The sequence below is a fragment of the Janthinobacterium sp. 75 genome (assembly GCF_004365495.1).
Lineage (GTDB): Bacteria > Pseudomonadota > Gammaproteobacteria > Burkholderiales > Burkholderiaceae_D > Janthinobacterium.
Genome location: NZ_SORD01000001.1, coordinates 1,534,107 through 1,591,777, shown reverse-complemented (window position 1 = coordinate 1,591,777; position 57,671 = coordinate 1,534,107). Strand labels below are relative to the sequence as shown.

The 57,671-nt window shown below is 62.8% G+C and carries 51 protein-coding genes, 1 tRNA gene and 1 pseudogene (2 of these 53 cut by a window edge); 26 read left to right on the top strand and 27 right to left on the bottom strand.

Annotated features, from left to right (window positions below; genetic code table 11):
• The 3 genes from C8C89_RS07300 to ada form a co-directional block, all read right to left on the bottom strand.
• Positions 1-669, bottom strand: partial view of a mechanosensitive ion channel domain-containing protein gene (locus tag C8C89_RS07300; RefSeq protein WP_133989231.1) — the start only. 990 nt of this gene lie to the left of the window's left edge; only the first 669 of its 1,659 coding nucleotides appear in the window; it begins with the start codon at positions 667-669; the stop codon falls past the left edge of the window.
• Positions 670-743: 74 nt separating this feature from the next.
• On the bottom strand, positions 744-1,433 hold the full coding sequence (locus C8C89_RS07295; RefSeq protein ID WP_133989230.1) for a 2OG-Fe(II) oxygenase: 690 nt from the start codon (positions 1,431-1,433) through the stop codon (positions 744-746).
• Positions 1,430-2,485 carry a bifunctional DNA-binding transcriptional regulator/O6-methylguanine-DNA methyltransferase Ada gene (gene ada / locus C8C89_RS07290; protein ID WP_101482888.1) on the bottom strand — a complete coding sequence of 352 codons (1,056 nt, stop codon included), beginning with the start codon at positions 2,483-2,485 and terminating at the stop codon, positions 1,430-1,432. Before ada ends, C8C89_RS07295 begins: the two co-directional genes overlap by 4 nt.
• Positions 2,486-2,665: 180 nt before the next feature.
• Here ada and hutC point away from each other — a divergent pair, with 180 nt between their 5' ends.
• The 8 genes from hutC (at position 2,666) to C8C89_RS07250 (ending at position 13,303) form a co-directional block, all read left to right on the top strand.
• On the top strand, positions 2,666-3,385 hold the full coding sequence (gene hutC / locus C8C89_RS07285) for a histidine utilization repressor (RefSeq protein WP_070224202.1): 720 nt from the start codon (positions 2,666-2,668) through the stop codon (positions 3,383-3,385).
• Positions 3,386-3,795: 410 nt separating this feature from the next.
• Positions 3,796-7,119, top strand: coding sequence for a PAS domain-containing hybrid sensor histidine kinase/response regulator (locus C8C89_RS07280; RefSeq protein ID WP_133989229.1), 3,324 nt, complete (start codon positions 3,796-3,798; stop codon positions 7,117-7,119).
• 71 nt (positions 7,120-7,190) lie between these two features.
• Positions 7,191-7,649: a response regulator gene (locus tag C8C89_RS07275; protein WP_101482890.1), complete on the top strand. Its 459-nt coding sequence runs from the start codon at positions 7,191-7,193 to the stop codon at positions 7,647-7,649.
• 303 nt (positions 7,650-7,952) lie between these two features.
• The gene (trxA, locus tag C8C89_RS07270) at positions 7,953-8,279 is read left to right on the top strand and encodes a thioredoxin TrxA (protein ID WP_071075390.1); all 327 of its coding nucleotides are present in this window, start codon (positions 7,953-7,955) and stop codon (positions 8,277-8,279) included.
• A 155-nt stretch (positions 8,280-8,434) separates the two neighbouring features.
• Entirely contained in the window at positions 8,435-9,697 is a 1,263-nt protein-coding gene (gene rho, locus C8C89_RS07265; RefSeq protein ID WP_034746249.1) for a transcription termination factor Rho, read from the top strand.
• 280 nt (positions 9,698-9,977) lie between these two features.
• The gene (locus C8C89_RS07260; RefSeq protein WP_010401544.1) at positions 9,978-10,247 is read left to right on the top strand and encodes a type B 50S ribosomal protein L31; all 270 of its coding nucleotides are present in this window, start codon (positions 9,978-9,980) and stop codon (positions 10,245-10,247) included.
• Between the two features lie 154 nt (positions 10,248-10,401).
• Complete coding sequence (locus tag C8C89_RS07255) at positions 10,402-12,126, top strand: glycosyltransferase (protein ID WP_133989228.1); 1,725 nt, start codon at positions 10,402-10,404, stop codon at positions 12,124-12,126.
• A 196-nt stretch (positions 12,127-12,322) separates the two neighbouring features.
• The gene (locus C8C89_RS07250) at positions 12,323-13,303 is read left to right on the top strand and encodes a choice-of-anchor A family protein (protein ID WP_101482892.1); all 981 of its coding nucleotides are present in this window, start codon (positions 12,323-12,325) and stop codon (positions 13,301-13,303) included.
• Between the two features lie 75 nt (positions 13,304-13,378).
• Here C8C89_RS07250 and C8C89_RS07245 read toward each other — a convergent pair whose 3' ends face one another.
• Positions 13,379-15,058 (bottom strand): AMP-binding protein, encoded by a 1,680-nt coding sequence (locus tag C8C89_RS07245; RefSeq protein ID WP_101482893.1) that lies wholly within the window; start codon positions 15,056-15,058, stop codon positions 13,379-13,381.
• A gap of 146 nt (positions 15,059-15,204) precedes the next feature.
• Between C8C89_RS07245 and C8C89_RS07240 the strand changes: the two genes are divergently transcribed.
• Both C8C89_RS07240 and C8C89_RS07235 read left to right on the top strand, forming a co-directional pair.
• A complete protein-coding gene (locus tag C8C89_RS07240) occupies positions 15,205-17,565 on the top strand; it encodes a DNA polymerase II (protein ID WP_133989227.1) in 2,361 nt (786 codons plus the stop codon).
• Between the two features lie 264 nt (positions 17,566-17,829).
• Entirely contained in the window at positions 17,830-19,146 is a 1,317-nt protein-coding gene (locus C8C89_RS07235) for a hypothetical protein (protein WP_101482895.1), read from the top strand.
• A 40-nt stretch (positions 19,147-19,186) separates the two neighbouring features.
• Here the strand turns inward: C8C89_RS07235 and C8C89_RS07230 are convergent.
• Positions 19,187-19,448 (bottom strand): annotated as a pseudogene (locus C8C89_RS07230) (SDR family oxidoreductase); the annotation flags it as partial.
• A 190-nt stretch (positions 19,449-19,638) separates the two neighbouring features.
• On the opposite strand from C8C89_RS07230, the gene C8C89_RS07225 reads away from it, so the two are divergent.
• Positions 19,639-19,725, top strand: a tRNA-Leu gene (locus tag C8C89_RS07225).
• A 527-nt stretch (positions 19,726-20,252) separates the two neighbouring features.
• Here the strand turns inward: C8C89_RS07225 and C8C89_RS07220 are convergent.
• Complete coding sequence (locus C8C89_RS07220) at positions 20,253-20,498, bottom strand: hypothetical protein (protein ID WP_133989226.1); 246 nt, start codon at positions 20,496-20,498, stop codon at positions 20,253-20,255.
• 273 nt (positions 20,499-20,771) lie between these two features.
• On the opposite strand from C8C89_RS07220, the gene C8C89_RS07215 reads away from it, so the two are divergent.
• A complete protein-coding gene (locus tag C8C89_RS07215) occupies positions 20,772-22,172 on the top strand; it encodes a PLP-dependent aminotransferase family protein (protein ID WP_208327682.1) in 1,401 nt (466 codons plus the stop codon).
• Between the two features lie 201 nt (positions 22,173-22,373).
• Here the strand turns inward: C8C89_RS07215 and C8C89_RS07210 are convergent, their stop codons facing one another.
• Together C8C89_RS07210 and C8C89_RS07205 are read right to left on the bottom strand one after the other, a co-directional pair.
• On the bottom strand, positions 22,374-22,952 hold the full coding sequence (locus C8C89_RS07210; RefSeq protein WP_133989225.1) for an NnrU family protein: 579 nt from the start codon (positions 22,950-22,952) through the stop codon (positions 22,374-22,376).
• Between the two features lie 69 nt (positions 22,953-23,021).
• Complete coding sequence (locus tag C8C89_RS07205) at positions 23,022-23,414, bottom strand: Imm10 family immunity protein (protein WP_077408640.1); 393 nt, start codon at positions 23,412-23,414, stop codon at positions 23,022-23,024.
• A 145-nt stretch (positions 23,415-23,559) separates the two neighbouring features.
• Here C8C89_RS07205 and C8C89_RS07200 point away from each other — a divergent pair, with 145 nt between their 5' ends.
• The 4 genes from C8C89_RS07200 (at position 23,560) to C8C89_RS07185 (ending at position 26,440) form a co-directional block, all read left to right on the top strand.
• Entirely contained in the window at positions 23,560-23,976 is a 417-nt protein-coding gene (locus tag C8C89_RS07200; protein ID WP_101482899.1) for a GNAT family N-acetyltransferase, read from the top strand.
• 31 nt (positions 23,977-24,007) lie between these two features.
• Entirely contained in the window at positions 24,008-24,730 is a 723-nt protein-coding gene (locus tag C8C89_RS07195; protein WP_133989224.1) for a M56 family metallopeptidase, read from the top strand.
• 63 nt (positions 24,731-24,793) lie between these two features.
• A complete protein-coding gene (locus C8C89_RS07190) occupies positions 24,794-25,294 on the top strand; it encodes a hypothetical protein (protein ID WP_133989223.1) in 501 nt (166 codons plus the stop codon).
• Between the two features lie 309 nt (positions 25,295-25,603).
• Positions 25,604-26,440 carry a universal stress protein gene (locus C8C89_RS07185; protein ID WP_101482902.1) on the top strand — a complete coding sequence of 279 codons (837 nt, stop codon included), beginning with the start codon at positions 25,604-25,606 and terminating at the stop codon, positions 26,438-26,440.
• A gap of 56 nt (positions 26,441-26,496) precedes the next feature.
• On the opposite strand, the gene C8C89_RS07180 is transcribed toward C8C89_RS07185, so the two are convergent.
• The 4 genes from C8C89_RS07180 to C8C89_RS07165 form a co-directional block, all read right to left on the bottom strand.
• Complete coding sequence (locus C8C89_RS07180) at positions 26,497-28,815, bottom strand: NADP-dependent malic enzyme (protein ID WP_101482903.1); 2,319 nt, start codon at positions 28,813-28,815, stop codon at positions 26,497-26,499.
• A 192-nt stretch (positions 28,816-29,007) separates the two neighbouring features.
• The gene (locus C8C89_RS07175) at positions 29,008-29,367 is read right to left on the bottom strand and encodes a hypothetical protein (protein WP_208327681.1); all 360 of its coding nucleotides are present in this window, start codon (positions 29,365-29,367) and stop codon (positions 29,008-29,010) included.
• Positions 29,360-29,953 carry an SMI1/KNR4 family protein gene (locus C8C89_RS07170; protein ID WP_133989222.1) on the bottom strand — a complete coding sequence of 198 codons (594 nt, stop codon included), beginning with the start codon at positions 29,951-29,953 and terminating at the stop codon, positions 29,360-29,362. Before C8C89_RS07170 ends, C8C89_RS07175 begins: the two co-directional genes overlap by 8 nt.
• 40 nt (positions 29,954-29,993) lie before the next feature.
• A complete protein-coding gene (locus tag C8C89_RS07165; protein ID WP_133989221.1) occupies positions 29,994-31,181 on the bottom strand; it encodes an MFS transporter in 1,188 nt (395 codons plus the stop codon).
• A 121-nt stretch (positions 31,182-31,302) separates the two neighbouring features.
• Here C8C89_RS07165 and C8C89_RS07160 point away from each other — a divergent pair, with 121 nt between their 5' ends.
• Entirely contained in the window at positions 31,303-31,824 is a 522-nt protein-coding gene (locus tag C8C89_RS07160) for a MarR family transcriptional regulator (protein WP_101482906.1), read from the top strand.
• Here the strand turns inward: C8C89_RS07160 and C8C89_RS07155 are convergent.
• Entirely contained in the window at positions 31,821-32,426 is a 606-nt protein-coding gene (locus tag C8C89_RS07155; RefSeq protein ID WP_101482907.1) for a hypothetical protein, read from the bottom strand. The two genes, C8C89_RS07160 and C8C89_RS07155, sit on opposite strands and share 4 nt — an antisense overlap.
• A gap of 89 nt (positions 32,427-32,515) precedes the next feature.
• On the opposite strand from C8C89_RS07155, the gene thiL reads away from it, so the two are divergent.
• Positions 32,516-33,496 (top strand): thiamine-phosphate kinase, encoded by a 981-nt coding sequence (gene thiL, locus C8C89_RS07150; protein WP_133989220.1) that lies wholly within the window; start codon positions 32,516-32,518, stop codon positions 33,494-33,496.
• Between the two features lies 1 nt (position 33,497).
• Here the strand turns inward: thiL and C8C89_RS07145 are convergent, their stop codons facing one another.
• The 3 genes from C8C89_RS07145 to C8C89_RS07135 are packed head-to-tail and all read right to left on the bottom strand — an operon-like array spanning position 33,498 to position 38,719.
• Positions 33,498-36,074 carry an EAL domain-containing protein gene (locus tag C8C89_RS07145; protein ID WP_133989219.1) on the bottom strand — a complete coding sequence of 859 codons (2,577 nt, stop codon included), beginning with the start codon at positions 36,072-36,074 and terminating at the stop codon, positions 33,498-33,500.
• On the bottom strand, positions 36,071-38,101 hold the full coding sequence (locus C8C89_RS07140) for an ATP-binding protein (RefSeq protein WP_133989218.1): 2,031 nt from the start codon (positions 38,099-38,101) through the stop codon (positions 36,071-36,073). The genes C8C89_RS07145 and C8C89_RS07140 overlap by 4 nt, the downstream gene beginning before the upstream one ends.
• The gene (locus C8C89_RS07135; protein ID WP_166674687.1) at positions 38,102-38,719 is read right to left on the bottom strand and encodes a YfiR family protein; all 618 of its coding nucleotides are present in this window, start codon (positions 38,717-38,719) and stop codon (positions 38,102-38,104) included.
• Positions 38,720-38,942: 223 nt separating this feature from the next.
• On the opposite strand from C8C89_RS07135, the gene C8C89_RS07130 reads away from it, so the two are divergent.
• A complete protein-coding gene (locus tag C8C89_RS07130; RefSeq protein WP_101482912.1) occupies positions 38,943-39,425 on the top strand; it encodes a CinA family protein in 483 nt (160 codons plus the stop codon).
• On the opposite strand, the gene C8C89_RS07125 is transcribed toward C8C89_RS07130, so the two are convergent.
• Positions 39,415-41,223 (bottom strand): GGDEF domain-containing protein, encoded by a 1,809-nt coding sequence (locus C8C89_RS07125; protein WP_243857927.1) that lies wholly within the window; start codon positions 41,221-41,223, stop codon positions 39,415-39,417. The two genes, C8C89_RS07130 and C8C89_RS07125, sit on opposite strands and share 11 nt — an antisense overlap.
• A gap of 176 nt (positions 41,224-41,399) precedes the next feature.
• Between C8C89_RS07125 and C8C89_RS07120 the strand changes: the two genes are divergently transcribed.
• The 3 genes from C8C89_RS07120 (at position 41,400) to C8C89_RS07110 (ending at position 45,393) form a co-directional block, all read left to right on the top strand.
• Positions 41,400-42,128: a hypothetical protein gene (locus tag C8C89_RS07120; protein ID WP_101482913.1), complete on the top strand. Its 729-nt coding sequence runs from the start codon at positions 41,400-41,402 to the stop codon at positions 42,126-42,128.
• A complete protein-coding gene (locus C8C89_RS07115; protein WP_133989216.1) occupies positions 42,129-42,500 on the top strand; it encodes a hypothetical protein in 372 nt (123 codons plus the stop codon). It abuts the gene before it with no gap.
• Between the two features lie 79 nt (positions 42,501-42,579).
• Entirely contained in the window at positions 42,580-45,393 is a 2,814-nt protein-coding gene (locus C8C89_RS07110) for a pitrilysin family protein (protein ID WP_133989215.1), read from the top strand.
• An 85-nt stretch (positions 45,394-45,478) separates the two neighbouring features.
• Here C8C89_RS07110 and C8C89_RS07105 read toward each other — a convergent pair whose 3' ends face one another.
• The 3 genes from C8C89_RS07105 to C8C89_RS07095 form a co-directional block, all read right to left on the bottom strand.
• Complete coding sequence (locus C8C89_RS07105) at positions 45,479-45,880, bottom strand: DUF2809 domain-containing protein (RefSeq protein WP_133989214.1); 402 nt, start codon at positions 45,878-45,880, stop codon at positions 45,479-45,481.
• Positions 45,881-46,023: 143 nt separating this feature from the next.
• Positions 46,024-46,956: a cysteine synthase A gene (cysK, locus tag C8C89_RS07100; RefSeq protein WP_101482917.1), complete on the bottom strand. Its 933-nt coding sequence runs from the start codon at positions 46,954-46,956 to the stop codon at positions 46,024-46,026.
• 96 nt (positions 46,957-47,052) lie between these two features.
• Positions 47,053-47,517: an FKBP-type peptidyl-prolyl cis-trans isomerase gene (locus C8C89_RS07095; RefSeq protein ID WP_133989213.1), complete on the bottom strand. Its 465-nt coding sequence runs from the start codon at positions 47,515-47,517 to the stop codon at positions 47,053-47,055.
• A gap of 94 nt (positions 47,518-47,611) precedes the next feature.
• Here C8C89_RS07095 and thpR point away from each other — a divergent pair, with 94 nt between their 5' ends.
• Positions 47,612-48,130, top strand: coding sequence for an RNA 2',3'-cyclic phosphodiesterase (thpR, locus tag C8C89_RS07090; protein WP_166674686.1), 519 nt, complete (start codon positions 47,612-47,614; stop codon positions 48,128-48,130).
• A gap of 10 nt (positions 48,131-48,140) precedes the next feature.
• Here thpR and C8C89_RS07085 read toward each other — a convergent pair whose 3' ends face one another.
• Positions 48,141-49,004, bottom strand: a complete 864-nt coding sequence (locus C8C89_RS07085; RefSeq protein WP_243857926.1) for a tRNA threonylcarbamoyladenosine dehydratase — start codon at positions 49,002-49,004, stop codon at positions 48,141-48,143.
• Between the two features lie 112 nt (positions 49,005-49,116).
• On the opposite strand from C8C89_RS07085, the gene pdxH reads away from it, so the two are divergent.
• Positions 49,117-50,316, top strand: a complete 1,200-nt coding sequence (gene pdxH / locus C8C89_RS07080; RefSeq protein WP_133989212.1) for a pyridoxamine 5'-phosphate oxidase — start codon at positions 49,117-49,119, stop codon at positions 50,314-50,316.
• 126 nt (positions 50,317-50,442) lie between these two features.
• The gene (locus tag C8C89_RS07075) at positions 50,443-51,678 is read left to right on the top strand and encodes a cyclopropane-fatty-acyl-phospholipid synthase family protein (RefSeq protein WP_101484742.1); all 1,236 of its coding nucleotides are present in this window, start codon (positions 50,443-50,445) and stop codon (positions 51,676-51,678) included.
• Between the two features lie 27 nt (positions 51,679-51,705).
• Here C8C89_RS07075 and msrA read toward each other — a convergent pair whose 3' ends face one another.
• Entirely contained in the window at positions 51,706-52,239 is a 534-nt protein-coding gene (gene msrA / locus C8C89_RS07070; protein ID WP_133989211.1) for a peptide-methionine (S)-S-oxide reductase MsrA, read from the bottom strand.
• Positions 52,240-52,415: 176 nt separating this feature from the next.
• On the opposite strand from msrA, the gene C8C89_RS07065 reads away from it, so the two are divergent.
• On the top strand, positions 52,416-52,922 hold the full coding sequence (locus C8C89_RS07065; protein WP_077408668.1) for a flavin reductase family protein: 507 nt from the start codon (positions 52,416-52,418) through the stop codon (positions 52,920-52,922).
• A gap of 39 nt (positions 52,923-52,961) precedes the next feature.
• Here C8C89_RS07065 and C8C89_RS07060 read toward each other — a convergent pair whose 3' ends face one another.
• From C8C89_RS07060 to purE, 5 genes are all read right to left on the bottom strand, one after another.
• On the bottom strand, positions 52,962-53,648 hold the full coding sequence (locus C8C89_RS07060) for an OmpW family outer membrane protein (RefSeq protein WP_208327680.1): 687 nt from the start codon (positions 53,646-53,648) through the stop codon (positions 52,962-52,964).
• A gap of 92 nt (positions 53,649-53,740) precedes the next feature.
• The gene (locus C8C89_RS07055; protein ID WP_101482924.1) at positions 53,741-55,126 is read right to left on the bottom strand and encodes an SGNH/GDSL hydrolase family protein; all 1,386 of its coding nucleotides are present in this window, start codon (positions 55,124-55,126) and stop codon (positions 53,741-53,743) included.
• Between the two features lie 242 nt (positions 55,127-55,368).
• Positions 55,369-56,388, bottom strand: coding sequence for an L-threonylcarbamoyladenylate synthase (locus C8C89_RS07050; protein ID WP_101482925.1), 1,020 nt, complete (start codon positions 56,386-56,388; stop codon positions 55,369-55,371).
• Positions 56,385-57,581, bottom strand: coding sequence for a 5-(carboxyamino)imidazole ribonucleotide synthase (locus tag C8C89_RS07045; protein ID WP_101482926.1), 1,197 nt, complete (start codon positions 57,579-57,581; stop codon positions 56,385-56,387). Before C8C89_RS07045 ends, C8C89_RS07050 begins: the two co-directional genes overlap by 4 nt.
• Positions 57,582-57,596: 15 nt before the next feature.
• Positions 57,597-57,671, bottom strand: partial view of a 5-(carboxyamino)imidazole ribonucleotide mutase gene (gene purE, locus C8C89_RS07040; protein ID WP_101482927.1) — the 3' portion only. The gene runs 432 nt beyond the window's last position; only the last 75 of its 507 coding nucleotides appear in the window; its start codon lies off the right edge, out of view; it ends in the stop codon at positions 57,597-57,599.

Here is a 57,671-nt window from a genome sequence, read left to right as displayed (position 1 = left end):
CAAGCCCCATAGCACGGCGCTCAGCAGCTGGTAGGCAAAGGCGATGTAGTGCTCGGCGTCGAGCACGCGCACGTTTTTCAGGCGCACGTCGCGCAGGCGCGAGGCCAGCAAAATGCCGCTGCGGCGCTTGGCCCAGCGATAAAAGCGTGTCAAGCCCATCCACACCAGCCAGAACACGAGCGTGGCGGCCGCGCACACGGCGGCGGCGATCGCCAGGTAGCGCCAGCTGCCCTGTTCGCGGTAATCGAGCACGGCCTTGCGCAATTCCCCGGCAGCCGTTTTCGCCACGCTTTCCGTCGTGTCGCCGGCCAGCTGGTTGACGTCGCCGGGCACGACGACGAACAGCTGCACCCCGTCGAGCAGCACTTGCGTGCCTTCGGGAATCGCTCGCGTTCCCGTCTGCAGCGGGCCATTCTTTGCCAGTACGCCTTCCAGGCGGCGCTGCGCGCCGATGGCCCGTTCATCAGGCGGATAGCCGGCCAGCCCGGCGCGGAAGACGAACACCTTGCGGTTGGCAAACATCAGCGGCGCCGTCCTGGCCGCAGCGCCTTGTGACGGCGCGATGGCGGACGCGGCCTCCGCAACGAGCGAGGATGCGCCCTCGTCCGCATGGGCAACGGGCAGCAGGAAGATCGTCAAGAGGCACAACAGGCGGAGCAACGCGGACATGGCAAAAATAGAAAGTGACAGGGAGTAGCCATCATGCCATGTAATCCTGGAAACTCAAGCGCCGCAGCTATTGTTCAGCTCGCATCGTGAAAAATGATGCCCAGGGTATGGCGCAAGCCCGTGCGCAGGCGCGACACGCCATGGCGCATGTTGACACGGTAGCTGCCACGCGTGCCATTCACGGGGCGCTGCGCGACCGGAAAGATGACGGCGTCGCCCTGCGCCAGGGGCACGACCGCCACGCGCGACTGCATGCGCGGGCGCTGCTCCGTCAGCACGAACTCGCCGCCCGTGAAATCGTCTTGCGGGCGCGACAGCAGCACGGCCAGTTGCAGCGGAAACACATGCTCGCCATACAGGTCCTGGTGCAGGCAGTTGTAATCGCCCTCGCGGTAGCGCAGCAGCAAGGGTGTGGGCCGCGCTTGCCCGGCCGCATGACAGCGCGCGAGGAAGTCCCCGTGTGCCAGCGGAAAGCGGCTCTCGAGGCCCATGCTGGCATGCCAGCGGTTGGCAATCGCCGCCAGCGGCGGATACAAGGTAGCGCGCAGCTCGGCGACCGCCTCCGGCAGCGGATACGCCCAATACTGGTACTCGCCCTGGCCAAAACCATGGCGCTGCATCACCACCTTGCTGCGAAAACGCGATGCATCGTCATACTGCGCCGCCAGCGCCACGCACTGCGCAGGATTCAGCAAACCTGGTACGACGGCGCTACCGTATTGATTCAGATCATCCTCGATCTGCCGCCAGTCCAGCGCCCTCACCGTTCGCCCTCGCGCTCAAGCAGCGCCTGCTTGCGTTCCACGCCCCAGCGGTAGCCGGACAGCGCGCCATCGTTGCGCACCACACGGTGGCAGGGGATGGCGACGGCCAGCGCATTGGCGGCGCAGGCGCCCGCCACGGCGCGCGCGCCTTTCGGCGCACCGATGCGCCGCGCCAGCTCGGCATAGCTGACCGTGCTGCCGGCAGGAATCTCGCGCAAGGCTTGCCATACGCGCTGCTGGAACACCGTGCCGCGCACGTCGAGCGGCAAGTCCAGGCCCAGGCCCGGCGCCTCGACCAGGCCGACGACTTGCGCCACCGTCTGTTCATAATCAGGCTCGGCGCCGCGCAGTTCGGCTTGCGGAAAGCGGTCCTGCAAGTCGCGCAGCAGCACTTCCGGGTCGTCATCGATCAGAATCGCGCAGATGCCCTTGTCCGTGCTGGCCACCAGGATGGCGCCCAGCGAACAGGCGCCGATGGCGAAGCGGATCACGGCGCCGCTGCCGCCATCGCGAAACGCGCCCGGCGTCATGCCCAGCAAGCCTGGCGTGGCGGCGTACAGGCGGCCGCTGGAATTGAAACCGGCCGCGTACAGTGTCTCGGTGACATTCGCCGCGCCTTGCAAGCCGGCCTTCAGCCGTTCGCCGCGCCGCGCCGCCGCATAGGCCTTGGGTGTGATGCCCGTGTGCGCCTTGAAGACGCGGTGAAAGTGAAAGCGGCTCATGCCGGCGGCCCGAGCAAGGCTGTCCAGTTCCAGCATCTCGTCGCTGGCGTCGATCAGGCGGCAGATGTCGGCCACGATGGCGGCCTGACGCTGAGCCAGCGGCGGCAGGTTCGGCTTGCAGCGCAGGCAAGGGCGAAAGCCGGCCACCTCCGCCTGCTCGCAACTGTCGTGGAAGGCCACGTTGCGGCGCAAGGCGGGGCGCGCCGCGCAAGAGGGACGGCAATACACGCCCGTCGTGCGCACCGAGTAATAAAAAACGCCGTCGGCATCGGGCGCGCGCCGCTGCACGGCATCCCAGCGTTCATCGTCGGTCGAGTAAGAGTGTTCCATGGCGAACTCCGTGCAGGTCATTAGTAAGTCACCAGCATAGCCAGCACCGGCCAGCGCCACACTCCGGCGCTTGCTTTTGAATTCAAAAAAGGCTGGCGGCAGGCATCATGCTCGGTGCTAAAATCGGCCATCGCGCCTCCAGCCGGCGGCGCGCCCTGCCCGTGCCCCGGAGAAACCGCATTGGACGATCATACTACCCAGGAAAATACGCCGATTTTCCAGCGCATCAAGGATTTTCTGCTGGCCGGCATCGCCGCCGGACGCTGGAAGGAAGGCGACGTAATTCCCTCCGAGCAAGCATTGGTGAAACAATTCGGCGTCTCGCGCATGACGGTCAACCGCGCCGTGCGCGAACTGACCAGCGAACAGGTACTGACGCGGCGCCAGGGTTCCGGCACCTATGTGGCACAGCAAAAATACCAGGCGACCTTGTTGGAAATCAAGAGTATCGCCGATGAAGTGCGCGCACGCGGGCATATCCACCGCAGCAGCTTGCAATTGCTCGAACGCACCAAGGCCTCGGATTTGCTGGCCAAGCAATTCGGCCTGCCGCCGGAACACCCGCTGTTTCATTCGCTGATCGTGCATTTTGAAAACGGCGTACCGATCCAGGTGGAAGACCGCTGGGTCAATCCCGAGTGCGCGCCCGACTACATGACGCAGGATTTTTCCAGCATCACGCCGAACGAATATCTGATGGCCGCCGCCCCCTTGCAGGGTGCCACCTACAGTATCGAAGCGCTGTCGGCACCGCGCGATATCGCCGAAATGCTGGCCATCGACACGAAACAGGCGTGCCTGGTGCTGCGCCGCCAGACGCGCTCGGGCGGCAAGATCGCCTCGATCGCCACCATGTGGCATCCCGGACACCGCTATCAGTTCGCCGGAAGCTTTACTTGAGGACACCTTGAAAAACCTGCTGCGCGTCGCGCTTTGCGGCCTGTGATGCTCACCGGCTCGCTACGGTTTTATCAGGCGTCTTCCGAGCTCGCCGTTTAGTAGCACGATTTTGCGCTGAATTTCTCTCAAATTCTCACAGAACAATGAATAAATCCGCCCTTTCGGGGCAAAAAAAATCCCGTTTTGGCCGTTTCTGAACTTAAATACTCCGACTAAATATTCGATGCTATAGTTGCCGCCAGAAAGCGCCGCAGGCGTTTATTTAAGCGCGCATCATGCACCGCCAGCCCAGCCCAATCACGCCCCAGAAAGGGATGCATTTGTCGTATTGCAGCCACACGAGTTTCAGCGCATCACGCCGTCGGCGCCCTGCGCTGCGCCGGCTCGCTCGTACGATGCTGGCGGCAGGCATGGCACTCTCGCTGCCGGTGCAGGCGGCGGCACAGGGCATGGCCCCGACACTGCTGTGGCCATATGCAGCCGCCAGCGCCACCGCCCTGGCGGGACTGGCTTGCTGGCAAGCCTGGCGGCTGCGGCAGCAGTTGCGCCGCCGGCTACTGCCCGCACATGCCCTGGCAGAACAGGATGCCGGGCAAGCCTTGCGCGGCGCGGCCCTGACTGGCTGGACCTGGCGGCGCCAGTCCGACCGCTTGCAGTTCGCGCCCCAGTACCAGGATGTGCTGGGCGACAAGAGTGCCAAACTCGACCATACACTGGCCGGCTGGCTGGCCGAAGTGCACCGGGACGACCGCGCGCGCCTGAGTCTTATATTTCGACAGCATCTGGATGGCCAGGCGCACGGCACCTTCAATTGCGAATTCCGTTTGCGCCACAGCGACGGCCACTGGCGCTGGCTGCTGGCGCGCGGCGCCGTGCTGGCACGCGCCTCTGATGGCACCGCCACGCAGGCCAGCGGTATCGTCTGCGATATCAGCGAACGCAAGCAGGACGAGCAATCGCGCATGCGTTCGATGCTGGAAGCGGCGCCCGAAGCCATGCTGGTGGCCGATGTCGAGGGCAAGGTGCATTACGCGAATCAGATCGGCGCGCGCTGCTTCGGCTATCCCCTGGCCGAATTGACGGGCATGTCGCTGGAGCAACTGGTGCCGGAAAGCGCGGCCAGCCACTCCGTGGGCGACCCGCAATCGCGGCACAGCCTGCCGGGCCGGGTGATGATGGCGCGCCGCCGCGACGGTACGCACTTCCCCGCCAAGGTCAGCCTGTCGCCGCTGCGCATGGCTGGGCAAGTATTTTCCATCGTCTCGCTGCGCGACATGACGCAGCGCCAGCGCGCCGAGGAAGCCTTGCACGCCAGTTCGGAGCGCTACCGCCTGATCGTGCAGACGGCGGCCGAAGGCATCTGGATGACGGATGCGGATGGCAAAACTACTTTCGTCAACCCGAAGATGGCGCAGATGCTGGGCTACACGGTGCAGGAAATGCTGCACCGTCCCATGCTTGACTTCATGGACCGCGACAGCCAGTTGCTGATGCAGCGCCGCCTGGCCAGCCATGGCAGCCTCGCCAGCCAGCCGGACCAGGTCGACTTCCGTTTCTTCCGCAAGGACTTGTCCAGCCTGTGGGGTTTGCTGTCGAGCACCAGTATTCAATCGGACAATGGCGAGCCGGGCGGCACGCTGGCGATGATTACCGACATCACGGAACGGCGCCAGGCGTCGATCGCCCTGTCGAATTCGAGCCAGCGCATGGCGTCCGTGTTTGGTGCCGTCACCAACGGCCTGGTGGTGCAGGATAGCCACGGCCATATCCTGGAAAGCAATGCCGCCGCCGAGCGCATGCTGGCGGCGAGTCCGGCCGGCAACAGCCTGTGGCAAGCCATCCGCGAAGACGGCTCCGCTTTCGACCAGCGCAGCCATCCCGTGCACATCACTCTGTCGACGGGTGTCGCCATGCGCGACGTGCTGATGGGCGTACAGCAGCCCGACGGCAGCCTGTCTTGGCTCTCCGTAAATACCGAGGCCATCCGCGATGAATACGGCAAGGTGGGCATGGTAGTGGCCAGCCTGACGGACATCACGTATCACAAGCGCAGCGAGAGCGCTTTGCGCGAACTCAATGAACATCTGGAAGAGCGCGTGGCGCAGCGCACCGAGCAACTCGACCAGGCCAAGCAGGTGGCCGAAGAAGCGAGCCTGGCGAAGGGGCAATTCCTGGCCAATATGAGCCATGAAATCCGCACGCCGATGAATGGCGTGATCGGCATGGCCTATCTCGCCCTGAAAACGGACCTGGAGCCGCGCCAGCGCGATTACCTGGAAAAGATCCGCTTTGCCGGCGAGCACCTGCTGGGCATCATCGACGATATCCTCGACATCTCGAAAATCGAGGCGGGCAAGCTGGAAATCGAACGCGTCAACTTCAGTTTTGACCACGTGGTGCAAACCCTGATGACGGTGGTAGCGCCGCGCGCCGCCGGCAAGAACCTGGAACTGCTGTTCGAGATCGACCCGCAATTGCCGGCCGTGCTGGTGGGCGATCCGCTGCGCCTGGGGCAAGTGCTGATCAACTACGCCAATAACGCCATCAAGTTCAGCGAACAGGGCAGCATTACCGTGAAAGTGCGCAAGGTGGTGGCGGACGCCAAGCACTGTCTGGTGCGCTTTGAAGTATGCGACCACGGCATCGGCCTGTCGCAGGATGAAATGAGTAAACTCTTCCAGTCCTTCCAGCAAGCCGACACCTCCACCACGCGCGAATATGGCGGCACGGGCCTGGGCCTGGCCATCTGCAAGCAGCTGGCCCAGCTGATGGGTGGCGACGTGGGAGTCGACAGCCGTCCCGGCGCCGGCAGCACCTTCTGGTTCACGGCCAACCTGGGCATTTCCGACCAGGCGGCGCCGGCCATGCTCGACAGCATGGCGCAGACGGCAGCGGCCATGCGCGCCAGCGCCGACGCCGCCCTGGTCATGAGCACGCTCAAGCATGCGCGCATCCTTCTGGTGGAAGACAATACCTTCAATCAGCAAGTGGCGCTGGAATTGCTGGAAGAAGCGGGTGCCTCCGTCTGCCTGGCCAACAATGGCGAAGAGGCGCTCGACCTGTTGCGCCAGACGCAGTTCGACTGCGTGCTGATGGACGTGCAGATGCCGTTGATGGATGGCTTGCAAGCGACGCGCCACATCCGCACCGACCCGCAACTGGCGCATTTGCGCGTGCTGGCCATGACGGCTACGGCCACCAGCGAAGACCGCGTGCGCTGCCTGGAGGCGGGCATGGACGATTTCATTTCCAAACCGATCCAGCCGGCCATGATGTACCAGACCATCGCCAGCTGGCTGCCGGCGCGTGAAACGCCGCCGCCTCCCGCACGCAGCCGCGCCGCGCCCGCCTTCAAGACTACCCTGGCCGGCGACCCGCAAGTGATCGACCTGTCCATCCTGGCCAAGTTACTGGGCTACAACCCGGAAAAAGTGCGCAAATTCGCCTTCAAGTTCCTGCAGACGACGCAGGATGGCTTCGACGACATCGATGCGGCCCTGGCGCGCGGCGACGTGCGCCAGGTACGCGAACTGGGGCACCGCATCAAGTCGTCGGCGCGTACCGTGGGGGCCCTGGGGCTGGCCGAGCTGTGCCACAACCTGGAAACCCTGGCGCCAGGCGAGCCGGCCGACGAGGCTGAGCGGGCACAACGCATCGTGGCGCGCCTGTGGCCCCTGCTGGAACAGATTACCGAACAAATCATGAATAACACCAGCTTTGCCAATGACGATTAGCTACCGCCAGTGCGTTGAGGCAAGGTATCGGCATCGACAACGATGCAGCATATCAATAGGAAGACAGGACGATGAATACTGTATCAAACCAAGCAAGCCGGGAACAGAACGAAGCAGGCCTGGCGCCGCTGCGCGTGCTGCTGCTGGACGATGATGTCTTCATGCTCGACGTGCTCAGCGACATGCTCGAACATATGGGCTCGTTCGACATCCGCTGCGAGTCGCACAGCGAACAGGCGCTGGCTACCCTGAAGCAGCACCAGCCTGACCTGCTGATCTGCGACCTGTCCATGCCCGACATCGACGGCATCGAATTTTTGCGCATGGCGGCGGACAATGGCTTCCGCGGTGGCGTGGTTCTGCTGTCGGGCCTGCATTCGGCCGTGCGCCTGGCGGCCGAACGCCTGGCCGTGGCCAATGGCCTGCATATATTAGGCACCTTCCGCAAGCCGATGGAAAGCGCGGAATTGCAGCTCATGGTGAACTTGCAACTGCAGCACACGGCCCGCCAGGCCAGCGTACAGGCCTGAGCGCGGAGGATGGCCGGGAGGGAGGGCGCGGCGCTGCGGGCCAGAAGGCATGCGGCTTTGCCGCCCTGCCGGCACGCGCGGTGGCGATATGTTTCAAGTTTTTCCGCAATAATCGCCACGCTTTGAAAAAATGGGTTATTATTTCAGCCATCCCCGCCTGCATACCTCTGGTCGCACCTTCCAAGAATATTGAATTTGTGCCCATTGCCCCCATCTGCTAGCTGCATTCCAGGAAGCATGGATGGCGAACCAGCGTATGGTTAATCCCAGGCATTATTGATCCCACCCTCATTTGAGGAAAATATGAGCGAAAATATCAAACACATTAGCGATGCATCTTTTGAAGCAGACGTCCTGAAATCCGACTTGCCCGTCCTGGTGGACTTCTGGGCTGAGTGGTGCGGTCCCTGCAAGGCTATTGCCCCGATCCTGGAAGAAGTAGCCAAGGAATACGCAGGCCGCATCGTGATCGCCAAGATGGACGTGGACGCGAACCAGGCAGTGCCTGCCAAGTTCGGCATCCGCGGCATCCCGACCCTGATCCTGTTCAAGGATGGTGTCGCAGCTGCTCAAAAAGTGGGCGCCATGGCCAAGGGCCAGTTGACCGCTTTCGTCGACAGCAACATTTAATGTATGATAGGCAGCGCTGCGCCCGCAGCGCCGCCTGACTGGATAGACCGGGAAACGGCTTTGCCATCATTCGTGCACAGCCTACCCAATAATTAATCAACGCCACGCAGTCCCCTCCCCTACCTTTACATCCCGTCTCGGGACACTCAACACATATGCATTTATCCGAACTAAAGGCCCTACACGTATCCGCCCTGCTTGAGATGGCGATCGGTCTTGACATTGACAACGCAGCCCGCTTGCGCAAACAGGAGCTGATGTTCGCTATCCTGAAAAAACGCGCTAAGTCCGGCGAACAGATTTTCGGCGACGGCGCCCTGGAAGTGCTGCCAGACGGCTTCGGCTTCCTGCGCTCGCCTGACGCCAGCTACATGGCGTCCACCGACGACATTTACATCTCCCCTTCGCAAATCCGCCGCTTCAATCTGCACACCGGCGATTCGATCGAGGGCGAGGTACGGACCCCGAAAGATGGCGAACGCTATTTCGCATTGGTCAAAGTCGACAAGGTCAACGGCGAATCGCCGGAGATGTCGAAACACCGCATCCTGTTTGAAAACCTGACGCCGCTGCACCCGAATGAGCCGCTGCGCCTGGAACGTGAAATGAATGGCCAGGAAAACATCACCGGCCGCATCATCGACCTGATCGCCCCGATCGGCAAAGGCCAGCGCGGCTTGCTGGTGGCATCGCCGAAATCCGGCAAATCCGTGATCCTGCAGCATATCGCCCATGCGATCACGGCAAATCACCCGGATATCACGCTGATCGTGCTGCTGATTGACGAACGCCCGGAAGAAGTTACCGAAATGCAACGTTCGGTACGCGGCGAAGTCGTCGCCTCGACCTTCGACGAGCCGGCCACGCGCCACGTGCAAGTGGCCGAAATGGTGCTGGAAAAAGCCAAGCGCCTGGTCGAAATGAAAAAAGACGTAGTGATTCTGCTCGACTCGATCACCCGTTTGGCGCGCGCCTACAACACCGTCATCCCTGCCTCGGGCAAGGTATTGACTGGTGGTGTCGACGCAAATGCGCTGCAACGTCCAAAACGCTTCTTCGGCGCCGCGCGCAATATCGAAGAAGGCGGCTCGCTGACCATCATCGCCACGGCGCTGATCGAAACGGGTTCGCGCATGGATGACGTGATCTTTGAAGAATTCAAGGGTACCGGCAACATGGAAGTGCATCTGGAACGCCGTCTGGCAGAAAAGCGTGTCTATCCGGCAATTAACCTGAACAAATCGGGTACCCGCCGCGAAGAACTGCTGATCAAGCCGAACGAACTGCAAAAAATCTGGATCCTGCGCAAGTTGCTGTACTCGATGGACGAGATCGAGGCGATGGAGTTCATTCTGGACAAGATGAAAGCCACGAAGAACAACGCAGAGTTTTTCGATATGATGAGACGCGGTGGCTAACACCGGCCAGCAGCGTAGGTCGGATTAGGCCGCAGGCCGTAATCCGACACCACCACTGGCCGCCGCGCCAACAATGTTGTCGGATTACGCGCTTGGCGCTAATCCGACCTACGCGATCATGCAAGCCGCTCATTGAGCGGCTTTTTTATTGCCGTCCGCCCGAAAGCGCTATATAATCGACGGTTGCATTATTTTAAACCCTGGCAAGTGATCGGCAATCGGGTCAAGAAGCTGGACGACCGACGAAGTGCTGTTTGGCTACCAAACTAGAGAGAAGACCATGAAAGTCGATACCCATCCAGAATACCGCGAAGTTGTTTTCCACGATCTGTCGTGCGATTTCAAATTCGTTACCCGCTCGACCATCCAAACCCGCGAAAAAATCACCCACGACGGTAAAGAATACCCACTGGTGAAGATCGAGGTTTCGGCTGAATCGCACCCATTCTTCACGGGCAAGCACAAAATCGTCGATACCGCTGGTCGCGTCGAGAAGTTCCGTCAGAAGTTCGGTACCGTTGGTTCGAAAACCGCAGTCGCAGCAGGCTGATTTTTGCCGCTTTGCGGCAAAAAAGGGCAGCTTCGGCTACCAGAGAAAAGGCAGCTACGGCTGCCTTTTTTGTCTTTGGCCGCTTTACTTTATACTCGCGCATACCCGACGCCATTCGTCGCGTCTTGCCATTTTTTTCTGATACCGACTATCGATGAAGCCAGTCCGCCTTCCCGCCGCTGCCACACTCGCGCTGCCACGATGGGCCTTGTTTGCGCTCGGCCTGCTGTACATCCTGCCTGGCCTGATCGGCCGCGAACCGTGGAAGAACGATGATGCCGCCAGTTTCGGCATCATGTGGACCATGGCACATGGCGGCCTGAGCGATTGGCTGTGGCCCAACGTGGCCGGCTTGTCCTCGCCAGAGGAAGGCCCGCTGGCCTTCTGGCTGGGCGCCATTTTCATCAAACTGTTCGGCTGGATCGACGGCGACGTCTTTGGCGCGCGCATGTCGACCATCGGCATCTTCGTCGTCAGCACCCTGTCCGTCTGGTACACCGCCTTCAACCTGGGCCGCCGCAACGATGCCCAGCCCCTGCGTCTGGCCTTCGGCGGCCAGCCCGAGCCGGACGATTTCGGCCGCACCCTGGCCGATGCCGCCGTGCTCATCTACCTTGGCTGCCTCGGCTTGCTGCAGCACAGCCACGACATCACGGCCGAAGCGCTGCATGTGTCGCTGATGGCCTACCTGCTGTACCGCGCCGTGCGCTATGTGGAGGGTCCGTCCGTGCGCAATGCAGCGCTGCTGGGCCTGGCACTGGGCGGCCTGACACTCACGCGCGGCTGGATCACGCCGGCGGCGCTGAGCATCGCCATGCTGTTGTGCACCGTCTTCCTGCGCCTGCCGCTGCTGCGCAGCGTACGCCACCTGGCACTGGCCGTGCTCGTGGCCATCGCACTGGCCCTGGTCTGGCTGCTGCCGGGCGAACTGCTGCAGCCATACGGCCATTCGCCGCTGCAGGCATGGATGGAGTGGAATAGCCGCCAGTTCAGCGCCCCGAGCCTGAAAAGCCTGCAATATTTCTTCCGCGTCGGCATCTGGTTCTTCTGGCCCGCCTGGCCGTTCGCCGCCTGGGCCGTGTATGCCTGGCGCCGCCAGCACCATGTGCTGCACATCGTCGTGCCACTGACCTTTGTCGCCATGCTGGCCATCCTGGGCCTGTTCCACCCCGACCCGGAACCGAGCCAGTTGCTGCCCCTGCTGCCGCCACTGGCCGTGATGGCCGCGTTCGGCCTGCTGACCATGAAACGGGGCGCCATCAACGCCATCGACTGGTTCTCCGTGATGGTGCTGACCATCTGCGGCCTCGTCCTGTGGCTATTCTGGTTCGCCACCCTGACGGGATGGCCGCCGCGCCTGGCCTACAATGCATTGAAACTGGTGCCAGGATTCAAGCCTGAACTGGAACTGGTGGCCTTCTTCGTCGCCGCCAGCGCCAGCGCAGGCTGGGTGGCGCTGGTGCACTGGCGCATCTCGCGCCAGCCTGCCGTGCTGTGGCGCGCCGTGGTGCTGTCGTCCGGCGGCCTGATTTTGATCTGGGTGCTGATCATGACGCTGTTCTTGCCCGAGCTGAACTACAGCAAGAGCTACGCCAGCGTGGCGCACCAGATTTCCGTCCACCTGCCGCCAGGCAGCAAGTGCATCAACAGCAACGTCGGCGGCGCCCAGCGCGCCTCGTTCGCCTACTACGGCCACCTGCCGTTTGCCAGCGTGGGGCAGCAGCAATGCGATGTGTTCTTGTTACAAGACAGCATCAAGGTTCCTGACAGCAAGGAACAGCTGCCCGAGCACCACGGCGCGGACTGGATCAAGCTGTGGGAAGGACGCCGCCCAACCGATGATGTGGAACGTTTCCGCCTGTATCAGCGCGTCAGGTAACACACGAAAAAACCGGGCATGTCCCGGTTTTTTCTTGCCCGCCTGGCCAATGTCGAGAATCGATAAAATGTTGCCTTTAAATATAGTCAATTACCTAAATTGAACTATAATTGCTTTTTATATTATAATGTCGGCCAGCGCGATGGCGGTGTACTTGCTTTCCCGCCCTTCCATCCCTATTACTACGAAAATACTTATGACATTTTTTGCCTCACGCACCTTGCCGCTCATCAGCGCCGCCCTGTTCGCCTTCTCCTTCAGCGCCTCGGCCCAAGCGACCGTGATTGACCTCGGCGTCGCCAACGGCTACTCGGCCTTCATCTTCGGCAACATCGGCAGCAGCGGTGCCAGCGGCTTCACCAGCGTCGGCGGCAGCATTGCCGCTGGCGGCAATATCTACCTGGACAACTACAACGTTGGCACGAATAAAAAGCCAGGCAGCGCGACCAACGCGATCGTTGCTGGCGGCGACCTGAACACGGGCTGGGGCACCATCGGTGGTTCCTCCGTGTATGGCGTCAGCAACCCCAACGCCACGTTGACAGCGCCACAATGGTTCCCACGCGACAATATCAGCAAGGGCAATGCCTCCACCCTGGACTTTGCAGCCGCCCAGCAACAGCTGACGACCCTGTCGGGCGACGTGGCCAAGCTGCAATCGAACGGCACCGTGCTTTCGCAATCGGGCGGCTACAAGCTGGTGGGCGACATCAACGCCGACGTGAATATTTTCAACATCGATGCGTCGAACCTGCATAACCTGACCCTGGACGTATCGTCGCTGAAAAGCACGGCCAGCATCATCATCAACGGCACGGCCACCGACATCACCATGAGTGGCGGCTTCGACAATTTCGGCAGCTTCGCCGACCGCACGCTGTTCAACTTTGCCAATGCCACCACCACCAGCCTGACCAATGCAGGCGTGAACGGCAGCATCCTGGCGCCGAACAGCGCGTTTTCCGGTTCGGGCAGCCTGAACGGCACCCTGATCGCCAATTCGGTCAGCTCGATCAATTATGGCCACGTCTCGATGAACGGCGCCGGCTTCAACACGGTGAACGTATCGGCCGTACCAGAGCCAGGCACCTACGCCATGCTGCTGGCCGGCCTGGGCTTGCTGGCATTCATGCGTCGCCGCACGCCAGCGCGCGCGCCGCAAGCACAACTGGCCTGAGCTTCACGCTGAATCCATGCAAAACACCGGGCCGCGCAAGCGTCCCGGTGTTTTTTTTATGGACTGGCGAAACGATTATTCCGCGCTCAGACCCAGGTCCGTGGCGACTTGCTTGCGCAACAAATATTTCTGGATCTTGCCCGTCACCGTCATGGGAAATTCCTCGACGAAGCGCACATAGCGGGGAATCTTGTAATAGGCGATCTGCCCGTCGCAAAAGGCGCGGATATCCTCGCTGGTGGCCTGCGTGCCCGGACGCAGAATGATGCAGGCGCACAACTCCTCGCCATACTTGGCGTCCGGCACGCCCACGCATTGCACGTCGAGCACGCTCGGGTGGCGGTACAGGAATTCCTCGACCTCGCGCGGATAGATGTTTTCGCCGCCACGGATGACCATGTCTTTCGAGCGGCCGACGATGCTGCAAAAGCCGTTCTCGTCGATGACGGCCAGGTCGCCCGTGTGCATCCAGCGCGCCGTATCGATGGCTTCGTTTGTTTTTTCCGGGTCGCCCCAGTAGCCCTGCATCACGGAATAACCGCGCGTAAGCAATTCGCCTTTCTCGCCACGTGGCACGATGCGCCCTTCCGCATCGATGATTTTCACTTCCAGGTGCGGGTGGACGCGGCCAATCGAGGACACGCGCATTTCGCGCGGGTCTTCGATCGATGTCTGGAAGCTGACGGGCGACGTTTCCGTCATGCCATACGCGATGGTAATTTCCGCCATGTGCATCAGTTCGATGACCCTCGTCATGACTTCCATCGGGCAGGGCGAGCCGGCCATGATGCCGGTGCGCAAGTTCGACAAATCGTATTGCTTGAAGTCAGGATGATCGAGGATGGCGATGAACATGGTCGGCACGCCATGTAAACCCGTGCAACGCTCGGCCTGCACGGTTTCCAGCACGGCCTTCGGGTCGAAGCCTTCACCCGGAAACACCATGGCCGCGCCATGCGTGACGCATGCGAGGTTGCCCAGCACCATGCCGAAACAGTGGTACAGGGGCACGGGGATGCACAGCCGGTCCTGTTGCGTGAGGCGCATGGCTTCACCGATGAAAAAACCGTTATTGAGGATATTGTGGTGCGTCAGGGTGGCGCCTTTCGGCGCGCCCGTGGTGCCGGACGTGAACTGAATGTTGACGGCGTCATCAAACTGCAAGGTAGCGCTGACTTCTTCCAGGTGCGCCAGGTCGGCGTCGGAGATGCCCTCCATCAAGGCATCGAAGTTATGCATGCCCGGTGTGGCGGCCGCGCCCAGGCGGATGACGTGGCGCAACTGGGGCAGGCGCGGCGACTGCAGGGCGCCCGCGCGCGAACGGGCGATCTCAGGCACTACGTCCTGCACGATGGCCAGGTAATCGCTGGACTTGAAGCTGGGCGACAAGATCAGCGCGCTGCACTGCACCTTGTCGAGCACGTATTCGAGTTCCGAACGCCGGTAGGCGGGGTTGATGTTGACCATGATCAAGCCGGCTTTCGCCGTGGCGAACTGGGTCAGCACCCATTCGGCGCAATTCTGCGACCAGATGCCGACCCGGTCGCCCGGCTGCAAGCCCAGCTTCAGCAAGCCGGCGGCCAGGCGATGCACGCGCTGCTGGAATTCCAGATACGTCCAGCGCACGTTCTGGTGCGCCACGATCAGGGCATCGTGCTGGCCATAGCGGGCGGCGATGGCGTCCAGGTAAGCGCCTATCGTTTCGCCGATCAACGGTGTCTCGTGGGCGCCATGTACATAACTCATTGCTTGCATGCTGTCTCCAGGGTAATGGCGCGACGCGCTCTTGTTATCGTCTTCGATGCTGAAAATTATAGCCCCAACCACCCCCGCCCTGCACCGGCTTGCTGTAATGTGCAGGCCGGTGCCACATTATCCGGGCACGACACGGACACGAAGGCATGGACAGCACAGTACTCCCTCCCGCACAGGGCTTTATCCTGACCCGCCACTGGCGCGATACCAGCGCCGGCACGGAGGTCGATTTCTGGCTAGCAACGGATGCAGGCCCCCGCCACGTGCGCCTGCCCGTGCAGACGGCGGTCGCCTTTATTCCCATGGAGCAGCGCGAGCAGGCGGAACTGCTGCTGCGCGGCGAGCGCCATGCAGAGCTGCGGCCCCTGTCGCTGAGCGATTTCCACCACCGCCCCGTACTGGGCTTGTACTGCAAGCAATACCGGCATTTGCTGAAGCTGGAAAAGCAGTTGCGCGCCCACGGCATCGATGTGTACGAAGCCGACATCCGCCCGCCCGAGCGCTATCTGATGGAGCGCTTCATCACGGCGCCGGTATCGTTCAAGGGAGAAACACTGCAGGAAGTGCAGCTCAAGCCGGCGCCCGGCTACCGCCCCACCTTGAAACTGGTGTCGCTCGATATCGAGACGACGGCGCATGGCGAGCTGTATTCGCTGGCGCTGGAAGGCTGCGGCCAGCGCCAGGTCTACATGCTGGGGCCGCAAAACGGCGGCGACGAGACACTCGATTTCGACCTCGAATACTGCGACAGCCGCGCACAGATCCTCGAGCGCCTGAACACCTGGATGGAACGCCACGATCCGGACGCCATCATCGGCTGGAACCTGGTGCAGTTCGACTTGCGCGTGCTCAAGGTACATGCCGAGCGCTATCAAATTCCCTTGCGGCTGGGACGCGGCGGCGCCGTCATGGAATGGCGCGAGCATGGCGGCAAGCAGGAACACTATTTTGCCGCTGCGGCGGGACGGCTGATCATCGACGGCATCGAAGCCTTGAAGTCGGCGACGTGGAATTTCTCTTCGTTCAGCCTGGAAAACGTGGCGCAGACGCTCCTGGGCGAAGGCAAGTCCATCGACAATCCCTATCAGCGCATGGCCGAGATCGACCGGCGTTTCCGCGAGGATAAACCTGCGCTGGCGCGCTACAACCTCAAGGATTGCGAACTGGTCACGCGCATCTTCGCGAAAACCGAGTTGCTGACCTTTCTCCTGGAACGGGCCAGCGTGACGGGCCTGGCAGCCGACCGCAGCGGCGGCTCCGTGGCCGCCTTCGAGCACCTGTACCTGCCACTGATGCACCGGCAGGGCTACGTGGCGCCCAACCTGGGCGATGTGTCCGGCGAAAACAGCCCGGGCGGCTTCGTCATGGATTCCCAGTCGGGGCTGTACGACTCCGTGCTGGTGCTCGACTACAAAAGCCTGTACCCGTCCATCATCCGCACTTTTCTGATCGACCCCGTGGGCCTGGTGGTGGGCACGAGCGGCGACGAAGCCGATACCGTGCCGGGATACCGGGGCGCGCAATTTTCGCGCGTGAAACATTGCCTGCCCGCCATCGTGCAACAGGTGTGGCAAGGGCGTGAGGCCGCCAAGCGCGAACGCAATGCGCCGCTGTCGCAAGCGCTAAAGATCATCATGAACGCGTTTTACGGCGTGCTGGGGTCCAGCGGCTGCCGCTTCTTCGACCCGCGCCTGGCCTCGTCGATCACCCTGCGCGGCCACGACATCATGCACCGCACGCGCGAGCTGATCACCGAACAGGGCTACCAGGTCATCTATGGCGACACGGATTCCACCTTCGTGTGGCTGAAAACAGCGCATAGCGACGAAGAGGCTGGCAAGATCGGCCGCGCGCTGGTGACGCACGTCAACGCCTGGTGGGAGCGCCACCTGCGCGAGGAATTCGGCCTGGACAATGCGCTGGAGCTGGAATTCGAGACGCATTACCGGCGTTTCCTGATGCCCACCATCCGCGGCTCGGAAGAAGGCAGCAAGAAGCGCTACGCGGGCCTGGTGGGCAAGCCCGACGGTAGCGAAGAGATGGTCTACAAGGGCCTGGAAACGGTGCGTAGCGACTGGACGCCGCTGGCGCAGCAATTCCAGCAAGAGTTATACCGGCGCATCTTCCAGCGCGCCGCCTACCAGGACTATGTGCGCGACTACGTGGCGCGCACCGTGCGCGGCGAATGCGACGCTTTATTGGTCTATCGCAAGCGCTTGCGCCGCCCCCTCGACGACTACCAGCGCAACGTGCCGCCCCATGTACGCGCGGCGCGCACGGCCGACGCCTACAACCTGGCGCAGGGCCGGCCGCTGCAATACCAGAATGGCGGCTGGATCAGTTATGTGATCACGGTGGCCGGGCCGGAACCGCTGGAAACGCAGCGCTCGCCCATCGATTACCACCATTACCTGACGCGCCAGCTGCAGCCGGTGGCCGACGCGATACTGCCCTTCCTGGGCGACGACTTTTCGCGCCTCGTGTCGGGCCAGCAGGATTTGTTTTAGGTCAATTTTACTGACCGGCACGGCCAAGCTGAGGTAATATCGGCGCCTGCCAGGCCAGTCCGCGGGCGCTGCGCGTCACGGCAGCGTAAAATACGCCATGGCGAAAGAATAAGAGCTCCACCGCAGAAGAAGATGCCGCTCCAGACGAGAATCGTTCGCAACATGATTTTCCCAGCTGAAATGGCGCATAATTTACAACCATGTTGAACCAGCGGGCAGCAGCACTAGCCATCTGCCCTGCTAATTTTTGAATGAATTGACACCATGACCGAGATTACGTCCTTAAGAGACATCCCGCAAAAAAATATCTTCCGCAAGGGCGACACCTTTGTGCTGTTCGGCGAGCTGTTCGGCCGCGGCTATGTGAATGGCTTGCTGGACGAAGCGCGCAAGGCGGGCATGAATATCGTCGGCATGACGGTCGGCCGCCGCGATGAAAACATGGCGCTGCGCCCATTGAACGCGGAAGAGCTGGCAGAAGCCGAAGCCAACCTGGGCGGCCGCATCATCAATGTGCCGCTGATGGCCGGTTTCGACCTCGACGCGCCAGCCGGCGAACCGACGCCGACGGCCCTGCTGGCCGACATGACCCTGAAAAGCTGGCAAGAAGACAAGCTGGACTGGGCGCAGATCGAACGCTGCCGCGAAGCAGGCATCGCCCGCTTCAGCGCTTCCGTGGCGAAAGCCATGGCCGAGCTGGACAGCCTGATTCCTGACGGCAGCAATGTGTATTTCGCCCACACCATGGCTGGCGGCATTCCCAAAGTCAAAGTCTTCCTGGCGATCGCCAACCGCATCTACAAGGGCCGCGGCGAGCGCTTCATGTCCTCGCGCGCCCTGCTCGACAGCGACCTGGGCAAATTGATCCTGATGAACTTCGACGAAGTCACGGCCAACACCCTGCAGCACCTGATCGACGGCAGCGCCGCCATCCGCGCCCGCATCGAGCAAACGGGCGGCCAGGTGCGCTACAGCGCCTACGGCTACCACGGCACCGAGATCTTGATCGACGGCAAGTACCAATGGCAAACGTATAGCAACTATACGCAAGGCCTGGCCAAGATGCGCCTGGAAAACGTGGCCAAGGCCGCGTGGGAAAAAGGCATCAAGGCCACCGTCTTCAATTGCCCGGAAATCCGCACGAATTCGTCCGACATTTTTGTCGGCGTGGAACTGTCTCTGTTCCCCCTGCTCGACGCGCTGAAAAAAGAAGGCGGCAGCGCCTGGGCCGAAGAGCAATGGAAAATCTGCCAGGGCTTGCTGGAAGACGGTGTCTCGCTGCAAGACTTGCTCGACCGTATCGCCACCTACAACGGCGACGCCACCAGCGTGCAGTTCCGCAACTTCGCCGCCTGGCCAATGGACAACACGCCAGAGCTGGCCGAAGTCATGATCGGCACCTCGGACGACATTACCAAGCTGCACAAGGACCGCAAGGAACTGATCACTGACCACCTGAGCTCGCTGGTGCTGGAAGGCACGGGCCCGCTGATGTTCCACGCCATGTCGGAGCCGCAAGCGCCCGTCGTCTGGCTTAACCACGACATCATCGCGCGTCAGCTGAACTCGGTTCACAACTGAGCTTGATGTAGCGCAAGCTGCAAGACACCGACGGCCCGGCTCATCCCCGGGCCGTCGGCGTTTCCGGCGCCGCATTACGTATCTCTTGCGCGCGCACGACGGATACCCCGCCATCGGCCAGCAGCGCCGTGCGGTGGTGAAGCTGGACGCATCGGAAGCCAGGTACAGCGCCGAGCGGGCGATTGCGTCCGGCGAGGCCAGACGCTTCAATGCATGCAAGCCCGCCCCCCCTAGGGCGTGGCAGCCACCGCGCGCCCCATCGGCGTATCTGTCCCTCCCGGCAACAAGGCATACACGCGGATGCTTTCCAGTTGTTGCATGGGATATCCATCCAGGTAATGAAGGGACACGACAAGACGGCTGGCCAGGCGCGGCACTCCGCTTCTTGTGCTGGAACCGGCACGTTCAAGGATGCTCAATGCTCATGTAAAACACACGCCAAGCATAAAACTTGCCAGATTGTGACAAATCAGTGATAATGCGTCTCGCGTTGCCGGGATGGCGGAATAGGTAGACGCACGGGACTCAAAATCCCGCGCTGGAAACAGCGTGCCGGTTCGATTCCGGCTCCCGGCACCACAGAACAAATCGAAGAAGTACCGATAAAGCCATTAAATCCAATAAAATCAAGGATTTAGTGGCTTTTTTCTTGCCTGTTCGTTCCGAACAATACCGATTATTCCCGATAGAAACAGCTGGTCATTACGCAATGATTAGCCACAGAAGCCGCTGCTTGAGCGGTCGAAGGGGAAGCGCTACTGTGCCGCAGCGACGTATGCGTCTTGAATCGGTATGGGGGCCTACGGTCAGGGGCGACCTCAACTTGATCTCGCATGGTGTGTGGTGAAGATAGACCGCGCCAACCCAATACCACCGAGCAGACCCGCTCAGAAAATACAACGCCAACGCATTCCAGCGGCAATTTGCCAATGCCCGGAGCAAGGGCCATGAAGCACCTCAATGCAAAGCCTCATGGCTTGCCGATGAATAGGCCCGCAGCGATGCTGGTGGGCCGAGGCGAGCGCTGACCCGCCTGCCGATGCTGCCCGAGCCGCATCGGCGAATTGCTGCCGCATCACTGGATATCGGCCGACGATTCTTTACCCTCAGGGGAGAGTCATGTCCAAACCGACCATACTGACAACAACAAAGGTGACGATCCCCAAGGCCAGGAGCGATAGCACGAAGACTCCGATCACCTTGCTGCTTGCGCGCAGCACCGCGCGATTCTGCTTCGCCTTATCCTTATCCTTCTTGCCTTGATCGTAATGCCACTTGATGGCGAAGAACATGCCAATGCTGAGCACGAGAGCCTTGAACGTAACGAAGACTATAGGGGTCCAATCTATCATTTTGAGTATTTCCAGTCTATTACTTGACACTATCCATCGTGAGGAGCACTACCTCAAAACGCTGCTTCCGCAGCTTCTGTTCAAACCATCCCACAGGCATCCTGTTTGAATCTTTCATTATATCTAGCTATGAAATAACAATGGCATCGAGCGTAGTGATTTGCCGAATGCAGATGAGAGAGGAGAAAACGTCAGCAACTGCCATGCAAGGATGGTGTTACTGCACGCTCTGATGCATACTACTTAAAAACAATTTCCATACATTGAGACAAAATGTCCCAGTTGAAAACCATACAAGATGAACATTTACCTATCTGGATGCCGCGCTTGGCCGGGAACAGAGGACCACGCTTTTTGCAGATTGCCGATGCGTTGCAAGCGGCGGTGGCAGACGGATCTTTGACACCCGGTGACCGCCTGCCTACGCAGCGCCAGTTGGCAGCACAGCTGGACGTCGACCTGACGACGATCACGCGCGCATATGACGAAGCCAGGCGCCGCAACTTGCTGGAAGGCCGCGGCGCGCGAGGCACTTATGTCGCGGCGCCGAAGGTCGAATTGACCGCTATCCTCGACCTGAGCATGAATACGCCGCCACCGCCGGATGGCGTGGACTTCGACGACATGTTGAAACAAGGTTTGTCCCAGGTCTTGATGAGGGCAGACAATGAATTGCTGATGACTTACCATTTGGGCGGGGGAAGCGACTCCGACCGCAAGGCTGGAGCCAAATGGCTGGCACCGATGTTTGGACATCTGGATTCTCAACAGGTTGTCGTCTGTCCGGGTGCGCAAGCGGCGATCGCCGCATTGATCCTTGCGCTGACGGAGCCTGGCGACGTTATCCTGGCAGAGCCAAGCAGTTATCCCGGCTTGCGTGCCGCAGCGACCCAATTCGGCCGGCACATCATTGCGGTGGAAGCGGACAGGCATGGGATGGTGCCTGAGAGGCTTGAGGAAGCGTGCCGCCAGCACAAGCCTGGGCTGGTCTACCTCAATCCGACATTACAGAACCCGACCGCCATCACCATGCCGGAATGCCGGCGCAGTGAGCTCGCCAGCATCGCGAAGCGCTGCAATGTACGCATCATCGAGGACGATCCCTACTGGCTCCTTGCCGATGCCCCGCCACCACCTATTGCCACGTTTGCGCCGGAACAGCTGGTCTACATCTCAACCCTGTCGAAATGCCTGACGCCCGGCTTGCGTGTCGCCTTCGTGCTGATACGCGACCCGCACGAACGCGAACGCTTCCTGGTCGCGCTAAGATCATTTGCGCTGATGGTCGCTCCGCTGACTGCCGCACTGGCCACGCAGTGGATACTCGACGGTTCGGCCGACGGATTGATGGAGGGCGTACGCAAGGAGGCGCGCCTGCGCCACCGGATGGCTCGGGATATTCTGGCGGGGCGGTACAGCGGCTTTGGAGACGGCCTGCATGTCTGGCTCGAGTTGCCGGCGTATTGGAACTCCTTGCAGCTTGCGCGTGCAGCCGCTAGCTCCGGCATCGCAGTCACGCCAGCGGAGGCATTCGCAACTGGCAGCGTCTCCGTGAATGCAATTCGGATTTCTTTGGGGTGCATCAAGGACCGTGGACGCTTGCAGGCGGGCCTTCAACGGCTGTCTCACCTGCTGGCGCGACGACCCGAGTCATTCAGCGCCGCGGTGGTTTGACTGTCCTGAAAACACCGTACAGCATCCGGGAGTGATGGCAATGCGGTCGCCCATTGGTTTGCTGTCTCCGTGCTTATTTATCGTGAGATCAGGCGCGACAGTGAACAGACTGGAAGAAAACTACCTTGGCCGTGCAGCACAATGTCCGCTTTGGGGTGCGGATTCAAGCGGACACCGCAGCAGGGAAGCTGCCGCCTCCGGCTAGCCAAACGGCCGCACGCCAAACAGCACGCCATGCAACCAGAATGCCAGCAGCAGCCACAGCGCACAGCCCGCGACTATGGCGATCAGGGTGCCTGTCACGGTGCCGCCCTGGTATGCCACGCCGGTCGCGCGGTCGCGCCGCACGGCGGCATACAGATCAAGCAGCGACCAGGCGAGGAAGCCGCCGAACAGCAACACGTCGGCCAGGCTGCCGTTGGCCAGCAGATGCGCCACGGCCCAGAGTTGCGTGCCCAGCAGCATGGGATGGTGCACCCAGGTCTTGATGCGGTTGCGCGGCACATTGGCCGCCGCCAATAAAATCAGCGAGAACAGCATCAGCAGGCCGCTGGCGTGTCGCAAGCCCATGGGCGGCGCCCACAGGACCAGCTGATGCTGACGCGCCAGGCCGTAGCCCCAGATGATCAGGCCCAGCCCGGCAAACGCGACGAGCGAATATAGCCCCTTCCAGCGCTTTTCGCCGAGGCGCGCCAGCTGGGCACTGCGCCAGCCGTCGGCGACAATGCGCACCGAGTGCAAGCCCAGGAACAGCAACAAACCGAGTATCAGCACCGTCATCGTCTTCTCCCGCAGTCAATACCAGCTATCGAGCATATGCGACACCATGACCGGTGCCGGCCACGCAGATCAACGTTCCTCGCGATAATAGTCGCAGCCCTCGAACGTGGTGCGCAGCGCCTGTTGCAGCTGGGCGTAGCGCTCGGGCGTCAAATTAAAGCGCACGTCGATCTGGCCGTCGTCATCCATCTGCATGGCCGCCTCGGCATCCATTTGCACGGACAGGCGGTTCGGATGCAGGATCACGGCATGCATGTGGCCATACCAGGCAAATTCCTGGCCGCCATACTCAATATAGGGTTCGTCCATGCCCATGGCGACGTCCTGCTCGTCATACTCGTCGGCGCGCTGCAGCATCAGGTAGACGGGCTCGCCTTTGCCTGCTGGCGCGGCCAGGGTGGTGATCAGGGCGTCGTCTTCATTAATAACGGACAATTCGGTGGCGGTAAATCCTGCGGACATGGCGTGCTTTCAACAAATAGGGGGATGACGCCACCATAGCGCAAAAGCGCCCCGGACGACATAGGGGCCGGCGAATAAAGCGTGCCGCCCTGGAAACGCATCGCCGCCTATAATTACCGCTCCAACCAATTCACAGGAGAGCGTCTTGACCGCAGCATCGCCCTACACCACCCGCCTGGCCATTCCCCCGGTCGCCACCTACCAGCAGCTGCGCGTTGCCGCCGGCCTGAGCGCGAAAACCACGGAGGCAGCGGCCAAGGGCTTGCCACACTCCCTGTTTGCCGTGCAAGTGCTGCACGGCGACACCGTGGTGGGCATGGGCAGGGTCATCGGCGATGGCGGCTGCTTCTTCCAGGTGGTCGATATCGCCGTGCTGCCGGCCCACCAGGGCCAGGGCTTGGGCAAGCTGATCATGCGCGAAATCCGCCAGTTCATCGACAGCGACGTGCCGGAAAGCGCGTATGTCAGCCTGATCGCCGATGGCCAGGCGCAAGACCTGTATGCGCAGTTCGGTTTCAAGCACACAGCGCCCGCCTCGGTCGGCATGGCGCTGAAGCGCTAGGCGCCCGAGGCCTGCCTGGCTGCTATGCAGCATGGCGCTGGCGCTGCTGCTGTCGGCCGGCGCCTCGCGCGCCGAGCACCTGCTGCAGCGGCGCGGGCGCACGACGCGCTGGCTGTGGCTGGCGGCCATTGCCGCGTCCGTCATCGTACCCCTGGCATGGCTGCCGGGCGTGCTGGCGGCCATGCCGGCGGAACAGGCGCAGCTGAAACTGGGCTGGTTTGTCTTGTCGGTGGGCATGCTACTGCTGTTGGCGTTGCGCAGCGCCTGGCTGCTGTCGCACCAGCGCCGCTGGGAAAAGACCAGCTTGCTGGGTACACCCGTGTTCCTGAGCGGCGGCATCGGCCCGTGCGTGGCGGGGCTGCTGCGGCCCCGCATCGTGATGCCCGTCTGGCTGCAACTGATTCCACCCCGGCAGCAGGCGCTGCTGCTGGCGCACGCGCAATGCCGGCTGGCCGCGCGCGACCCGCAGCTGCTGGCCTTGGCCTACGCATTGCTCGTGCTCATGCCGTGGAACCTGTCCCTGTGGTGGCAGCTGCACCGGCTGCGCTTTGCCATCGAAGTCGATTGCGACGCACGCATGCTGGCGCACGGCCACGCGCTGCGCGACTATGCCATCGTCCTGCGCCAGCACGGCCAGTATTATTCGGGGCTGACGGGCGCCTCGCCCATCGTACTGAACGCCCCGCGCGCACTGCGCCGGCGCCGCCATCTGATGGCCAGATTTACCCGGAACCAGGCGACGAACTTGCTATAGTAGCGGCAACGCCGCGCAGCCCGCCCGCGCCCCGGTTCCCACCTTAGAAATCAGAGAGATACCATGCTTTACCTGCTTGCCATCGTCATCGTCATCGCCCTGCTGTATTACGTCTTCAGCGGCCGCACACCCGTGAAACCGCTGCACAAGCCGCTCGTCTCGGTGCGCCAGTACGTGCCGGCGATTCCTCCCGGTGCCCCGGCACATCACTGGAACGACGAGGGGCGCTTTGCGTCGGAAGTGGAAAACGAATCGATGTACCAGCCCGCCATCGCCAAACTGGCCGGCGAGCACGGCCCTGGCAACGCGGAAGAAAAATGCCTGGCCCTGCTCGTCTGCGACGATGCCAATCCGTTCCAGGACAAGGCCATCGCCGTCTTCATCGATGGCCTGCTGGTCGGCTACCTGTCGCACAACGATGCCCTGCGCCTGCGTCGCAATCTGGGCCGCCAGGACCTGGCGGGCCAGCTGACCTCGTGCGATGCCGTCATTCGCGGCGGCGGGCTGTGGAATGGCAAGCGCCTGTCGTATGCCGTGTGGCTGGACTTGCAGCCCTACAATTAAGTGAACTCCCGCCACGGCCAGCGTTGTTGCGTCACACAAAGAAGTGCCGACACGATGCTGCCGACGCCGATGCAGACCACTGGAAGGGCAAGGAGTTCACGACCATTATCGCTGGCTGCGCCGCGAGCATATTGATGCATATCAAGTAGGTCGGCATTTTGTCGCGATGGGATTGCAAATGACCATGGTCTGTCTCTTTTTGACCCATATCAAGTCCCGCATAAGAAAAACGCCATCCGGCACGGCAATGCTGGACTTGCCCGTGTTGCCGTTCTAGCCTTGTTGCCATCCTGACTACCGAGTGACAACATGGCTTACAAATCCATCCTGGTCCACGCCGACCTGTCGCGTCATGCGCCGCAGCGCATCGCCATCGCGGCGCGGCTGGCGCACGCGCACCAGGCGCACCTGATCGGCGCGGCCATGACGGGCATGTCGCGCTTTACCCTGGAAAACAACCGCGGCATGCGCGGTGGCGCCGTGGCGGCGCAGATTTCAGCACTGCACGGCCAGGCGGAACGGGCGCTGGACCAGTTTGAGACGCTGGCGCGCCAGGCCGGCGCCGTCTCGCTGGAACGGCGCCTGATCGAAGACGATGAAGATGGCGGCATGGCCGTCAGCGCCCGTTACAGCGACTTGACGGTGCTCAGCCAGCACGACGACAGCGAGGCATTGCCCGGCGCAATGAGCGACCTGGTGCCCTACGTGATGCTCAACGCGGCCCGCCCCGTGCTGATCGTGCCGCGCAGCGGCCAGTTTGCGGAAGTCAACAACACCGTGGTGGTGGCCTGGGATGGCAGCATGGAAGCGACGCGCGCCATCGGCCACGCCCTGCCCCTCTTGCGCGCGGCGCGCCTGGTAGTGCTGGCCCTGCTGCACCCGCCGGCCGGCCATGCGCAGCCGGCCCGCCATCCGGGCGCCGACATCGCCGCCTACCTGAGCCGCCATGGCGTGCCCGTGGAAGTGCGCCCGGCCGTCGCCACGGGCGACATCGGCGCGGCGCTGCTGGCCATGGCCGCCGAAGTGCATGCCAAGCTGCTGGTGATGGGCGGTTACGGCCACGCGCGCTTCCGCGAAATTTTATTGGGCGGCGTGACGGAAACGGTGCTGCGCCAGATGACCTTGCCCGTGCTGATGGCGCACTGACGTAAAAAAGCCGCGCCACCCTGGCGGATGGCGCGGCTTTCAGGAAGTGCTAATGATCAGACCTTGCGTTGTGCTACGGCATCAACAACACAGAGTGCCGTCATATTGACGATGCGGCGCACGGTGGCCGATGGCGTCAGGATGTGCACGGGCTTGGCGCAGCCGAGCAGGATCGGGCCCACGGCGATGCCGTTGCCGGCTGCCGTCTTCACCAGGTTGTAAGCGATGTTGGCCGATTCGATGTTCGGCATGACCAGCAGGTTGGCGTCGTTCTTCAGTGCCGAGTTTGGCATGATTTTTTGACGCAGCTTGCTGTCCAGGGCCGTATCGCCGTGCATTTCGCCGTCGATTTCCAGGTCCGGCGCGCGTTCCTTGATGATGGCCAGCGCGGCGCGCATCTTTTGCGCCGAGGCACTGTCGCTGGAACCGAAGTTCGAATGCGACAGCAGGGCCGCGCGCGGCGACAGGCCAAAACGGGTCATCTCTTCGGCGGCCATGATGGTGATCTCGGCCAGCTGCTCGGCATCCGGGTTTTCGTTGACGTGCGTGTCGACCATCACCAGTTGGCGCTCCGGCATGATCAGTACGTTCATCGCCGCGTAGACATTGCTGCCGGCGCGCTTGCCCAGCACCTGATCGATGTATTTCAGGTGCAGCTGGGTAGTGCCGAAGGTGCCGCAGATCATGCCGTCAGCATCGCCCTTGTGGATCATCATCGAGCCGATCAGGGTGTGGCGGCGACGCATTTCCAGCTTCGCGTATTCCTCGGTGACGCCCTTGCGGCTGGTCATGGCGTAATACGTGTTCCAGTAATCGCGATAGCGCTCGTCGAAGTCCGGGTTGATGACGTCGAAATCGACGCCTTGCTTGAGGCGCAGGCCGAACTTCTGGATGCGCGCTTCAAGCACGGGTGGACGGCCGACCAGGATAGGACGCGCCAGTTTTTCATCGACCACCACTTGCACGGCGCGCAGCACGCGCTCTTCTTCGCCTTCGGCGTAGACGATGCGTTTGAGTTCGGCCGGAGTGGACTTGGCCATCAGGAACAGCGGCTTCATGAAGGTGCCGCTGCGGTAGACGAATTGCTGCAGGCTGTCCGCGTACGCTTGCAAGTCCTTGATCGGACGCGTGGCGACGCCCGATTCCTCGGCTGCCTTGGCGACGGCCGGGGCGATCTTGATCAAGAGGCGAGGGTCGAACGGCATCGGGATCAGGTATTCAGGACCGAACGACAGGTTGCTGATGCCATACGTCGTGGCCACGATGTCCGACTGCTCGGCATGCGCCAGGTCGGCGATCGCGTGCACGACGGCAATTTCCATCTCGCGCGTAATCGTCGTTGCGCCGCAATCGAGGGCGCCGCGGAAGATGTACGGGAAGCACAGCACGTTGTTGACCTGGTTCGGATAGTCCGAACGGCCCGTGGCGATGATGGCGTCGCTGCGCACGGCCTTGACTTCTTCCGGCAGGATTTCCGGATTCGGGTTGGCCAGCGCCAGGATCAGCGGGTTCGGCGCCATCTTGCGCACCATGTCTTGTTTCAGCACGCCACCGGCGGAAACGCCGAGGAAAATGTCGGCGTCCGGGATGATCTCGGCCAGGGTGCGCAGCGGCGTGTCTTGCGCGAAGCGTTCCTTGTCCGGGTCCATCAGTTCCGTGCGGCCCTTGTAGACCACGCCGGCCAGGTCGGTGACGTAGATGTTTTTGAGGGGGAAGCCCAGGTCAACGATCAGGTCCAGGCAGGCCAGCGCCGCAGCGCCCGCGCCCGACACGACCAGCTTGCATTCCTCGATTTTCTTGCCGACGGCTTTCAGGCCGTTCAGGATGGCCGCGCCGACGATGATGGCGGTGCCGTGCTGGTCGTCATGGAAGACGGGGATCTTCATGCGGTCGCGCAACTGGCGCTCGATGTAGAAGCACTCGGGCGCCTTGATGTCTTCCAGGTTCACGCCGCCGAAGGTCGGTTCCAGCGAAGCGATGATGTCGACCAGTTTATCCGGGTCCATCTCGTTGATTTCGATGTCGAAGACGTCGATGCCGGCAAATTTCTTGAACAGTACGCCCTTGCCTTCCATCACCGGCTTGGCGGCCAGCGGGCCGATATTACCCAGTCCCAGCACGGCCGTGCCGTTGGTGATGACGGCCACCAGGTTGCCGCGCGCCGTATATTTATAGACGTTGGCCGGATCGATGACGATTTCTTCGCAGGGTGCCGCCACGCCTGGCGAGTAGGCCAGCGCCAAGTCGCGCTGGTTGGTCAGTTGTTTGGTGGGCGTCACGCTGATTTTGCCGGGGCGCGGGCACTCGTGATATTCGAGTGCGGCCAAGCGCAATTGTTGACGCAATTCTTCTTTTTTATCAGATGACGAATCCATGCTGTGCTGCCTTCCTGTTTGGTCGATCGGGTGTTCCGGATTTTATCAGACCGATTCTTTCAATTAGCTAGGTATTTTCCGCTAGCCACAGTCTGATATCACGAAAACGCATAACCTAGCATTGTAAGGCCGTCCGGCGGCACAAACGTCCTTAGCAGGAAAAACTATCAAATTTTAAATTTCAATTAATTTTTACGATAGAGCACCAGCGGCACGCCACAGCGGCAATGCCTCGACGGCGCGCTCGATATCGTCCATCTCGTCGGCGCCCAGGGTGGTGTCGAAGGGCGCGGACAGGATGCTGCGCATCAGCGCCAGACGGGTCGTGGCTTGCTCCTCGTCAATGAAGCGTGTCGTCTCTGCACAGTACTGCGCGCGGCGCAGCGCATCGGCGCCGTCATCGTCGCCGTCGGGATAATAATGGCGGCCGATGTGATGCAGCGACTGCAGCAGGAATTCGATCTCGCACAGGATGCGCAACGCATCCTCGCCGGACAGCACGATGCGGCGGTTGGGGGGCAGCAGCGATGGCGGGGTGGCTGGGCTATTCAAAATTTTCCTCAATCAGGAAGCCGTAGCCGTCGTCGATCAGCATTTGCAGATAGGCGTCGAAGCTGTCGGCGATGACCTGGTAGTTGTCGGGGTCGTGCAGGAAGCGCACGATCTGCCCGACCTTGCCCGACGCCGCCGGCGTGAAATCGATATACAGCCGCGAGGAGCCGCCATTGTTCATGCAATGCGAAAAACACAGGCGCTGGCCCTGCTGAATAGCGGCGTCAATGCGGGCGTCGACGATGCCGGGATCGTCTTTCAGGTAATGGCCGTAAATATCGGCGATGCTGCGCTGGTTCGCCTGCTCATCCTCCAGGATCTGCTCGACCGAACTCAGATAATACGGATACTCGAACACGTCCGAGCCCAGCATATACACCAGCACCGTGCCGCCAGCATACTTCTGATAATAGGTGCCGTTGTACTTGCCCAGCAAGTGCAGCACACTGTCCGGGCACAGCGGATAGGCCTGGCGCAAGCTGGCCAGTTGCACCGTGCTGGCGCCGCTGGCCAGCGCCAGCTCCGCCAGCGGTTCCGGCGGCAAGGCCTTGCGCAAGCCTGCTAAATAATGGTCGACGATGTTCATGCGCGAAATATATCAGCTGCCAGCACACGCCATGCGCACGCTAGCGCGACTGGGCCAGCCTGCCCCCCGGCGCAAAGCGCACCGCGATCAGCAGTAACACCACCACGCCACCGGCCATCACCATCCACGCCTGGGCCAGGCTGGACGAATGCTGGCGGATCAATCCGGCAATGAAGGGCATGCTGCTGGCGATAATGTAGCCGCCGCCCTGCACAAAGCCCAGCAGTGCGCCGGCGCCGGCCGGGTCACGCACGTGGTCCATGCTGACGATCAGCGACAGGGGAAACAGGGCGCCGATGCCACAGCCCAGCAGGATCACGGCGGGGATGGCCAGTTGCGCGGGCGCCACGATCAGGCAAGCCAGTCCCGCCAGCACGGACAGCAAGACGGACAGCAGCAGGATGCGGCGGTCGGGGAAGCGGTGGATGATGCTTGAAACCACCAGTCCCGCCAGCACCTCCACCAGGGTCAGGGCACCCAGCAGCAAGCCGCTGTCGGCCGCACTCCAGCCCAGTTCCGTGTAAAACGGCGGCAGCCAGGCCAGCACCAGCGTGTAGGCGCCCGTACCGATGCCGAAAAACACCATCAACAGCCAGGCGCGGCCGCTGCCCACGGGCAGGCTGGCGCCTGCGCCGCTGGCCACCTCCACGCGCGAAGCGGCAGCACGGCGCCACAGCAGCGCGGCGGCCACGGCGGGCAGCGCCCACAGGGCCAGCAGCGCCTGCCAGCCCAGCGACTGTGCCAGCGGCGAGGCGGACGCGGCGGCAATGGCCGCGCCGCCCATGATGCCCGTCGTGTAAAACCCCATCAACTGGCCCGCCCGAGCGGGAAAATGACGCTTGATGAAGGCTGGCAGCAAGGCTTGCACCAGCGCAATGCCCAGGCCGCCCAGCGCTGCCGTGGCGATCAGGCCGCCGCTGCCATGCAAGGGCCAGCGCAGCGCGCAGGCGGCAGCGATGATGGCGATGCCCAGCGAGATGCCGCGCGTCACGCCCAGACGGCGCTGCAGCTGCGCACCCGCCAGCGCACACACGCCCATGGCGAACACGGGCACGGTGGTCAGCAAGCCCGCGTCGGCATTGCTGATGCCCGTGCTGGCCTGGATGCTGTCGAGCAAGGGGCCGATAGCGGCCAGGATGGGGCGCAGGTTCAGGCCCAGCAGGATGATGGCGGCCACCAGCAGGGCGGACGAGGGAGGGGGGGCGGTGTCGGGGCGTAAGGATGGCATGGGATAGTAGTCCTTGCCTCGCAGGGAGGCACATGGTTTAATGCGTCATAGAATAACTCGATGAAAAGTATCTTAACATAGAGATAGAAATCTATCTTGATGTCGAGATAAATACCTACCCATGACAACTACCCCGCAAGAACATACGCGCGCGCAATTTGCCGCGGCACAATGGCAGCGCGAGCTGCCGCAGATGGATACGGGCGCCATGCAGCTGGTGGGCCAGCTGGGCACGGTGGCGCAGCTGATGGCGCGCGATTGGCTCAATCCGCTGTTCGCCGAACATGGCTTGCAACCGGGCGAATTCGACGTGCTGGCGACCCTGCGACGCTCAGGCGCGCCGTACAGCCTGACGCCGACGGCACTGTACGAGGCGGCCATGCTGTCCTCGGGAGGCATGACCAACCGCATCGACCGGCTGGAAGCGGCAGGCCTGATCGAACGCCAGAAGCACCCGACGGACCGGCGCGGCGTGCTGGTGGCCCTGACGCCCCGGGGCCTGGCATTGATTGAACAGCTGGTGTTGCTGCACGTGGAGAACGAGCGCGCCATGCTGTCGGCGCTCAGCGCGGACGAGCAGCGCCAGCTCGACCAGTTGCTGGCCAAGCTGCTGCAGGGTATGGCCCAGGCGAAGAAAGGCTAAGCGAGCAGGCCCGCCAGTTCGCGCAGCGCCGCATTGCCGCGCCGTGCCAGGCGCTTCAGTTCAGCAGGGTCGCGGCTGTCGTACAGGGCCTGGACATGGCCCACGCTGGCCGCGCGCAAGTCGATATCGCTGTCGCGATCCGGAACATGGGCGTCGGCCACATGTCCCTCGACCAGGGTCAGGTAGTAATGACGGGGCTTGCCCCACAAGTTGGCGGAAAACTGCAGCACCAGGCCGCTGTCGAACAGCAGGGCGCCGCTGCGGCCCCCATGCTCGAGCAGCACGCGAAACGCCGGCAAAGGCTGCCGCGCCGCGCGCAGAAAACCGGCCAGGTGCACCTGATCACCGAGGCCCAGGCTATTCGCGACCAGCTGGCCGCGCTGCAGAAACGCCTTGAACAATACATGCACCGGCCGCTTGCCCCTGCGGAACAGGCGCTCGTCCTCGTACAGGCACAGCTGGTCGACGTCGCTGACGGCATAGAAGCCGTGCGCCACCAGCTCCTGCGCCTCGAAGGTGGCCAGGCCGACGGCTTGCGGGTCGCGCAGCCAGCCATGGTCCAGCCAGGATTGCAACAGGACGTGAATATCGAGGATGGGCATAGTAAGCTGCTCGGCAGTGGCAAAGGCCTGTATTGTAGGCCAGCCTATAATAGCCGGGCCACACCATCATTCAACGCACAGACTACGCCATGGCCCCACACGACGCGCTTTCCGAATTCGACCTGATCAAACAATACTTCGTGCGCCAGCGCCCCGGCCGCGCCACTCTGGGCATTGGCGACGATTGCGCGCTGCTCACGCCAAGTGCCGGCAAGCAGATCGCCATTTCCTCGGACATGCTGGTCGAGGACCGGCACTTCTTTGCCGGCGCCGACGCCCGCATGCTGGGCCATAAAAGCCTGGCCGTGAACCTGTCCGACCTGGCCGCCATGGGCGCGCGTCCCGTGGCGTTCACGCTGGCCCTGTCGCTGCCGCAAGCCGAGCGCGCCTGGCTGGCCGGCTTCGCCGAAGGCCTGTTTGCGCTGGCCGACGTATTCGGCTGCGAATTGATCGGCGGCGATACCACCAAGGGCCCGCTGAACATCTGCATCACCGTGTTCGGCGAACTGGCGCCGGGCCAGGCCCTGCGCCGCAGCGCAGCCGTGGCGGGCGATGATATCTGGGTCAGCGGCACCGTGGGCGACGCGCGCCTGGCGCTGGCGGGCTACCGCATGGAACAGAAGCTGGCGCCAGCCGACCTGCTGGCAGCCGCCGCGCGCATGCACACGCCCACGCCGCGCGTGGCGCTGGGCTGCGCCTTGGCGGAAGCGGGCCTCGCGCATGCTGCCATCGACATTTCGGACGGCCTGGTGGGAGACCTGGGACATATTCTGAAGGCTTCGCAAGTGGGCGCCACCCTGGACGTCGACGCCCTGCCTGCCGGCCCCGTGCTGGCGCAGCAGGAAACCGGCCTGCGCCGCCGCTACACGGCCGCCGGCGGCGACGATTATGAGCTGTGCTTCACGGCGCCCGCCTCGTCGCGCGATGCCATCGCCGCCCTGGCGGCAAGCTGCGGCACGCCTGTCACGCGCGTGGGTTGCATCGAGGCCCAATCAGGCTTGCGGCTGGTCGATGCAGCCGGGCAGCCGCTGGATCTGGCCTTGAGTTCTTTCGACCACTTCAGCGACTGAGCTAGCGCACCGCCAAGCGCGCCAGTCCCGGCTGGTTCACCATCCAGTAGTGCTGGAAGGCCAGGCGGATGTTGTCGCGCAGCTGTGTGTCATCCCACGGTTTCGTATAAAAACGGTAGATGGCGCCCCGGTTGATCGAGTCGAGCACGGCTTCCAGGCCCGTGTAGCCGGACAGGATGATGCGGATGGTTTCCGGGTACAGTTCCTTCACCTTGCTGAGGAACTCCGTGCCACTCATGCTGGGCATGCGCTGGTCGCAGACGATCACGTGAACGCGGTGCAGGGCCAGCATTTCAAACCCTTCGGCCGGCGTGCTGGCCGTGAGGATCTGGTAGCCTTCGGGACGGAACAGGCGGTGCAGCGACGACAGCACGTTGACGTCGTCGTCGACGATGAGCAGGGTCTGCGCCGGCTGGGCGGCCGGGTCGTGGCCGGGCGGCAGGCCGGCGCCGGCGACGATCATCTGCCCCAGTTCCAGCGCCGGCAGGGCGCGGCTGAAATAAAAGCCCTGGATCTCGTCGCAGCGGTTGCGCCGCAGGTATTCGAGCTGCGGGCGCGACTCCACGCCCTCGGCCACCACGCTCAGTTTCAGGCTGTGCGCCATGCTGACGATGGCCAGCGCGATGGCCGCGTCGTTGGGGTTGCTGGTGATGTTGCGCACGAAGGCAATGTCGATTTTCAGCTTGTCGATGGGGAAGCGCTGCAAATACGCCAGGCTGGAGTAACCGGTGCCGAAATCGTCGATGGCCACTTTCACGCCGATTTTCTTCAACTTGCCCAGCACGACGATGGTGCGCTCGGCGTTCGACATCAGCGCCGTTTCTGTCAGTTCCAGTTCCAGCAGTTCCGGCGCCACATTGTGCTGCTCCAGCGCGCGCGTCACCTCGCCTTCCAGGTCGCCTTCGGCAAACTGGCGGCTCGACACGTTCACTGCCACATGCACGGGCCCCACTTCGCTGTCGCGCCACTCGGCGATCTGGCGGCAGGCAGCCTGGATCACCCAGGCGCCCACCCGCACGATCAGGCCCGTGTCTTCCAGCACGGGCACGAATTCGGCCGGCGCCACCAGGCCGTAGCCGGGGCGGCGCCAGCGCAGCAGCGCTTCCACGCCGCTGATGCGGCCCGTGCGCAAATCCACCTTGGGCTGGTAGTACAGGATGAATTGCTCGTGTTCCAGCGCATGGCGCAGCGCCAGTTCCAGGTCCAGGCGCGCCAGCACCTGCACGTTCATGCCAGCCGTGAAAAAGCGGTAACCGTCGCGCCCCGCCTGCTTGGCGCCGCCCATGGCCGTATTCGCGTACTTAATGAGCGTTTCCGGGTCGGTGGCGTCGTCCGGATACATGGCGATGCCGATGCTGGCCGTCAGGGTGGCCGCGTGGCCGCGCAAGTCGAACGGCGCGCGCAAGGCTTCGCGCACCTGGTTGGCCACCGCCACGGCTTCCTGCTGGTTGCGGCTCATGGTGAGTATCAGCGCGAATTCGTCGTTGCCCAGGCGCCCCACCGTGTCGCGCAGGCGCACGCATTCGACCAGGCGGTTGCTGAACTGGCGCAGCAATTCGTCGCCCAGCGCTGCGCCCAGGGTGTCGTTGATGCTTTTGAAGCGGTCCAGCGCGATGAACAGCACCACGATGCGCCAGCTTTTTTCCTGCGCCAGTTCGACGGCCTGGGCCAGGGTCTGGTAAAACAGGCTGCGGTTCGGCAGCCCCGTCAAGCCATCATAGTGGGCCAGGTGCTTCAGGCGCTCCTGCGCCTGGCGCCGCTCGCTGATGTCGCGCGCCACGGCGATCAGCAGCAGGCCGCCCGCACCCTGCCCACCCGCCACCGGCGCTTGTGCATACCAGTGCCAGCCCAGTTCCACGGGCACCAGGCTCAGGTCGCGCCGCACCAGTTCGCACTCCGTCACTTCCGTGGCCAGGTGGGCCTGGCCGCCCGGCAGCGCGGCCAGGGGCGGGGCCGGCGGCGATGGCAGCAAGGTGCCGGGCGCCAGCGCCAGCAGTTCGGTGCGCGCATAGCCGAGCAGGCGGCACGCGCCGTCGTTGACGTCGACCAGGGTCATGCCCAGCACATCGACGAGGAAGATGGCGTCGGTGGTGGCGTCCATGGCGCCGCGAAAGCGCTGCAGTTCGGCCGTGCGCTGGCCCACCGTGCGTTCGAGCAGCGTGTTGTAGTGTCGCGCGGCGCGGTGCAGCAGCCGCACTTCAAGCATGTTGCGTATGCGCGTGAGCACTTCGAGCGCGTCGAAGGGCTTGCTGATGAAGTCGCGCGCGCCCGCTTCCAGCGCGGCCAGCTTGGCGTCCGGGTCGGCGGCGATCACCAGCACGGGTAAATAGCCTTCCAGCTCCAGCGGGCGCAGCGCGTCCATCACGGCATAGCCGCTCATGCTGGGCATCACCAGGTCCAGGATGATCAGGTCAAACTGATGGCGCTGGTGCAGGCTGGCCACGGCACGCGCATCGAGAGTGCTGGAGATGGCCGTGTAGCCGCCGCCGCCCAGCAAATGCTCGAGCAGGCGCAAATTGACTTCCTGGTCGTCGACGATAAGAATTTTCGCCGCATAGATATCGGCCTGGCTGATCATGGCGCGCCTGTTCCCTTCTGCCGGCGCTGCTGCGCCACATAGGCCAGGGTACTGTTGATCGCCTCGGTAAATTCATCGAGGTTGATCGGCTTGGTCAGGTAGCGGTAAAAGCCCAGCGCCATGCTGCGCTCCACATCGCCCGGCATGGCATTGGCCGTCAGGGCGATGACGGGAATGTGCGCCGTGCGCGGATCGGCGCGCAAGAGTTTCAGCGCATCCGTGCCATTCACATGGGGCAGGTTGATGTCCATCAGGATCAACTGCGGCAAATGCGTGCGCGCCATCTCCACGCCCAGGCGGCCATCCGTTGCCGTCAGCAGCTGCAATTGGGGGCAGTAGCGCACGATTTCCTCGACCAGGGTCAGGTTGGCGGGATTGTCCTCCACATACAGCAAGGTGACGGGGGCGCTATTGTCGAGCAGCGCGCCGGCCAGGTCCGGCCGCGGCAAGGCCGGTGCGCTCGGGACGGGCACGGCATCGACCACGCGCAGTTCGATCCAGAATGTGCTGCCTTCGCCGGGCGCACTCGTCACGCCGATACTGCCATCCATCAATTCCACCAGGCGCTTGGTCACCACCAGGCCGATGCCGCTGCCTTCTTCCGTGCCGCCCTCCTGCCCCAGCCGGTTGAAGGGCTGGAACAGCAGCGCCACCTGTTCGGCATCGAGTCCCACGCCCGTATCGCGCACGCTGATGCGCACGCGTCCGCCGAACTGCGGTGCGCAATCGATGGCCACCTGCCCCTGTTCCCGGTTGTACTTGAGCGCATTCGACAGCAGGTTCAACAGAATTTGCTTGAGGCGCGTGCGGTCGGCCAGCACGTTGAGGGGACAGGCGTCGGGGAAAGCCATGCCGATGCCGCGCTGGCTGGCCAGCGGCGCGATCATGTCGCGGCATTCCTGCAAGATGGCGTCCAGGCCCACGGGTTCAAGCGACAGGCTGACCGTGCCCGACTCCACCTTTGCCAGGTCGAGGATTTCATTGATCAGGGTCAGCAAGTGGCGCCCCGATTTCAGGATATGGCCGGCGAACTCCTTCTTTTGTTCGAGGGTCGACGGCAGGCGGTCGGAACTGAGGATTTGCGCAAAACCCAGGATGGCGTTCAGTGGCGTGCGCAATTCATGGCTCATCGACGACAGGAACGCCGACTTCGCATAGTTGGCGCTGCGCGCCTCTTCCATCGCCATGGCCAGCTCGCCATTCGTCATTTCCAGCTGCATCGTGCGCTCGTGCACGCGCACTTCCAGTTCCTGGTTCAGGCGCATGACTTCCTGCTGCGCGTGGGTGCGCTGCTCGCCTTCGCGCGCCAGCTCGCCGTTCGAGCGCTCCAGCGCGTGCGTGCGCAGCTCGATCTCGGCCAGCATCTTGTTGAAGGAATCGACCAGCTGCGCCACTTCGTCGACGCTGAGCTTGCGCGCGCGGCGCGAGTAGTCGCCCGTCTCGATCACTTCGCGCGCCACGTCGGCGATATCGAGGATGGGCTGCGTGATGACGAAATCGAGGCGGCGCAGCAGCAGCAAGGCCACCAGCAGCGCCAGCACCGTCACGCTCAGCGCGATAGCCAGGTAGTCGGCCGCGCGGCCGGCAAGCTCGTAATCGGCGCGCAGATACACGGTGCCCAGCAATTCGCCATTGTCGACGATGGGCTTGAACAGTTCCACCGAGCTGCCCTGGATGCTTACACCTTCCTTGCCCACCTTCGCCGGCAGCTCGCCCACATGCGCATTTGCGCGATAGCTGGCAAACAGGCTGCCATCGGCCTTGTACAGGGCGCCGGCCGTCACGCGCGGGCGGATGCGCATCAGGTTGAGGTTTTCCAGCGCCAGGCGTTCGTCGTCGAAGGCCAGCGCGGCCGAGCTCATATGCCCCAGCAGCTCTGCCTGGGTACTGATATCGGCTACCAGGTTGCGGTGGTAGGCGCGCAAGTCGTAGACGACGATGGTGCCCAGCGAAATGACGAGCGCCACCAGCGTGGTCAGCAAGACCACCGACATCAGCTTGTGGCGGATGGAACGCAGTCTGATCATCTAGGCCCCCCCCGTCTGCACGCGGTAAGCGGCCAGCAGCATGCGCGCGCTGATGCGGATATGCGCCTGCGCCACGGGCTTCAGGGCCACGTCGAAGCGCACCTTGTCCTCGGCCATCACAAAATTGATCATGCTGCCCATCGCGTAGACCTCATCCGAATCGGATACCGTCAGCAACGCCAGGCCACGGCTGGCGGCCAGCATCTCCTGCAGCGCCGTTTTATCCAACGCGCCCAGGTACAGCACGTGCAGCCCGGCCAGCGCTTCGCCGCGGCGCACTTTTTTTACCTGCACGGCGCGGCCGTTGACGCTGTGCCCGGCCACGCTCTGTTCGAGCTGTTCGGCCAGCGCATCAGCGCCAGCCACGCCGATCACCAGGGGAGAGTCTGGCCGGACAAAGCTGCCGTCTGGCCACTCGACATAGCCGGCAAACTTGTACAGATACCCGGCCTTGACCTGGCGTTCCAGCTCCCCCGGCACCTGCGCCCGCGCATCGGCGCACAGCACGCCCAGGAGCAGCAATAGCCAGCCCAAGCGGAGGGAGCGGCGGCCGGCGCCGCGCACGGGGCGGCGCAGGGGGCCAGGATGACGCCACCAGGACCAGTTCAAAATTGCCATGACAACCGAGTAAAGAGAATGCATACGAAGGCGCGGCACCATGCCGCTTGCCGGTTCGAGCGATGCGCACCAGGGTGGCGCAGCGACAGAGCGCCTGCCGGCCCGAAGTGGTAGCAAATGTATAAAAGAGTGTACGCATTTTCGCTGTTACCGGGGAAAGTTTCTTTTGCCGTTGACCATGCTACAGTCTTGCCACCATTTTCACCGCATGCAGGAGTCATCCATGAGCAAGGAACACATCCCCCTCTCCACCGCCGTCGGCCTGGCCTTGCAGGCAAAGGGCCTGCTGCTGGCCACGGCCGAATCGTGTACGGGCGGCGGCGTGGCGCAGGCCGTCACCGACATCAGCGGGTCGAGCGCCTGGTTCGAACGGGGCTTCGTCACCTATTCCAACGGGGCCAAAAGCAGCATGCTGGGCGTGCCCGCCGAGCTGATCGCCGCACATGGCGCCGTCAGCGAGGAAGTGGCCGCCGCCATGGCGCAAGGTACCCTGGCCCACAGCGAGGCCCAGGTGGCCGTCTCGACCACGGGCATTGCAGGCCCCACGGGCGGCGTGCCCGGCAAGCCCGTTGGCACGGTCTGCTTCGGCTGGGCCATGGACGGGCGTGTGCAGACGCAGCGACTGGTGTTTGCGGGCGATCGCCAGGCCGTGCGCGAGCAGGCGGTGGCGCACGCCCTGCGCGAACTGCTGCGTTTTATCCAGTAGCGTCGGCGATGCAGGCACGGTCGCGGCCCGCCTGCTTGGCCGCGTACAGGGCGCTGTCGGCACGCATCAGCAATTCGTGGCGGCCGGCGCCGTGGCGCGGGTATTCGGCGATGCCGGCCGAAAAGGTGCAGCCGGTCAGGCTGTGCGGCGCCTGCTGGATCAGCAACTGACGGTAGCGCGCAGCGATATCGTCGATCTTGTGCGCCGCGATGGTGCTGTCGGCTTCGCGCAACAGCAGGCAGAATTCCTCGCCGCCATAACGGCACAGCATGTCGCTGCCGCGCAGCTGGCTTTCCACCAGGCGCGCGAACTGGATCAGCACTTCATCGCCAAAATTATGCCCGTAGGTATCGTTGACGCGCTTGAAGAAATCCAGATCGATGATGGCGATGGCCACGGGCGCATCCGCATCGGCTTCGTGCAAGATGGCATTGAGGCAGGTTTCAAAATGGCGGCGGTTGTACAGGCCCGTCAGGTGGTCGCGCATGGCCTGCTCCTTCAGGCTGTCCTGCAGGGAATTGACATGCAGGATCTGGTGCGCCAGTTCGCGGTTCAGGTGCTCAAGCTTGGCGTTTTCCGTCTCGCGCGCCGCCTGCAGGTCCAGCGCCTTGTCGCGCTCGGCTTTCAGGCTGTGCATTTCCTTTTCCAGGTTGCGCATCAGGCTGCGCGAGGCGCGCGCCGACCTGCTGCCGGCCTCGTAGGCGGCCTGGTATTGCTGCAGGAAACCATACGCGGCTTCCCATTCGCCCAGCTGGGCATTGATGTCGGCCAGTCCCCGCAAGATCTGCTGCTGGTGGAATGGATTGCGCGTCCAGCTCAGCAGGCTGTGCGCCTGCGTCAGGGACGCCAAGGCATGTGCCGTCTGGCCCGCGTGCAGGTCCAGCTTGCCGCGCACCAGCCACGCATGCATCTGCTCTTCCAGGTCCTGGCCCCGGCGCGCGTATTCTTCGGCCCGCAACAGCAGTTGCAAGGCGCTATCGGGCTGTTGCAGCAGGATGGCAGCGTGGGCGGCGATGCAAAACAAGAAGGCGCGCACGGCCAGGTCTTCTTCCGGCCACTCGTAAAACGGTTCCACCAGCGCCAGCGCTTCGGTCGGTTTGCCCGTGGCCAGCAGGCACATGGCCAGATTGGCCGAGACGATGGTTTGCTGGTATTTGAGCTTTTGCGTACCGATGATGTCGAGCGCCTCGACCAGCAGGGGAATGGCATCTTCATCGTTGCCCAGGTCATGCTGCGACGACGCCAGGTTCGACAGGCTGTTGACCCGGTGCGCAGGGCTGCCGAAGCGCTCGGCGATGTCCAGTGCCAGCAAAAAATTGCGCGGGCCGTCCTGCGTATCGCCACGGTTCAGGGCATCGACGCCCAGGCGCGCGTAGAGCATGAACTTGTGCAGCGAGTCGGGTATCTGCGCGGCCAGGCTGCGCGCTTGCAGGAAATGCTGCTCGGCATCGGCAAAGTCGCCGCGCCGGCTCGCATACGCGCCCTGCAGGGCCGCCACTTCCATGCCCCCTTCCAGGTCGCCGCTATGCTGGAAATACCCGCCCAGGCGCTCGCACGACGGCTCAGCCTCGCCCGCGTAATACGCCAGCCAGCAATGATTGAGTTCCGCATACGCGCCGCCGCGCGCATACTGTTGCCGTTGCGCCGCCGTCAGCGCCATCTGCGCCAGCCGGCGTGCCTGGCGGCGGTTGCCAACCAGGCAAGACAGGGCTTGCTGATTCAGACGGTCAATATCGGCTTTATCGAGACTGGAGATCGGCACTGCGTCCTCGTTCACACTCTGGGGTGGATTTTTCACACAAAACTTGCTCTGTATCAATGGTATCCTGATTAACATCATAACCAGATTCGCTGTTCCGCATGGCATATTTGCAAAGGATTGTGGTAAAAATGCCATTCGTGGCCTCGCCGGGCGCGCGCGCCGCCGTCACGGATCTTTGATTGTCACTGACGCAACAACTTGGAGTAGTCGCAATGCAAAACACGGTACATTTCATCCTGCAGGGCAAGGGCGGCATCGGCAAGACCCTCGTTTCTACCCTGCTGGCCCAATGGATAGGCGGCAAGGACGACACGCCCTTGCGCTGCTATGACACTGATCAGGAAAACGCCACGTTCTCGCGCTACAAGGCAATGAACGTCAAGCATGTGCCCGTGATGACGGATGCGCGCAACATCGACCCGAAACGCTTTGACGCGCTGATGATCGATATCCTCGACACAGACGGCAACTGCGTGGTCGACAATGGCGCGAACACATTTTCGCCGCTGATGGGCTACCTGTTGGAAAACGACTGTTTTTCGCTGCTGGAAGAATCGGGCCGCAAGGTGTATATCCACACCATCGTCGGCGGCGGCGATACCCTGCACGACACGGCCACGGGTTTTGTCGCCACGGCGCAAGCGACGAAAGTGCCGCTGGTGCTGTGGCAAAACGAACACTTCGGCCTGCTGCAATCGGCGTCCGGCAAGCAGTTTGTCGAATCGCAGTCGTATGCCGACAACCGCGCTCGCGTCAAGGGCAGCATCACCTTGAGCCAACGCAATCCCGACACCTTCGGCGCGGATGTCAAGAAAATGAACACGGCACGCCTGACGATGCAGGAAGTGCTGCAGAACGACAAGTTCAACATCATGGAAAAACAGCGCATCAAGGTCGTCTACCGCGACATCTTCGAACAACTCGACAAGGTGCAATGGTAGATGGACCAGCACAAACTGCGCAGTCACGTGTTCGACAAGACGGGCATCAAGATCGACGTTGACGACCCGATATTCGCCCTGGTGGCGCTGAACGAAGCGGTGCTGGCGGAAACCGTCGAGCGCCAGCTGGCCCTGCTGGACGCCGCCACGCAAGCGCTGGCGGCGCAGGCACGCTCGGCGGGCGGCTTGCCGGCACTGCCGGCGGCAGCCATGGCCCAGCCAGCGCCGAAAGCGCCCGTACCCGCGCCATCGCCGGCCGGGCCGGCCGGCTTCACACCGCGCGAATGGCGAATGCTGGGCGCGGCCGCCATCGTCTCGCTCGCCTGCGCGCTGCTGGTGCTGGGCGGCGCGGCCCTGCTGTATAAACTGTAGCACCGACCGTTGCACCATCGCGCTGCGCCAGCCACGAGCGAGCCGCAGCATCTTCCCCCACCCTAGCCTGGAAGCATGCATGAAACCGATCAAACTGTTGGCCATTCCCGCCCTGATGCTGTCGCTGTACGGCGCCCCGCTCACCCTCGCCCACGCCGCCGGTGCGGCCGCCGCGACGGCAGCCACGGCCGTGCCAGATGTTGCCTACGAAAAATACACGCTGCCGAATGGCCTCGACGTGATCCTGGTGGAAGACCATAAATTGCCCGTCACGGCCGTCAATGTCTGGTATCACGTGGGTCCCGCGAATGAAGCGCCGGGGCTGACGGGTTTTGCGCATTTGTTCGAGCACATGATGTTTGCCGCCACCAAGCACGTGCCGCGCGGCATGGCCGACCAGTTGCTGGAAGGCGCGGGCGCCACCGATTCGAACGGCAGCACGGATTTCGACCGTACCAATTATTTCGACACGGTGCCGTCGAACCAACTGGAACTGGCACTGTGGGCCCATTCCGACCGCATGGGCTATCTGCTGGACGTACTCGACCAGACGGCGCTGACAAACCAGCAGGACGTGGTGCGCAACGAACGCCGACAGAGCGTGGAAAATGCGCCCTATGGCATCGTGCAGGAAGCCCTGTACCACCAGCTGTTCCCGAAAACCCACCCGTATTACGCCAGCGTCATCGGTTCGCATGCGGATATCCAGAATGCCAAACTGGCCGACATCAAGGAATTCTTTACCAAATACTATGGTCCCAACAACGCCAGCCTGGTGATCGCCGGCGACATCGACAAGGCGAAGACCAAGGAACTGGTCAACAAATACTTTGGCAGCTTCAAGAGCGGCCCCGCCGTGGCCAAGCCCGATGTCGTGACGCCGCCCATCGCGCAGGAACGCAGAGTCGTGGTGCAGGACCGGGTCGAGTTGCCGCGCGTCTTCATGGCCTGGCTGACGCCGTCCGCCTACGCCAAGGATGACGCGGAACTGTCGATGGCCGCGCAAATCCTGGCCGGCGGCAAGTCCAGCCGCCTGTACAAATCCCTGGTGTACGACAAGCAGATAGCGCAGGACGTGGGCGCCAACCAGAGTTCGAACGCCCTCACCTCCGTGTTTACCATCGACGTGACGGCCCGTCCCGGCCACCAGCCCGAGGAAATCGAGCAAGCCATGCAGGCGGAGCTGGAGCAGTTGCGTGCCAAGGGCCCCACCGAGAAGGAAATCGAGCGGGCCCGCAACAGCATCGAGACCGCCATGCTGAGCCAGGTGGAAAAAGTGGGTGGCAACGCCAACATGATGAACCAGTACAACCAGTACCTGGGCGACCCCGGCTACCTGGGCAAGGATATCGAACGCTACCGCCAGGTGACGGCGGCCGGCGTAAAGCGCGCCGTCGACACCTACCTGAAAAACCAGGCGCGCGTGGTCGTGTATGGCGTGCCGGGCACGCCGGACCTGGGCGCGGAAGTGCCGACACCGGCGCCGGGCAAGGTCAAGCCTGCGCCAGGCACGGCCATCAATGCGGACGAGCCGTGGCGCAGTGCCGTGCCGAAGGCCGGTCCGGCGCCGAAGATCGTGCTGCCGCAAGCGACGTCCTTCACCCTGAGCAATGGCTTGACGGTGATCCACAATTACAACCCGGCCGTGCCGCTGGTGGCGAGCCAGCTGGTGGTGAAAAGCGGTTCGGGCGCCAATCCGCTGGCGCAGCCGGGCTTGGCGGGCTTTACGGCGCAATTGCTGCAGGAAGGCACGGCCACGCGCAGCGCGCCGCAAATTGCCGACGACGTGGCGCAACTGGGTGCTTTTCTGGGCACGGGTTCCGGCGCGGACGCCTCGTTCGCCCAGCTGACCTCGCTGAAAACTACCTTCCCGCAAGCGCTCGACGTGCTGGCCGACGTGGTGCAGCACCCGCAATTCCCCTCGGCCGAGGTGGAACGCCAGCGCGCGAGCCGCATCGGCGAACTGGCGCAGCAGCGCGAAAACGCGGGGGCCGTGGCGGCCCGCGTGGAAGCGACGGCCCTGTATGGTCCGCAACATCCGTACGGCACCATCCAGCTGGGCACGGAAGCGGCCCTGAAGGCCACCAGCCGCGCCGACCTGCAGGCGTTCTGGCAGCAGCACTATGTACCCAACAATGCGGCCCTGATCGTCTCGGGCGATATCGGTGCCGCGGAATTGAAGGCCTTGGCCGAAGCCAAGTTCGGCAGCTGGAAGGCTGGCACGGTGGCGCCGTCCGTGACAGCGGCGCCGGCCACGACGAAAGCCAGGCTGATCCTGGTCGACAAGCCCGGCGCGCCGCAGACGGCCGTGCGCCTGTCGACCATCGCCGTGGCCCGCACGACGCCCGACTATGCGCCGCTGCAAGTGATGAATGCGGCGCTGGGCGGCTTGTTTACGAGCCGGCTGAGCAATAACTTGCGCGAAGAGAAGGGCTACACGTATGGCGTGCGCTCGCAATTCCAGTACCGTAGCCAGCCGGGACCGTTCTCCATCGCGGCAGGGGTACGCACCGACGTGACGGGTCCGGCCGTGTCGGAAACCTTCAAGGAAATCCGCGCCATGATCGCCAAGCCGTTAACGGCCAAGGAATTGTCGAATGCGCGCAATTCGCAGGTGCTGTCGCTGCCGGGCCAGTTCGAGACGAATGCCAGCATCAGTGCCAGCATGGCCAATGTGTATATCTACGGCCTGGGCCTGGACTACTACGCGACCCTGCCGCAGCGCTTTGCGGGCGTGACGGACAAGCAGGTGCAGCAGATGGCGAAGAAATACCTGCAGCCGGAAAAGCTGATCGTCATCGGCGTGGGCGACAAGGCGAAGATCGCCCCGCAATTGAGCAAACTCAAACTGGCACCCGTGGAATTGCGCGACGCGGAGGGTAACGTCAAGTGATACTGAGGGGGCTAGTCCTGTCAGGGGAACGTGTCCCAATGGGACGCATTGCGATTCCGAAGGAACTGGCCCCACATATCAAAGCTCAGCGGCGCTTGAACAGCGCCAGCTTGTCGATGAACGCCGCCACGGCCACGCCGGTCGTGTAGGCGATCAAGTCGGCCCAGCCGAAGGTGGAACCCAGTACCAGGTGACCCAGGGGATGCGCGCGCAGCTCGACGATCCATGGCGCCTGGACCAACTGGCCACATTCAACGGCAAAGCAGATCAGCAGCGAAGTCAGCGCCAGCTGCCACGTGCGCATGCGCGTGGCGATCGCGCCCAGGGCAAAGACGATCATCATGGCCCACAGGGCGTCGCCCGGATATTTGCCGAGCGCGGCGGGAAGGAATTGGGGATAAGCGCGCGAGGCCAGGCCCAGCGCGATGACAGCCACGGTTGCGCCCACCTGCAGCAGGCGGCGGCGTTCAGGTTTTACCAGGAACATATTTCCATTCAAAGACACAATTCGGGCCGAACCATTGCGGCCCGTCCGATATTGTACTGCGCCTGCCGTGCCAGCCTGGCGCATATTTCGCCATGGCAAGTTCAACCGGCACCCTTGCGCTGCACCGCCGGGCGGGACAACGCTCAGTCGCCCAGGCCCGCGTACAAGGCCGTGCTCAGGTAGCGCTCGCCAAACGACGGGATGATGGTGACGATGGTCTTGCCCGCGTTTTCCGGACGCTGCGCCACTTGCAGGGCAGCCCACAGGGCGGCGCCCGACGAGATGCCGACCAGCAAGCCTTCATCGCTGGCGGCCAGACGCGCCGTGGCGAAGGCATCGTCGTTCTTGACGCACATGATTTCGTCGTAGATGGCCGTGTTGAGTATCTGCGGCACGAAACCGGCGCCGATGCCCTGGATTGGGTGCGGCCCTTTCGTGCCTTTCGACAGCATCGGCGACGCTTCCGGTTCCACGGCAATCACTTGCAGACCAGGCTTGCGTTCCTTCAGCACCTCGCCGATGCCGGTGATCGTGCCGCCCGTGCCCACGCCGGCGACGACGATATCGACTTGACCATCCGTGTCGCGCCAGATTTCCTCGGCCGTGGTGGCGCGGTGGATGGCGGGATTGGCGGGATTGTTGAATTGCTGCAGCATCAGGTAGCGCGGATCGGCCGCGACCATTTCCTCGGCCTTGCGGATGGCGCCCAGCATGCCTTCGCTGCCGGGCGTGAGCACCAGTTCGGCGCCATAGGCGCGCAGCAGGATGCGCCGCTCGCGGCTCATGGTGTCGGGCATGACGAGGGTGCAGCGGTAGCCGCGTGCGGCGCACACCATGGCCAGCGCGATGCCCGTATTGCCGCTGGTAGGCTCGACGATGACGGTATCGGAATGGATCTTGCCCGCCGCTTCAGCAGCGACGATCATGGACAGGCCGATGCGGTCCTTGACGCTGTGGGCGGGATTGTAGAATTCGAGTTTGGCCAGGATGGTGGCCACGCTGCCGGCGGCGATGCGGTTGATGCGCACCAGGGGGGTGTTGCCGATCAGTTCAGTGACGTCGTTGGCGATGTTCATGGAAGCAATCTCCGCTATTTCAAGAAACCCCAGTCTACCGCGTTTCAGAGCGCTGATGGCAGCAGCGCGAGCATGCGCCGCCGCCAAAGTGAACAATTACTTAACGTCCAGCAATTCCACGTCGAAGATCAGTGCCGAGTTCGGCGGAATGTCGCCATTGCCGGCGCCGCGCGAGCCATAGGCCAGCTCGCCTGGAATGATCAGGGTGCGCTTGCCGCCCACTTTCATGCCCGCCACGCCCTGGTCCCAGCCCTTGATGACCATGCCCTTGCCAAGCGGGAAGTCAAACGGGCCACGGCCCACGGAGCTGTCGAACTTCTTGCCGCGCGAATCTTTCGCCAAGGGACGGTACAACCAGCCCGTGTAGTGCACGGTGACGTTACTGCCGACGGACGCTTCCTTGCCCGTACCGACCTTGTTGTCGATCAGAATCAATTTATCGGCGACAGGGCCAGGGCTCAGCGAGACGGCGGAGGCGGAAACAGGCGCTGGCGCCTGTGCCTGCGCCAGCGACGCGGCGACGGAGCAGATCAGGGCAAACAAAACGGAGCTACGCGTCATGATGTATTCTTTCAGTGAGTTTCGGTGAGATCCCTGGCCAGCCAACCGGCAGGGAATGCCAATAATAGCAAACCGCTGCAACGATAGGAAAAACTTGTCGCCCGATACACATTGTCCCCGTCTGTTTTACGCCCTGTGGCCCGACGCGGCCACGCGCGCGGCATTGGCCGCCTGGCAGGCACCCTTGCAAGGCAAGCCCGTGCGCGCAGAGAAACTGCACCTGACCCTGGCCTTCCTGGGGCAGCGCCCGGCCAGCGCTATGCCGGCCCTGCAAGAGCTACTGGGGCACTTGCCGGCGCGCGCCATGCCCCTGGTATTCGATCACGCCAGCCACTTCCCCCAGCTGGCGCTAGCCTGGGCCGCGCTGGCGCAGGCCTCGCCCGCCTTGCTGGACTTGCGCGCTGCCTGCATGCACGGCTTGGCAGAACAGGGACTGGCGCCCCGCTTCGAGCACGACCGTTTTACGCCGCACGTGACCCTGGCGCGCCAGGCGCCGCCGCCAGCCAGCCAGGACTTCGCGCCCATCGCCTGGCAGGCGGACGAACTGGTGCTGGTGGAATCGATCAAGAGCAGCGGCGACTATCGCATCCTGGCCAGCCGCAAGCTGACCTAAACAGCGCGACTTAGGCGGCGTCCGGCACTGGCACTGGCACTGGCACCGCGGCAAGCTTGTCCTGACGCAAGCTTTTCAGCGCATGGGCAGCCGCCACCATGCCGAAGCTGGCCGTCACCACCACGCTGGAACCGAAACCGGCGCAATTCAAGCCCGTCACGCCGGCAGGCGTGCTGCCATCGATGGCGCACGCTTCGGCACTCTCGGGCGTGCTCAACGGTTCCATGGAAAACACGGCGTCGACGTTGAATTTGTTTTTCACGCCACGGGGGAAACCATATTCCGTGCGCAACAGTTTGCGTACTCGCTTGAGCAGCGGTTCCTGCTCCGTTTTCGACAAATCGCGCACGGCGATCAGGGTCGGGTCCGTCTGCCCGCCCGCGCTGCCGATGGTCAGCATGGGAATGTTGCGCGCGCGGCAATACGCGATCACGGCCGCTTTCGCCTTGGCATTGTCGATGGCGTCGATCAGGTAGTCGAAATCGCGCCCGCCCAGCAATTGCTCCAGGTTATCAGGGGTAATAAAATCCTCGATCTGCGTGACCTGGCAAAACGGGTTGATCAGTTCGATGCGCTCGGCCAGGGCTGTAATCTTGGCCTTGCCGATGGTGTCGCTCATGGCCTGGATCTGGCGATTGATGTTCGATTCGGCAACATTATCGAGGTCGATCAGGGTCAGGCGGCCGATGGCGCTGCGCGCCAGCGCTTCGACGATCCAGGAACCGACCCCGCCCACGCCGATCACACCCACATGGGCGGCGCGGAAGCGCGCCAACGCGGGGGCGCCATACAGGCGGGCTATGCCGCCGAAACGCCGTTCAAAATCGATCTCGGTCAAGTCCATGGAAATTAGTTCATTGGTGGAGGTATGCATGGCGCCATTTTAACGGACACTGCGCAGGCAGATATTCTAAAATAGCCGAATTGACACAGCGACAAGAGCAACTGTCGCCGCGCCCCCACACCGCCCACCACGAGAACTTGCCATGACCTCTCCCCTGTTCGACTCAGTTCCCGGCTTTGACCAGCCCATCGCCGTGCTCAAGCATTGCCACGACAAGATCCGCAAGCAACTGACGACCCTGCAAAACCTGCTGGGCCACCTGGGACAGCATGGCAACACGGCGGAAGCGCAACAGGCGGCCAAGGCAGTGTTGCAATATTTCAATAAAGCCGCCCATTTGCACCATGACGATGAAGAACAGGACCTGATGCCCATGTTGCAGGCGACGGCCACGGGCGACGACGCGGCCCTGCTTGCGACCCTGGTGCCGGAAATCCTGGCCGACCACCAGCGCATGGACCAGGCCTGGCTGACCCTGCGCCCGGAACTCGACGCCATCGCGGCCGGCACGAACTCGCAGCTGTCGCACGATGGCGTGCGCGACTACGTGGCCGCCTACCAGGCCCACATGGCCAAGGAAGAAGGACAACTGGCGCCCATGGCCAAGCGCCTGTTCAGCGCGCAACAGATGGAGCAGCTTGGCACAGCCATGCAGCGCCGCCGCGGCATCGTGCCGGATGCGCCTGAAGTGCCGGACGCAGCCGCCGTACTGGCAGCCATGCGCACCGATTACGTGCAATCGAGCCTGAGCGAGACCGATGTGCTGGCAGATCCCATCGCCCAGTTCCAGAAATGGTTTGCCGAGGCCGTCAAGGCCCAGGTGATGGAACCGAATGCGATGGACTTGTCCACCGTCAGTCCCGACGGCAAGCCCAGCTCACGCATCGTGCTGATCAAGCAGTTCGACGAGCGCGGCTTTACCTGGTACACAAATTACAACAGCGACAAGGGCCAGCAGCTCGAACACAATCCGCACGCCGCCCTGCTGTTCTTCTGGCGCGAACTGGAGCGGCAAGTGCGCATCGAAGGCACGGTGGTGAAAACCACGGCTGCCGAGAGCGACGAGTATTTCAATGTGCGTCCCCTGCAAAACCGCTTGTCGGCGATTGCCTCGCAGCAAAGTACGCCCATCGACAGCCGCGCCGCACTGGAAAGCAACTACGAGGCCGTCGCCGCCGCTCTCGGCGACACCCAGCCGCCGCGCCCGGCCCACTGGGGCGGCTACCGTTTGCAGCCGGAACGCATCGAATTCTGGCAGGGCCGCCGCTCGCGCTTCCACGACCGCATCGTGTTTACGCGCGGTGCTGACGGGCAATGGAGCATGCAGCGCTTGCAACCTTAAGCGCGCAGTCAAGGCTGTGCAAAGCAAGCTGGTCAATATAGGTGTAGGCTATGAGGGTAGAAGTTACTAAATAACATTGTTTCTCAATTTGCAGCCCCAGCTGGGGCCGCTTCATTGGAGGCCATTTTGTTTGTACAAAACCAACTCAGGTCCTGGATCGCCAGCATTCGCAGCAAGACCGCCTTGCCGCTCCGCATAGAATTGTGGAATGGCCAGCATGTCGACCTGTCCAGCGAGGTGCCGCGCGTGACCATTCGTCTGCCGACAGTCGCCTCGGCCCGCTACCTGCTGAACCCCTCGCTGGCCAATCTGGGTTCGGCCTATGTGGAAGGCAATATCGAGGTCAAGGGCACGGCGATGGACATGATTTCCATCTGCAATGCCCTCGCCCGCAACACCCTGAAACCGGAAGGCAAGCTGGCCCGCATCGTGCGCAGCTTTACGCACGACAAGAGCAAGGATGCCGAAGCCATCCGCTACCACTACGATGTGTCGAATGCCTTCTACGAGCAATTCCTCGACCCCGGCCTCGTGTATTCCTGCGCTTATTTTGAAGATGGCGATGAAACCCTGGCGCAGGCGCAAGTCAAGAAGATCGACCATATCCTGAAGAAAATCCAGCTGCAGCCGGGCCAGACCCTGCTCGATATCGGCTGCGGCTGGGGCGCGCTCGTCATCCGTGCCGCACAGCAATATGGCGCCCGCTGCGTGGGCGTGACCCTGTCGGAAAACCAGTACGCGCTGGCGCGCGAGCGCGTGGCGGCGGCCGGCCTGGCGCACCTGATCGATATCCGCCTGCAAGATTACCGCGACGTCACGGGCCAGTTCGACCGCATCACCAGCGTGGGCATGTTCGAGCACGTGGGCCTCAAACACTTGCCCGAATACTTTGCCATCATTAACAAGCTGCTGGCGCCCGATGGCATGGCGATGAATCACGGCATCACCTCCACCGACCCGGACAATGGCGAAACGCCGTATGGCGGCGGGGAATTTATCGAGAAATATGTGTTTCCACACGGCGAACTGGCGCACATCGGCAATGTGCTCAAGACCATGCAGCAAGGGGGACTGGAAGTGCTGGACGTGGAAAACCTGCGGCGCCACTATGCGCGCACCTGCGCCCTGTGGACGGAGAATTTCGAAGCCAACGCCGAGCAAATTCGTCCGCTGGCGGGCGAACGGCGCTTCCGCATCTGGCACGTCTACCTGGCCGGCTGCGCCTATGCCTTCGAGCAAGATTTGATCAGCCTGTACCAGATCGTCTGCGTGAAGGCGGGACGGCGTTCCACCAACCTGCCCTGGTCGCGCAACTACATGTATGCGCGCGATGCCAGGCCCGCGCCCGTGCTCACGACCTGACAGGCGCGCGCGGCGCTGGAGGCTGCCTCACTTCAGGCGCCCCGCATACATGGCGCGGAATTTCTCCACCTTGGGCGCGACGACCAGCGCGCAATACCCCTGCAAGGGATGCTGCTCGGCATAATTCTGGTGGTAATCCTCGGCTGTATAAAAAGCTTGCGCCGGCGCCAGTTGCGTGACGATGGGCGCATCCCACACGCCGGCCATCTCGGCGAGTACCTTGCGCGCCACTTTTTCCTGCTCGGGCGACTGGTAATAGATGACGGAACGGAATTGCGTGCCGACATCGTTACCCTGCCGGTTCACGGTGGTGGGGTCGTGCAGCGTAAAAAAGATTTCCAGCAAGTCGTGGTAAGGGATGATGGCGGGATCGAATTCCAGGCGCACCACTTCCGCGTGGCCCGTGTCGCCCGTGCAAACCTGTTCATACGTGGGATCGGGCACGCTGCCGCCCGTATAGCCGGACGCGACGCGCGTCACGCCGCGCACTTCCCCAAACACGGCGGCGTGGCACCAAAAACAGCCACCGCCCAGTATCGCCACTTCCGTCTGCTGATGCATGATGTCCTCCCGCAATGCTGCTGCGCCTTATCATTTCACTACTGTAACGCAAAGCGCCGTGGTCTGCAGCGCCGCTAGAAACGGCGCGTGGTGCACCGCACATACGGGCATGCCGACGACGATTGCGCTGGCGTGGCCGATTTTTGGCATAATGTCAGCAAATAGACAGGTCACCCATGAACACACGCTCTCCCCGCGCGCCAGCGCAAGAATTCGATACGACACATTTCCGCCAGGCACTGTCGCAGTTTGCCACCGGCGTGACGGTCATTACGACACGCCTGGCCGACGGCAGTTTCCGTGGCTTGACGGCCAGTTCCTTCAATTCCGTCTCGCTATCGCCGCCCCTGGTGCTGTGGAGCCTCGGTTCCGTGGCGAACAGCATGCCCATTTTCAGCGGCAACTCGCATTACGTCATCAACGTGCTGGGCGCCGACCAGGCGGAACTGGCTACGCGCTTTTCACGCCGCACGCCGAATCCCTTCGACGACGTCGAATACGAACTGTCGCGCACGGGCCAGCCCATCCTGAAAGGCGCATCGGCCTGGTTCGAATGCCACAACCGCAGCCGCTATCCGGAAGGCGACCACGTCATTTTCGTGGGCGAAGTGGAACAATGTGCGTTTGCCGCGCAGCCGCCCTTGATCTTCCATAATGGAAAGTTCAATACACCGCCAGCCTGAGCGGGACAAAAAAAAATCCGCCGAGGCGGATTTTTTGTTTTACAGGGTAAAGTTGTACCCGATGCTGACACTCACGGCAACCGGATCGAGCTTGATGTCCTGCGTCTGCCCCGTCGAGAATTTCGCCTTGGTTTTCAGGTAGGTCTTGACCACGGCTACGTCAGCAAACCAGCGCTCGTTGAAGGCCACGGTGCTGCCGACCACCAGGCTGCCTGTCAGCTTGTTGTCCATGCGGTAGGTCACTGGTTTTCCACCCGGATCCAGCAAGGCCGTCATCTGACCCGAGCCGGTTTCCTTCTGGAAATAAGCATACGTCAAGCCCGCGCCCACGTATGGACGGATCATCGCATTGGGCTGGAAGAAACGGTACTGGATGAAGGCCGTCGGCGGCAAGACTTCCGCCGTGCCCAGCTTGCCTGTACCCTTGATGGAGCCGTCGCCAATCAGGTCGTGCTTGTATGGCACGCCCAGGATCATTTCAGCGGAAATATTGTCCGTGAGCATGTAGGCAAAGCTCAGGATGGGCTTGGTATCGGCCTCGACGTTGGCCTTGGTGCCCGGCAGTGCCGGTGCGGAAATGTCGCCACTGTCGACATGCGGCGTGATCTTGTTAACGCCAGCCTTGACCATCCAGGTGCCTGCGCTTTGCGCCGAAGCGCCCGTCGCCATGGCCATCGCGGCGGCGGCGGCCAGCACGCGTACAGCGGTATTCAAACGATTCTTCATCTTGTCTCCTGATCATTATGTGCGGATAGTTCAGCTATCCAGTCTTGTCACTGCCAGCCGCGTCCCGCGGACGCAGCCGGCACGGCCATTCCTTACAGCCAGCCCCGCACGACCATGTCCTTGGCCACATAACGGGCCAGCAACAGATTGTTGAACGGCGTAGGATGCACATCGTCGGCATACGAGTAGTGGCTGACATCGCCCGCTTTCAGGTTCGTGCCATTGCACACCAGCGAGCTGCCCAGGATATTGCCTGGCGCGCTCAAATCGCACGCCGTCTCGCTGACGTTGGTCAAGCCATACGGGCCGGGATTGACGCCCTGGTCATGGCTGACGGCAAACACGTCGACCAGCAATACTTTCGCATTGCCATTCAAGCCGGCGCTCAGTTCGCCATTGAAGGCGCTGACCATGGCGTTGATGAGCGCCTTGGTATTGGCATCCTTGCTCAAGCCCGATGGCGTACCGGCCACGTCAGGCAGGTTGTTGACTATCACGTAGTTGGCGCCCTTGGCGATGATCTGGTCCTTGACCAGCGCCACCAGCTCCTTGCCTGCCTGTCCCATCGCCGTCACCAGCAACGGCCCCTGAGCCGCGGCGTAATCGGCACCTGCCTTGGCGCCGGCAGCATTGCCCGTCACCGTCGCATCGGCTTGCGCCTTGGCGGCCGCAGCGGCGGCCAGCGATGGGGCATTCGTATTGCCAGCAATAACGGCGGCTTGCACGGCAGCACCGACGATGGTCGTCGATGTCGCGCCCGGCGCCGCACTGGCCGTTTTGATGGCGGCACCGATGGAGGCTGCGGCCGTGGCCGGATTGGTAGCGCCGGCCGCCAGGGCCAGCGCTAGGTTGGTGGCGAAGGCTTGTGCCCCCGCAGCAGCACCAGCGGCCTGGCCAGCAGCGGTCGCGCCCGCTTGCAATGCACCCAGCTGGTACAGCACGTCATTACCACCTGCCATCACGAAAACGGCTTCCGTGCCGCTGAACTTGCCGCCTGACACAGCCAGGTGATTGGCGATCTGCGTCACCACGGGTACGGTCAAAGCGCCCAGCGCACTGCCCGTCAGCTTATTGTTCGGGCCAACCGGATTGGTCACGCGCGAGCCGCCCATGGCGTAGCCGTAGCAGCCTGCATGCTTGACGCGCGCCACGGACAAGCCTTGCGCCGCATTGCCTTCCAGACCAGTCTCGGCGGCACACGGCACGGCCAGGCCAAATTGCGCGGCCAAGTGCTCGGTCCAGTTCTTGCCCGTCAGTTCAGGATTGATCTTGGTATTGTCGCCATTGATGGTGAACTTGCCGCCACCTTTCGCCAGCACCGTGCCCACGGCATACGAACCGACATCGGACAGGCTGTCGCCGAACGACACCTGCGCCGTGTATTTGACTTTCAAGGCTTGATCACCGCCACTGGCGCCGCCGCAACCTGCCAGGACAGCCGCAGCCAGCACGGCCAGCGCGAATTTTGTTTGATGCATTTTGTCTCCTCGGTCTTTTTTCTGGTTTCTAAACGAACGGGCGTGCTATTCGCTACCCAACTAATATGCCATCGTTCCTCAGGCTTGTATAGAAAATATGTTTTAAAAATCAACGAAATAACAACACTGGCAGCGCCCTGTCACGACAGGGTGATTGCATGAATTATGGGGGATTTAAGATGTTTCGTGGCAAGCATCGCTATTGCGCTGCATCAAGAAAAAGCCCCTTGCGGGGCTTTTCATCATGCGGACAGAAACTGCTGCAAGATACCACTTGAGCCGAACGCGGCACGCCGCAAACGGTCATTCACGCCCAACCACTCGGGGCCGGTGGGCGGTGCTTCGACGAGTATCAGCTCAGCGCCGACCTGGTCCATCGTGCGCAGCGAGGCATACAGCGCATGTGCGTAATTTTCCGGGCTGGCTACCAGGCGTACGCTGGCGCTGGCCGGCGGCAGATCCGAGTAATGGATCAGGGCCACGCGGCGTCCGTCATTGAGCAGGCGGTTCAAGGTGGCGCGCACGTCGTCGCTGTGCTGCATCGCAACAGGCGTATGTGGCGCGTAATGCGATTCCAGGGTGCCCGAGGCACGCGGCGCAGCGGCGTCGGCCATGGCTGGTGCGCGGCCGATGACGGCGGCGATCTGCTCGCTGCTGATATGGCCGGGACGCAAGAGTACGGGACCGTGCGTGGCCAGGCGCGACAGGTCGACGATGGTCGACTCGATGCCCACGTCGCTCTGCCCGCCATCGAGGACGAGGCCCAGCAAGCCGCTGTCGAGTTCTACCGCGAATTCATCGCGCACGTGTTGCGCCGTGGTGGGGCTGACATTGCCGAATTTGTTCGCCGACGGCGCCGCCAGGCCGCCCTTGCCCCCCTTGAAGCTGCGTAGCAAGGCAATTGCCACCGGGTGCGACGGGCAGCGCAAGCCCACCGTATCCTGGCCACCGGAAACGGCGTCCGGGATATGCGCGGCGCGCTTGACGATCAGGGTCAGCGGACCGGGCCAGAAAGCGGCCACCAGCTGTTCCGCCTCGACCGGAATGTCATCGGACCAGTGCGCCAAGTCGGCACCGGGCGCCACATGCACGATCACGGGGTGGTCCGATGGACGACCCTTGGCTTCGTAAATGCGCGCCACGGCGGCCGGGTTTTCCGCATCGGCGCCCAGGCCATATACCGTTTCTGTCGGGAAAGCGACGAGGCCGCCCGCTTCCAGCACGGCGGCGGCCGCAGCCAGGTCTTGTGCGGGCAAGGTCACGGCGCGATTCCCAGGATCAGGCAAGCGTCGCGCAGGCGCTGCTGCGCCTCTTGCAGGCTGGACGCGATGAAGGTCAGGTGGCCCATCTTGCGCCCGCGGCGCGGATCGTCCTTGCCATACAGATGTAAACAGGCGCCCGGCAGCGCCAGCACCTGGTCCCACGCCGGTTCGCTGGCAAGCTCGCTGCCGTCGGCAAACCAGACATCGCCCAGGATATTGAGCATCACGGCCGGCGAATGCTGGCGCACGTCGCCCAGCGGCAAGCGCGCCATGGCCCGCACCTGCTGCGCGAACTGGCTGGTGACACAGGCATCCATCGTGTAATGGCCGCTGTTGTGCGGACGCGGCGCCATTTCATTGACCACCAGGCTGCCGTCGGTGAGCACAAAAAATTCGATGCACAGCACGCCGACATAGCCGAGTTCCGCGACCATGGCTTGCGCCGCCCGCTGCGCCCTGGCGGCGCAGTCGTCCGACACGTTCGGCCCCGGCACGGTGGTCGTAAACAAGACGCCATCGCGGTGCACGTTTTCGGCGATCGGATACACGACCGATACGCCGTCCACGCCGCGCGCCGTCAGCACGGACACTTCGTACGCCAGCGGCAGCATTTTCTCCAGCAAGCAAGTTACCTCGCCCATTTCGGCAAAGGCGGCGCGCACCTCGTCGCGCGTGCGCACGCGGAACTGGCCCTTGCCGTCATAGCCCATGCGTACGGTTTTCAGTATGCCCGGCAGCAAGTCGTCGGGGATGGCATCGATATCGTGCTGCGTGGCAATCACCATGTGCGGCGCCGGCAACACGCCGGACTTGTCCGCGCAGTCGACAAAGAAACGCTTTTCCGCGATGCGGTCTTGCGCCACCGACACGCCATGCGCATTCGGTGCCACGAAGACCCGCTCGGCCAGGCGCGACAGGCTGTCGGCCGGCACGTTCTCGAATTCCGTGGTGACGGCCAGGCATTGCCCCGCCAGCGCGTCGAGACCGTCAAGGTCGCTGTAGCCGGCATTGACCAGACGCTGCGCCACCTGCCCCGCGGGGCAGGCATCGGACGGTTCCAGTACCGCAACCTGATAGCCCATGCTCTGGGCGGCCTGGGCAAACATGCGGCCGAGCTGGCCGCCGCCCATCACGCCCAGCCACGCCGGTGGGTTGGCGGCAGGCAGCAATGGGGAAGTCGATTTACTATTCATTATTTTTCAAACACATTATTCAGGCAAGACCATGGCCTTGGCGGCGGCCGTTTGCGTGGCACGGAAGGCTTCCAGCTGGTCGGCCAGGGC

Bases quoted from the DNA above. Each gene is read 5' to 3' on its own strand.
- C8C89_RS07130 (WP_101482912.1), top strand. From the start codon at position 38,943: ATGAGCAAGGAACACATCCCCCTCTCCACCGCCGTCGGCCTGGCCTTG.
- C8C89_RS07255 (WP_133989228.1), top strand. From the start codon at position 10,402: ATGAAGCCAGTCCGCCTTCCCGCCGCTGCCACACTCGCGCTGCCACGA.
- C8C89_RS07060 (WP_208327680.1), bottom strand. From the start codon at position 53,648: ATGAAGAATCGTTTGAATACCGCTGTACGCGTGCTGGCCGCCGCCGCC.
- C8C89_RS07155 (WP_101482907.1), bottom strand. From the start codon at position 32,426: ATGCCCATCCTCGATATTCACGTCCTGTTGCAATCCTGGCTGGACCAT.
- C8C89_RS07250 (WP_101482892.1), top strand. From the start codon at position 12,323: ATGACATTTTTTGCCTCACGCACCTTGCCGCTCATCAGCGCCGCCCTG.
- C8C89_RS07045 (WP_101482926.1), bottom strand. From the start codon at position 57,581: ATGAATAGTAAATCGACTTCCCCATTGCTGCCTGCCGCCAACCCACCG.
- C8C89_RS07110 (WP_133989215.1), top strand. From the start codon at position 42,580: ATGAAACCGATCAAACTGTTGGCCATTCCCGCCCTGATGCTGTCGCTG.
- C8C89_RS07235 (WP_101482895.1), top strand. From the start codon at position 17,830: ATGACCGAGATTACGTCCTTAAGAGACATCCCGCAAAAAAATATCTTC.
- rho (WP_034746249.1), top strand. From the start codon at position 8,435: ATGCATTTATCCGAACTAAAGGCCCTACACGTATCCGCCCTGCTTGAG.
- C8C89_RS07135 (WP_166674687.1), bottom strand. From the start codon at position 38,719: ATGGCAATTTTGAACTGGTCCTGGTGGCGTCATCCTGGCCCCCTGCGC.
- C8C89_RS07165 (WP_133989221.1), bottom strand. From the start codon at position 31,181: ATGCCATCCTTACGCCCCGACACCGCCCCCCCTCCCTCGTCCGCCCTG.
- C8C89_RS07170 (WP_133989222.1), bottom strand. From the start codon at position 29,953: ATGAACATCGTCGACCATTATTTAGCAGGCTTGCGCAAGGCCTTGCCG.
- C8C89_RS07180 (WP_101482903.1), bottom strand. From the start codon at position 28,815: ATGGATTCGTCATCTGATAAAAAAGAAGAATTGCGTCAACAATTGCGC.
- C8C89_RS07205 (WP_077408640.1), bottom strand. From the start codon at position 23,414: ATGTCCGCAGGATTTACCGCCACCGAATTGTCCGTTATTAATGAAGAC.
- C8C89_RS07210 (WP_133989225.1), bottom strand. From the start codon at position 22,952: ATGACGGTGCTGATACTCGGTTTGTTGCTGTTCCTGGGCTTGCACTCG.
- C8C89_RS07185 (WP_101482902.1), top strand. From the start codon at position 25,604: ATGGCTTACAAATCCATCCTGGTCCACGCCGACCTGTCGCGTCATGCG.
- C8C89_RS07115 (WP_133989216.1), top strand. From the start codon at position 42,129: ATGGACCAGCACAAACTGCGCAGTCACGTGTTCGACAAGACGGGCATC.
- C8C89_RS07160 (WP_101482906.1), top strand. From the start codon at position 31,303: ATGACAACTACCCCGCAAGAACATACGCGCGCGCAATTTGCCGCGGCA.
- C8C89_RS07140 (WP_133989218.1), bottom strand. From the start codon at position 38,101: ATGATCAGACTGCGTTCCATCCGCCACAAGCTGATGTCGGTGGTCTTG.
- C8C89_RS07195 (WP_133989224.1), top strand. From the start codon at position 24,008: ATGGCGCTGGCGCTGCTGCTGTCGGCCGGCGCCTCGCGCGCCGAGCAC.
- trxA (WP_071075390.1), top strand. From the start codon at position 7,953: ATGAGCGAAAATATCAAACACATTAGCGATGCATCTTTTGAAGCAGAC.
- C8C89_RS07245 (WP_101482893.1), bottom strand. From the start codon at position 15,058: ATGCAAGCAATGAGTTATGTACATGGCGCCCACGAGACACCGTTGATC.
- C8C89_RS07105 (WP_133989214.1), bottom strand. From the start codon at position 45,880: ATGTTCCTGGTAAAACCTGAACGCCGCCGCCTGCTGCAGGTGGGCGCA.
- C8C89_RS07275 (WP_101482890.1), top strand. From the start codon at position 7,191: ATGAATACTGTATCAAACCAAGCAAGCCGGGAACAGAACGAAGCAGGC.
- C8C89_RS07095 (WP_133989213.1), bottom strand. From the start codon at position 47,517: ATGACGCGTAGCTCCGTTTTGTTTGCCCTGATCTGCTCCGTCGCCGCG.
- ada (WP_101482888.1), bottom strand. From the start codon at position 2,485: ATGGAACACTCTTACTCGACCGACGATGAACGCTGGGATGCCGTGCAG.
- thiL (WP_133989220.1), top strand. From the start codon at position 32,516: ATGGCCCCACACGACGCGCTTTCCGAATTCGACCTGATCAAACAATAC.
- C8C89_RS07280 (WP_133989229.1), top strand. From the start codon at position 3,796: ATGGCACTCTCGCTGCCGGTGCAGGCGGCGGCACAGGGCATGGCCCCG.
- C8C89_RS07065 (WP_077408668.1), top strand. From the start codon at position 52,416: ATGAACACACGCTCTCCCCGCGCGCCAGCGCAAGAATTCGATACGACA.
- msrA (WP_133989211.1), bottom strand. From the start codon at position 52,239: ATGCATCAGCAGACGGAAGTGGCGATACTGGGCGGTGGCTGTTTTTGG.
- C8C89_RS07260 (WP_010401544.1), top strand. From the start codon at position 9,978: ATGAAAGTCGATACCCATCCAGAATACCGCGAAGTTGTTTTCCACGAT.
- pdxH (WP_133989212.1), top strand. From the start codon at position 49,117: ATGACCTCTCCCCTGTTCGACTCAGTTCCCGGCTTTGACCAGCCCATC.
- C8C89_RS07085 (WP_243857926.1), bottom strand. From the start codon at position 49,004: ATGCATACCTCCACCAATGAACTAATTTCCATGGACTTGACCGAGATC.
- C8C89_RS07240 (WP_133989227.1), top strand. From the start codon at position 15,205: ATGGACAGCACAGTACTCCCTCCCGCACAGGGCTTTATCCTGACCCGC.
- C8C89_RS07190 (WP_133989223.1), top strand. From the start codon at position 24,794: ATGCTTTACCTGCTTGCCATCGTCATCGTCATCGCCCTGCTGTATTAC.
- C8C89_RS07055 (WP_101482924.1), bottom strand. From the start codon at position 55,126: ATGCATCAAACAAAATTCGCGCTGGCCGTGCTGGCTGCGGCTGTCCTG.
- C8C89_RS07145 (WP_133989219.1), bottom strand. From the start codon at position 36,074: ATGATCAGCCAGGCCGATATCTATGCGGCGAAAATTCTTATCGTCGAC.
- C8C89_RS07120 (WP_101482913.1), top strand. From the start codon at position 41,400: ATGCAAAACACGGTACATTTCATCCTGCAGGGCAAGGGCGGCATCGGC.
- C8C89_RS07220 (WP_133989226.1), bottom strand. From the start codon at position 20,498: ATGATAGATTGGACCCCTATAGTCTTCGTTACGTTCAAGGCTCTCGTG.
- cysK (WP_101482917.1), bottom strand. From the start codon at position 46,956: ATGAACATCGCCAACGACGTCACTGAACTGATCGGCAACACCCCCCTG.
- C8C89_RS07215 (WP_208327682.1), top strand. From the start codon at position 20,772: ATGTCCCAGTTGAAAACCATACAAGATGAACATTTACCTATCTGGATG.